The sequence below is a fragment of the Massilia sp. TSP1-1-2 genome, assembly GCF_049896185.1.
GTDB lineage: Bacteria > Pseudomonadota > Gammaproteobacteria > Burkholderiales > Burkholderiaceae_D > Telluria_A.
Genome location: NZ_JAFCTU010000001.1, coordinates 112,536 through 167,735, shown reverse-complemented (window position 1 = coordinate 167,735; position 55,200 = coordinate 112,536). Strand labels below are relative to the sequence as shown.

The following is a 55,200-nucleotide window of genomic DNA, read 5'->3' as shown; positions in this document are numbered from 1 at the left end:
TGGCCGCATCGATGTCGATATTGGCCACATTGAGCATGATGGTCGAGGTGCTCTTGAGCACGTCGATCTCGATGCTTTCGGAGCCCAGGAAGGTATTAGTCGCCATGTTCGGCACCAGGTGCGCGGCGTACTGTATCGGGATCACATCCTTGGGCAGTTTGCCCGGGGTGGCCGCGAACAAAAACGGCGCTTCCGCGTGGGCGGCAAGGGTGGCGATGGAAAGAGCGGCGGTGGCGGCAAAGCGGCAAGCTAACGGTAGGTTCATTCTTTTCTCGTTTGATGTAAGGGCCCAGGCTGCACTTTATCGAAAGCGCACCAAGCGTGCTCGTTAAATGCGACGAACTGCAAAATAAGGCGCCGCGCTGCAGAAAAGAGCGCATGGCCGAACTGGCGCGCGCAGGGTATTCGCTATATAGTCATCCGAAGCGCCTTGCCCAGCATGCATAAACCAGGAGAGCGTCATGACGTTGGAAGCCTTGCTGCAAAACCCGAACGCCCTCCCCACCGCCCCCAGGGTGGTCGAAGAATTGATCAGCAGCTTTGAAAAAGCCGAGGTGTCGGTCGACGACATCGCCCGCACGCTCTCGCTCGACCCGGTGCTGTCGGCCAAGCTGCTGCGGCTGGCCAATTCGGCGTATTACCATGTCTCGCGCCGCATCGGCAACGTTGAAGATGCGATCCGCATGCTCGGCTTTGTGACGGTCAGGACGCTCGTTATCAGCAGCGGCCTGGTGGGCGGCTTCAAGACCGTGCCCGGCCTGGACTTGAAGCGTTTTTGGCGCTACAGCATGAACACGGCGGTGGCCGCCAAGTGGATCGCCAGGAAAGTGGGCTTGAATACCGACCTGGCCTTTACGATCGGAATGATGCACGCGATCGGCCAGTTGGTCATGCACACCGGCTTGCCGGCCGAGGCGCAGGAGCTCGACAAGACCGTGGACTGCTTTCAACCCGCCCGCCTGGCGGCCGAGCATGCCGCCTTTGGCTACGACTACAGCGAGGTCGGCGCCGAACTGGCGCTGCGCTGGAAGTTCCCCGATGTGTTCCCGGATACGATGCGCGGCTTCCCGCAGCCGCTGGCGGGTGCGCCCTTGAGCCGGATGGCGGCGGTGGTGCATCTGGCGGTATGGCGCGCGGCCGCCGAGGAGCTCAAGCTGGACGCTGCGGCTCGCGCGGCGAGCGTGCCGGTCGCCGTGGCGGCCGCCCTGGGACTCGGTCCGCAAGAGCTGCTGGACGACATGCCGGGGCTGGCGGACCTGTCCGCAGGGCTGGAAGAGATGATTCATTAGACAAGGTTGTGGGTTTTTTGAATTTATTTTCAAAATACCCTCAAGTTTGCATTTGCCGTGCCGTTACAAAAAAGGACAAGCGGTAATCCTTTTACATATCCTGGCAAGGTGAGCATCATGACCCCGAACGACGTTCTCTCGATGTACGAAAATATTGCCGGCTTGACCAGCAAGATGGCCGGCGCGGCGCAGGCGGGCGATTTTGACGGCTTGTCGCGGATGGAAACGCAATGCGCCTTGCAGTCGGTGCAAACGATCGGCGGCGTACCGGCACTCGAAGGCGCGGCGCGGATGCGCAAGATTGATTTGCTCAAGATGATCATGGCGAACGACCGGGCGATCCGGGATGTGACGCAGCCGTGGCAACTGGCCGACGTGGTGCGCGCGACGCACTGAGTTTGACCAAATTTAAGAAAGCCGTTCCGCGCAAGCTGAGCGGCTTTTTTTATGGGTACATCGCGCTCGCGCAGGCGCTCACTTATAGATTGGCCCGGGAGTATAAAAAAATCGTCCTCGCGCACGCGGCTGTTGCAAAAGGGGCCGCGTGGACCGTCGGAAAAGGGGGCCGCCCAGGCCTTCGCTTTTCCGACCTACTCCTTCTGCGACACCCGCGTGCGCGAGGACGATGTGGGTACGGTTTTCGGCCTGCTGTGCAACGGCCGCCGACGCGAGCACAAAGCGTTGGCATACAAAAAAAGCGCCCGCAAGCGCTTTTGTTTTACTGTGCAACCGCCAGCTTCAACGCCAGCGCAATCCCCTCGGCCGCCTGCCCGATCTCCGGCAGCGAAGGAAAACTCGGGGCAATCCGGATATGGCTGTCTTCCGGATCCACCCCATACGGATAAGCCGCACCGGCTGGCGTGAGCGTAATTCCCGCCTCTTTGGCCAGCGCGATGGTGCGCTTGGCAGCGCCCTTTGGCGTCACCAGATCAATGAAATAGCCGCCCTTGGGCACCGTCCACGACACGCCGTCAACCGCGCCCAGATGCGCCTCGAACTGCGCGAGCACCGCATCGAACTTCGGCTTGAGCAGCGCGCGGTGCGCGGCCATCAGCGCATCGACGGTTGCCGCATCCTTCAGGAAAGCGACATGGCGCAGCTGGTTGATCTTGTCCGGGCCGATGCTGCGAATGCCCGCATGCTTGGTCCACCAGGCGATGTTCGCAGGGGAAGCCGCCAGCGCGGCAATGCCGGAACCGGCCCAGCTCACCTTCGAAGTGGACGCAAAGACGATGGCGCGCTCAGCATTGCCGGCCTTGGCGCACGCGTCAAGAATGTCGGCGATGACGATGCTCTCTTCGGTCAGGTGATGGAAACGGTACGCGTCATCCCACATGATCCGGAAGTCCGGCGCAGCCGTCTTCATCGCGGCCAGGCGTGCAACGACCGCGTCCGAATACACGGTGCCGGACGGATTGCTGTACTTCGGCACGCACCACATGCCCTTGATGCTGGCGTCGGCGGCAACCAGCCGTTCGACCAGATCCATGTCCGGGCCGTCGTCGCCCAGCGGGATATTGATCATCTTGATGCCGCGCGCTTCGCAGATCGAGAAGTGGCGGTCGTAACCTGGCACCGGGCACAGGAAACTGACTTGCTGGCCCACCCAAGGCTGGCCGCCCGGCGCACCGTTGAGCAATGCGTAGACGATTACGTCGTGCATCAGCGACAGGCTGGCGCTGCTGTCGACAATCACCTGCGCCGCCGGCACGCCGAGCAACTGGCCAAACAGCGCGCGCGCTTCCGGCAGGCCGACGCCCAGACCATAATTGCGGCAGTCGGTACCGTCCAGCGCCGTAAAGCTGTGCAGGGGCGCCATCAGTGCATTGGACAGGTCCAGTTGTTCGGGCGCGGGTTTGCCGCGCGACATATCGAGCTTCAGTCCGCGCTCTTTGAATGCATCGTATTGTGTTTGTACCGCGAGTGTCATTTTGCTTGCTTTCCGTAATGAAATCACGGACAAGTATAACCTTTTGGCACCAAACTCGCTGCGGGAGGGGGGAATTGGGGAGAGCGATCGCCAGCTATCTGCTGGCGTCGCCTCTTGCCGGTTGCATCCGGCGTCCGCTTGCGCACAGTAGGCTCGCGGACAGCTTCCAGAACAGGCGTTTCTTCAACGATTACCTGCTGATCGCGCCACACTATCGTTGGTGGCTGCGCCAGGTCCGTGTTCCGTTTTTTGCCGCCACTGGGTGACAACGGAAAAGAGTATAACGCACAATGTCAAGTTGTGTAGACGAGTTCGTGCGCGCGACCTCAAAAAAGCAATATTTATTTTTCAAACACCGTTTCAAGCTTCTGCCGTCGCTTCCGCCACCACGGCCGCCACGGTGGCCTTGCGCCGGAAGGGATTGGCCAGGCGCGCATACCAGGCCACTGAATCGGCCGCGGCCGTCTCCACCGTCTTGCCTTTGCGGCGGCTGAGCATGAACCAGACAGCGCCGCCGATCGCCAGCAAGGCCAGTACGATGCCGATCACCAGCAGCCACGGAAAACCGGCGGCAGGTTTGACCACTGGCTTGGCCAGCGCCGGCGCTGGCGGCGGCGCTGGTTCAGCCTTGTGGAGCGTGGCGTCCGGCGCGGCATGCTTGCCTTCCATGGCCACTTGCAGCTGCTTGACCTTGTCTTCGAGCTCCACAATCTGCGCGCTGAGCAGCGCGTTGTTGGCGTCGATCGAGGCGCAGCTCTTGATCTGCTCTTGCGAAAACTGCGGCTGGGGACAGGCGGCGCCGGACGACGGGACCTTGATCACGCGTGCCGGGCGCGATCGCTCAACCTGCGGCGCAGGCTGGGGCGGCGCAATGCGGGCTGGCGCGGCTGGCGCGGCGCGCGCAGGTTCGGCGACGGCAGCGACGGCCAGCGGGGTCGGGGTTGAAAGCGGCACCGCCGCCGGCCGTGGCGCGGGCGCGGGATCGGGCGTGATCCACAAGGTCACCGCGCGTACGTTGCGCCGGTTCCCATCAACCAAATCCAGGAACAGGTGCACGGCGTCGGAGTCGACCGGCTTGACCGACGTGACATGCAGGAACTGGCGGCCATCGCGCCGCATCACCGACAGGTTCAGGCTGCCCAGGACCGGATGCATGGCGATGTTGGCGCCCTTGTAGACGTCGGCGCTGGAAAGGCGCACGGAGACCGGCGTACCGGGTTCCGCCAGCGCGCTCAGTTCGACGTCGGCGATCAAGGGCTGGCCCAGGTGCGAGCGCACCACCGGTTCGCCCAGTTCGGCGGCCTGGGCGCAGGCCAGCATGCCGCTGAAAACAAGGGCGCCGCACAGGCGGAGGGCGTGGGCGAATCGGAGCGGGTGCATAGGAATCAAGTCAGTCGTTTCAGTTGCGGCCATCAAAATTTGTAGCCTTACCTACATTAACGCGCATTGGGATGAACACTTTAATCCGAAAGCCGAACTAAATAGGATGCCGCTATGGAAATGAATCCCGTCCTACAGCGCAGCAATGCCGGAAAACAACAGAACATGACCATGTTCAAATTATTTGTAGACAACAAAAATTGCAGAGATAAAATAAACTTTCCGGCTAATAACTAAACCCAGGAGGCACCATGTTCAAGCAATTTTGCTCCACAGTCGCTGTTGCATTCAGTGTTCTCGTTGCGCCCGTTGTTCATGCGGATGCCTCGACCGCACTGAAAAGCGCCATGGATGCGCAAGCGAAAACATTCGCAGTGACGCACAAGGCCGCTGAAGCAAACGATCCCGTGGCGCAGTTCAACCTGGGCGTGCTTTACGAAAAAGGAGCCGGTGTAACCGAGGACCTGGCGATGGCCCGCATCTGGTACCAGAAAGCGGCCGATCAGAATGAGGGCAAGGCGCAGTTCAATCTTGCAGTAATGCATTTACAAGGCGAAGGCGGGCCGAAGGAACCTGTAGCGGCGGCAAAGCTTTTCAAAGCGGCTGCCGAGAAGGGAGACGCTGCATCCATGGCCAACTTGGCCGTCCTGTACGACTCGGGCAATGGCGTTGCCAAAGACCCCAAAATGGCGTTCAAGTGGGCTTTGAAGGCGGCCGAGGCCGGCAACGTCCCGGCGCAAGTGAATGTGGCCTCCATGCTGCGCACCGGCCGCGGCTGCGAACGCGATTTTATCAAGGCGGCGGCCTGGTACCTGAAAGCTGCTGAAGCGGGCAACGGCGTGGCCCAGGAACGCATCGGCTACATGTATTCGGTGGGACAGGGCGTGCCGCGCGATGCGGCTGAAGCTGCCAGATGGACCGGTTTTGCTAAGGACGCCGGTGTGCGCATCACGAGCTTCACGGAATAAAAGGATGGGATCGATGCGCCGGCTCGTCGAACCGCTCCAGCAGAGGCGATAGACTGGTTCCGGCCCCACAGGTACGACTGTGGCCGGATGCCGGCATCTGACTGTCTGGTGACCTTTGGAGTAAACTCGTTAATCCAAACACCACACAAAACAGGATGCCGCTATGGAAACGAGAAGCGAAAAGGACAGTTTCGGCCCCATCGACGTGCCCGCCGCGCACTTGTGGGGCGCGCAGACCCAGCGCTCGCTGCTGCATTTCGCCATTTCGACCGAGCGCATGGCGCCCGAACTGGTGGCTGCCCTGGCCCAGGTCAAGCGCGCCGCGGCCGCCGTCAACCGCTCGCTCGGCCTGCTGCCGGCCGACAAGGCCGACGCCATCATGCGCGCGGCCGATGAAGTGCTGGGCGGCGCCCATCCCGACGAATTTCCGCTGGTGGTTTGGCAGACCGGTTCCGGCACCCAAAGCAACATGAACATGAATGAAGTGCTGGCCAACCGCGCCTCCGAATTGCTCGGCGGCCAGCGCGGCGAAGCGCGCCTGCTCCATCCGAACGACCATGTCAACATGGGCCAGTCCTCGAACGACATGTTCCCGACTGCGATGCACGTGGCCGCCGCCGCCGCCGTCACGCACGCGGTGCTGCCGGCGCTGGCCAAGCTGCGCGGCACTTTGATGATCAAGTCGCGCGAATTTATGGACATTGTCAAGATTGGGCGCACCCATTTGCAGGACGCCACCCCGCTCACGCTGGGGCAAGAGTTTTCGGGCTATGTGGCGCAGCTCGAGTATTCCGAGCACGCGCTCAAGCACGCCCTGCCCGGCCTGCTGCAATTGGCCGCCGGCGGCACGGCGGTCGGCACGGGCTTGAATGCCCATCCCGACTTTGCCAACCGCATCGCCGCCGAACTGGGCTCGCGCACGGGGCTGTCGTTCAAGTCGGCGCCCAACAAATTTGCGGCGCTGGCCGGCCACGACGCGCTGGTGGGCGCGCACGGCGCCTTTAAAACGCTGGCCACGGCCTTGATGAAAATCGCCAACGACGTGCGCTGGATGGCGTCCGGTCCCCGCTCCGGCCTGGGCGAAATCACCATCCCCGAAAACGAGCCGGGCAGCTCCATCATGCCGGGCAAGGTCAACCCGACCCAGTGCGAAGCGATGACGATGCTGTGCTGCCAGGTGTTCGGCAATGATGTCGCGCTGACCATCGGCGCCGCTTCGGGCAATTTTGAACTGAACGTCTTCAAGCCGATGATCGCGCATAATTTTCTGCAAAGCGCGCGCCTGCTGGCCGACGGCATGCGCTCGTTCGACGTGCACTGCGCGCACGGCATCGAACCGAACCGCGAACGCATCGGCGAACTGATGGAGCGCTCGCTGATGCTGGTGACCGCGCTCGCGCCGCATATCGGCTACGACAAGGCGGCGCAGATTGCCAAAAAGGCGCAGCACGAAGGCAGCACGCTCAAGCAGGCGGCGCTGGCGTTGGGGTTCGTGACCGAGCAACAGTTCCATGAATGGATCGTGCCGATCGCGATGACGCGCCCCGGCCTGTGACGCGCGCGGCAAGCAGGCCAGCGTCGCTGGCACGCTGGAGTTGGCTGCTGGTGCTGGCAGCGCTGCTGGCGGCGTACCTCTGGTTCGCGCGCAAGCATGACCTTGAAGCGGCCATCAGGCGCGACTTTGCCGCCTCCGGCAACAAGGTGATCGACTTGCCGAAATCGATTCCGTTTGCGTGGACGCGCGTGTGCATCCTGGGTCCCTATTCGGATGCCAAGGCGACGAGCGCCCTGCTCGGTTTCGCATGGAATTCAGACGCGCATTCCAACGTCAAGAAAGATGACGGCGTCACGCTGCTGGTGTTTACGAACAAGAATATGGTGGTTGGCGCGGTCGACTTTTCGCGCGAGCTGGCACCCATGGCCGGCAAGTGCTACCCGCGTGCCGACGCCAGGTTCCAGGTTCTCCTGTAAACTGCGCAATCGGGCGACTTAACAAGATATCCAGGAATTAAATGCAAAATCTCACTTTCGACCTTGCGGGCGAATTCGTTGAACTCAATCAGTTGCTCAAGCTCTCAGGGCTGTGCGACAGCGGCGGCGCCGGCAAGAACATGGTCGCCAGCGGCGTCGTCAAGGTCGACGGCAAGAAGGAATTGCGCAAGACTGCCAAGATTCGCGCCGGCCAAGTGGTGCTGGTGGGGGACGTGCGGATCAGCGTGAACGAGGTTCATTAACTGGGCGTTTGGGGAATATGAAATACGCCGGCAGCGTGACGGCGGCAGCGGCTTGTCACTGTTTGCGCCCTGACAAACACGGAAGTTCTTGCTTGCTTATATTATAAGACGTTACCAACCGGTTGAAGGTGGCCGCCATGGACAGCCCGGAACAAAACCCCCAAACGCAGGAACGCCTGATCGGCGACTTGCGCCTCGTAATCGAAAATGCGGAGGAATTGCTTAAAAATACAGACCAGTACACCAGCGTTCTGTACCAGAGCGCGCGCGCCAAACTCGCGCTTGCCTTAAATGCGGCCACCGAAGAGCTGGCCCGTTTCGAAGACGCCAAGCTGGGCCGCATGATCGAAGCGACCCATGCCGCCAGCCACCTGCACGCCGAACATAGCGGCGAAGCGCGCATCATGCGCGCCTTCCTCACGTAATTCCCGCAGGCGCACCGGCTGTCATGCCGGTGCCGCCAGCATTCCCTCTTCCAGCCACACGTTCAGGTTTGCCGCAAGGTCAAAAGCATCGTCGAGGTCGAAGGCGGCGTCGAGCGCTTCTCCCATTGTCCTGCCGCTGGCCAGCGCCAGCAGCGCTGCGTGGCTGGCGGCGGTGAGCGCGACTGCGGTGGTTTTCCATGCGGGGCGAACGATCGCTGCGGTGCACGGCGTTGCCATCGCTTGCGGAAAGACGGCGCCGCTATCGGCCTGGTGCGCTTGCCACAGTTGCGCGATGGCCCAGCTTGACGCGAACAGGGCACAGGCGGGATGCAGCGCGAAGCGGGCATCTTCAAACTCTTGCGGCGACAGGGCCGACAGCGCTGCAGCGCTCAGCGCGGCGCCGTCTGGCGCGTAGTGGGCGCGGTGTAGCAACCATTCAAAGCGCGCCATGTCGGGTAGATAGGGATAGTCGGCGACGTGTTCGAAGAGGGCCAAAAAATCGGCGAAGCTGGCGCCGAAGTGATGCAGGTCGGCGTTGTCGGACGGGTGAGCCAGACCGTAGGCGCGCGCGAGGGCAGTGAAGAAGTCGTCGCCGACCAGTGCGCGCACAATGGGAAATGCCGCGCAGAGCACCTTGTTCCAGGTGGCGGTCAGGTTGCCCCGGTACAGGCCCAGGCGCTCGGAAGGGTTACCGGATTTGAGGTGCACGAGGAGTTCGCCCTCGCTGTCCACGTCGGTAAGCGCTCGCGCAAACGCCTCTTGCACACTGTGGGGCGAAACAGCCGGAGACTCGCCGAGTCCGGCACACTTCCACCAGATGGTCGGGTGCGCAGTGTGTTGTGCCACGTCTTGTCCTATGGCTTGACCAGCCGCGATCACGCGCGCCTTTTCCGCTTCGGCCAGCAGCACTTCCAGCGCCGGGACATCGGTATCCCACTCGATGAGAGTGGGCGCCGCCCCGAACCGCGCCACGGCCGCCCGGTACAGCTCCCACACCTGCGGCGCCACCTGCGCGCCATGATGGTCGATCACCGCCGCCGGCGTCACCAGGTGCCCGGCCAGGTGCATTTCGCCCACCGTCCCCGGCGCAAGCACCCCCAGGGCGGCCATGGCATCCTCGCCATGATTGCACTGGTTGACGTACAGGTTGTTCACATCCAGCAGCAAGCCGCACCCCGTACGCTGCGCCAGCGCGGCCATGAATTCGGTCTCGCTCATCGCATCGGCATGAAACCGCACGTAGGTCGAGACGTTCTCCAGCAGGATGGGGCGGCCCAGGCAATCTTGCACCTGGCCCACGCGTTCGCACAGCAGCGCCAGCGTGGCCTGGTCCAGCGCCAGCGGCAGCAGGTCGTTCAACTGGCGTGCCTGCACCGCGCCCCAGCACAGGTGTTCGGAGACCAGCATCGGTTCGACCTGCTCGACCAGCGCGCGCACGCGCTCGAGGTGGGAGAGTGAAAAGCCGCGCGCCGAGCCCAGGCCTAGGCCCACCCCGTGCAGGCTGAATGGATAGTCGCGCCGCAGTTGGCGCAGCACGTGCCACTCCCAGCCCGCGCGATCGAGAAAATTTTCAGTGTGGACTTCGAGCCAGTCGACCTTGGGCCGTTGCTCCAGGAACTGGCGATAGTGCGGCGCGCGCAAACCCACGCCAACGCGCGGTGGCGCCGTGGCGGCGCGCATCGATGACGTCACGCTGTCGGCGCCGCGGTATTACTTGCTTGTTTCGACGGCCAGGGTCCCGCCAACCTTCACGCAGGTGCCCTTGGCCACATGCTTCCACTCGTTCTTGTCCTTATCGACCGTGGCCTGGCCGGCGCAGCTGTGCGAGCCGTCGGCGCTGGAGCAATCATTCTGGCCCGCTTTGGCAACGCCGTAGCATTTTTCCTGCGAGCCCTTTTTGGCCATGTTCGGCTTGGCATCGGCGACCGCGACGGTCAGCACGCAGACACCTGCGAGCGCGGTGGCAATGACAACTTGACGTTTATTCATTGGATTGTCCCCATTGTTGGTTTTGATTGAATTTCGCTGTTTCCATGATGTAGTCCATTGTGGCAGCACGATAGTTACCATACTACACTTTTACGTTTGCTTTCACTTCAACGAAAAAAGCCCGGCTCCTCCACTGCGGGAGGTAGCCGGGCTCAGCGTAACGCCTATATGGTGGGCGAGCGGCTATCGACAATAACGCGGCCCCTCCGCGTTGTGTTGACAAGCCGCGGCCAAAAAAAACAGTCAGGCGCTCGTGTTAATCGTGTTGCCGAGGTGGGCAGGCAGGTTTTGCAGCGTCGGCGGCGACGATACGGAGTTGATCAGCTGGGCCGCGGTGGAGGCTTGAATTTGCTGGGCACGCTTGAGCACGGCCAGCCCGACCTCCTGCTTGACACCGGTTTCCGCAACGCTGCTGGAAAGGTTTGCTAATGAAGCGACATCCATGACTTCCTCCGTAGTTCGGCCTATCTTTGATTGACGGCGCGATTTTCAAAAACTTGAGGATTATTTTCAGATAGATGCTGACGCACCCATGCCAGCACGGTGGCAGGCGCGTTCAGGTCGAGCCAGGCGACGTCAGCTTTGACGCCGTCGGGTCGGGCCACGTCGGCGGCGACGGCGACAATATGGGCGTCGTTCGCATACAACGCCGGCTGCCCCAGCGAAGGGCGATGCACCTCGATCTTGGGCACGCTCTCCCATTTATAGCCTTCGACCAGCGTCAGGTCGGCCGGCGTCAGGCGCGCCAGCTGCTCGCCAAGCGAAGGCTCGGGCGCGCCGCGCAGTTCGCGGATCACCGCCACGCGAAATGGCGAGGCAATCATGACTTCGGCCGCGCCGGCCATGCGCAGGCGTGCGCTGTCCTTGTGCGGGGGCTCAAGCATGATGTCGTGATGGCTGTGCTTGATGACGTTTACGCGCAGCCCGTCGGCCGCCAGATGCGCCACCAGGTATTCAAGCAGCACCGTCTTGCCGCTGCCCGACCAGCCGACGACGCCGAGGACCTTGTGCATGCCTGCTCCTTTCAAAGTGATGGTCAAGATATTTGTCTTTATAACGCTAATAGGCAACCCGATATCGCGTGCCGCGATAGTTCATCACCGCCGCTTTGGGCAAGAGCTGCTCGAGGATCAGGCCGGGGGCGACCTCCTCGCCTTCGTGGCGCAGCACCTTGTCGATCAGTAGCAGCCGGTCAGCGGGGTTTTTCGAGTACATATAGCCGCCAAAGGTGACCTTCGGCAGCTCGCCGCGCTGGGGCTCGGGCAACTGGCTCATGAAGGGCAGGTTTTCCTCGGGTGCGCTCGGCTCCGGCGCGGGTGGCGGCGTTTTGGCCTGAGCCGGCATGGGCGCCGCGCGCGCCAGCGCAGGCGCGACGGGCGGCGGGACGGGCGGCGCCGCTACCCGCGCAGGCAGAGGCGCGGGTAGTGGCACAGGCGCGGGCGCGGCCACCGGCACCGGCACCGGAGGCACGACGATCACCGGCGGCGGCTGCGGCGCGGCCACCAGCACGGGCGGCTCGGCCGGCGCCGGCTGCACCGCCAGCACGGCCGGCGCGGCGGGCGCCGCGTTCCGCCACCACGCGACAGCGCCGCCCGCGGCCAGCACGGCGGCGCAGCCGAGCGCAATCCACAGCGCCGTGCGCGAGGTGGCGGCGTGAGCCGGAGCCGCTGCTTGGATCGGCATGGCGTGTAAAGTCGGTGCGCTGCCAAGCTGGCGTTCGGCCTGGGCTTTTTTGAGGGCTTCGAGAATATAGGACATCTTATTTTTTTCCCGTTCTGGCAGCGAGCAGGCGCGGCTCGGCGACGCCCGACAGCTGGTTCAGGCGCATGTAGGTGCGCGGTCCGGCCACGCCGTCCGCCTTCAGGTTTTGCTGCGCCTGGAAGCGGCGCAGCTGTTCCAGCGAAGTCGCGTCGAGCGGCACGCCGGCGGGGGGCGTTGGCGTGCCATTGAGTTGGGCCAGGCGGGCCGCGATCCAGTCCACATCTGGCCCCTGCTCGCCGCGCGCGACCTGGTCGCGGAAAGCGCGCGGCATGCTCCAGAACGTGGTGAAGGCGCCGTCAAAGCGCGCCGCCAGCGCGGCCACGCCAATGGTCTGGCTCTTGCCATTTTGGCGCAGGGTGATGCTGGCGTCGTCCATGGCGGTCAGCACCGCGTAACTGACCGCGCCGCCATCGCGCAGCGTGAGGATGGCCGGTCGGTCGAGCAGGCGTAGTTCATACAGGCCGCCCTTGCCCTGGTGGCAGCGCACATTGAGTCTTGCGCTGACCTGGCAGACGTCGCCGGCGGGCAGCGCCTTCCCCCACAATGACGCCAGCTCGCGCAGCGCCAGCTGTTCGTCGCTGTGGGCAAACGGCGCGGCCGTTGGCAGCACGCGCGCCGCTGGCGCCGGCGCCGGCGCCGGGAAAGGCAGCACGGGTACGGCGGCCGTGGGCGCCGGCGCGGCGACCTGCGGACGCAAGTGCCAGGCAGCTGCTGCGCTGACCGCGGCTGCGGCCAGTACGGCCAGCGCCACCAGCGGCCAGCGCGGTTTGACCGCTGCTATGCCTGGCTGCCCGGCAAAGACTTCATCGGCGGCCCTGCGCAAGATGGTGCGCGTGACTTGCGGGCTGTTCTCGACATAGGCGCCGAGCAGCGCGCGGTCGCACAGCAGGTTGATCCTGCGCGGCACGCCATGGCTGAGCTGGTGGATGCGCGGGATCAGCGCGCGCGGAAACGGGGTGGAGGCGACCGCGCCGGCCACGGCCAGCCGGTGCGCGATGTAGCTGCCCGTCTCAAGCTCGGACAAGGAGCCCAGGTGATAGCGCGCGATCACGCGCTGCGCCAGCTGTTCGAGTTCGGGCCGCGCCAGCATGGTGCGCAGTTCGGGCTGGCCGATCAGGATAATTTGCAGCAGCTTGCGCTCGTTGGTCTCGAGATTGGTGAGCAGGCGCAGTTGTTCGAGCACGTCGGCCGAGAGGTTCTGCGCTTCGTCGATGATCAGCACATTGTTCTTGCCGCCGGCGTGGCTGGCCAGCAGATGCACGTTGATCGCGTCCACGTACGTCTTGACGCTGACCGGCCCGGCGCCCGGCAGCGTGAGCGCGATGCGAAACTCGTCGCAGATCGACAGCAGCAGTTCTTCAACCGTCAGCTTGGGGTTGAAGATATAGGCGAGCTTGCAGTTGGCGGGAATCTGCTCGATGAAGCAGCGGCACACGGTGGTCTTGCCGGCGCCGATTTCACCGGTCAGCAAGACAAAGCCGCCGCCGCTGCCCACGCCATAGAGCAGGTGCGCGAGCGCTTCGCGATGGCGTTCGCTCATGAACAGGTAGCGCGGATCGGGGGCGATCGAGAACGGCGATTGCTTCAGGCTGAAGTAGTGCGTGTACATGGATTCCCAACGGTTTTGCCAACAATCTTGCCGACGGTTGCGCCGAAGGCTACACCCAGATTCGCCCCGCGCGCGTCAGCGCAGTAGCGGCAGCGGCTTGTACTTGGCGCAAAAGACCTTGGACTTGGTCTTGAAATAAACGATCTTGCTGCCCGGGCGCGATTCGCGCACCGGAAAGGCCGACTTGTCGGTGGCGTCATGGCGCACGCCGACCGCCGCGCGGATCGCTTCGTCGAGCTTGTCGGGCGCCGAGTCGGTGACGGCGCCGAGGAAAATGATGTCGCTCGTGTCGTCGCTGACCATGACGTCGGTGACGGCTGTGCCCCACAGGTTGCCGTCGGCCTTGAACCAGTACGCGCCGCCTTCGTGCTTGTATGACGGGCCGAAAGCGGTGGACAGGTAGTCGTAGAAATAGGCATTGTCGAGCTGGCTGCGGCACAGCACCGCGCTGCCGATGACGGGACCGAAGGTCGACGGCGCAGCCATGCTGGCGGCGCAGGCGAACGACAACAGCGCCCCGGCCGCAGCAACCCAGGCGTTGGTGAACAACCGGGCGCGCATGTCGATCGCCGAGCGCATTGCCGCAGCTTTATTTGCGCGCGCGCTCGTCTTTCTTGACCTTCTTGGCGTCCTTCTTTTCCTTGGTCGACTTGGCCGGTTCCTTCTTCGTTTCTTTCTTGCTGTCTTGTGCTTTACTCATTTTAAAACTCCTCGGTGAACTATAACTTTGACATCCAGCTTCGGTTTGCCGCGATCTGCGCCTTGGCGGCGGCCGGCAAAGCTTCGAAACAGCCTGGATGCTGCTTGAGCGCGCTTTCGCGCACTTCTTTTTGCAAACCGTTGATTACGAACACATACACGGTAGCGCCTTCCATGTTCTTCCGTGTACCCATGTAGCGAATCATGTCACTCTCCTCACGTTCGTAGCGCAATTGCGTACATTATGACACCGGCACCGCAGTTTTAGCCATGAATTCACTGCAATTGCACTGGGGCGGGCCCGGGCGCCGTCCACCACGAAAAAAAGCCCGCACGGGGCGGGCTTTCGAGGTGAGCAGTACACTGCTCGCGCAACTTGTTGTTGTTGTATCCGGCTAGTCCAGAAGGCGTACCATTCTGGAATCACAAAGTTCCGAGTAGAAATATATCACGGCGCCGGACCGCACGGCCGACTATTCCGCCAATTGTGGCGGCAAAGAAACGACTCAAACCAGATCGAGCCAGGGGTCGCTTTCGGGACGGGGAAACTGGGCGCTCATGAAGTCGACAAAGCTGCGCACCTTGTAAGACATCAATTGCCGGCTCGGGTAGACCAGGTTGATCGGCATGACGCCCAGGTGATGCCCTTTGAGCAATTGCACCAGGCGCCCGCTGCTAAAGTCATCGTCCAGCGTAAACGAGGAGCGCACCATGATGCCCATGCCGGCCAGCGCCGCGTGGCGCAACACCATGCCGTTGTTGGAAATCATGCGGCTGGTGATGGGGATGTCGCCCTTGGCGCCGGTGTCGCCGTCAAAACTGACGGGCCAGCTGTGACGCAACTGTTCGAAGGCAAAATTGAGGCACTTGTGGTCCGACACCTCGTAGGGCGTGGCCGGCGAGCCGTTGCGCGCGATGTAGTCGGGCGAGGCGCACAGCACCAGTTTTGACAGCGCCAGCCGGCGCGCAATCATGGTCGCCTCGAACTTTTGCAGCCCCAGCAGGATGCCCACGTCGAAGCCCTCCTCGACTAGGTCGACCGTGTGGTCGGCCAGCGTGACGTCAAGCACCACGTCGGGCATGCTGGCGGCGTACTGCGGCAACAGGTGCGCCAACTGCGACTGGCCAAAACTGGTCTGGCAGTACACCCGCAGCGTTCCGCTGGCCTTGCGCGCCGAGGATGACGCGAGCGCGTCGGCCTCGTCGACGTCGCTCAGGATCTGCTTGACCCGTTCCAGGTACTGCTGGCCGGTCTCGGTGAGCGACAGCTTGCGCGTGGTGCGGTTCAGCAAACGCGTGCCCAGGTGCGCCTCCAGGTCGGCGACGTTGCGCGTAACGACGGTATTGGACATATCCAGCGCCTGCGCCGCGCGGGCAAAACTGCCGTGTTCTACCACCTTGGCGAACACTCTCATTGATTGAAGTCGATCCATGGCTGGCGATTATCCCGATTTGCGCAACATTGTATTGCCAGTATTCCCCTTTTTTGCGCGGAGCGCAACGTATAGACTTCGTTTCATGGATGAGCGAACAACGCTTGTCACCGCCGCAAGCCGTAAGCCCCAAGCCCGCAAGCGACGCTAACCAACTACCAGGAGAAACACCATGAATGCATCGACACTGTTTACCGCCGTAGCCGCCATCGCTTTTGCCGGTTCCGCTTTCGCCGCCGACGCGCCCGTCGCCAACGCAGCAGTGAGCGCCGCAGCGGCCGCTCAACTGACCGTCACCGCGCAAGCGCTGAACATTCCGGTTGTGCTGGTCAACAAGGCTGCCGGCCGCAGCCGCGCTGAAGTACGCGCCGAAGCTGTTGAAGCCGTCAAGCATCAGCGCGCTACCGAAGCTGGCCAGTTTGACTGGATCAGCAAGTAATTAGCCGCAAGCAGATACGTCCTACCCTATTGAATCGTACTGGCGCCGAGCGCCGCTTATCAGGAGAAATACCATGAATGCATCGAAACTGTTCACCGCTGTTGCCGCTTTCGCCTTTGCCGCTTCCGCTTTCGCCGCCGACGCGCCGGCCGCGCCAGCTGCGAGCACGGCTGCCGCAGCCGCCGCCGCTGCCCAGGCAGCAGCAGCCGCACAAAGCGTTGCAGCAGCCGCCGCCGCCAAGACCACGCTGACCCGCGCCAAGGTGCGCGCCGAAGCCATCGAAGCGAACAACGAGCGCCGCGCTTCGGAAGCTGGCAACACCGACTGGTTCATGAAATAACAGTCATCTGAAAAGAAGGCGCCTTGCGCCGGATGCGTAGCTTGCGGCCAGACCGCGAGGACGCTTCCGACGCAAGGCGCTTTTTTTTGTTTTTTTTCGTTCCTGCCACTTGCGCACCGCGCAAAACAGCGTTCCATCGCTTTGCCCGAAAGGTTCTCGGAATCAGACGGTAGGTCGGATAAGCGCAAGCGCAATCCGACATGCGTCAACGCGACGCTTGTCGGATTGCGCTTGCGCTTATCCGACCTACGCTTCTCACTGCAGCACCTCACACCAGCAGCAATCTTCCATTATCCCGGTTTCCGCAACAAGGCATTGCCTCAAGTCACCTTTTTTATCTCTGGCGCAACATATAAACTTCGTTTCATGGATGAGCGAACAGCGCTTGTCACCGCCACGAACCAAATTGTACTAACCAAATACCAGGAGAAATACCATGAATGCATCGAAACTGTTCACCGCCGTTGCCGCCTTCGTTTTTGCCGCTTCCGCCTTCGCCGCCGACGCCCCGGTGGCCACCACCGCTACCGCCGCCGCTACTACCGCAGCCGCAGCCCAGGCGGTGGCCGCCGCTGCCGCCAAGGCCCCGATCACCCGCGCCAAGGTCCGCGCCGAAGCAGTCGACGCGAACAACGAGCGCCGCGCCTCGGAAGCGGGCAACACTGATTGGTTCATGAAGTAATCGCAGGCCAATCGGCGCCGCGCGCCACAATGAGGAGAAATACCATGAATGCATCGAAACTGTTCACCGCTGTCGCCGCCCTCGCCTTTACAAGCGCCGTCTTCGCCGCCGACGCGCCAGTTGCCAACGCCGCCGCCGCCGCCACTGCCACAGCTTCCACAGCCCAGGCCGCAGCTGCCGCGCAAGCCGTCGCCGACCAGGCTGAAAAAGCTGCCCGTGCCCGCGCCGACAAGCGCGCCCAGGCCGCCGACGCGAACGGCAACCGCCGCGCGACCGAAGCGAGTCAGTTCGACTGGATCATGAAGTAATCTACTCATCAAGACGACAACGCCCTGGGCCGGATGCACATGCATTCGGCCCAGGGCGTTTTTGCGTCAACAACTGCCGACGCGGACCACTTCGCCCCCTTTGGTATTAGCAAGGCTTCGAGAACGTGCCAAATTGCCACCAAAGACGGACCAAAGACATACCAACGGCATATTTCTATAAATTGTTAATAAACAAGCACTTACGATAAATAATTGGGCCGCCTCCGCAATGCCAATTCCGCAAATCTTAATACCACTTAAATACCTGTTGACATTGCGGTTTGCCAAACATATAGTGCCCTGACTCTTGCAGCGGAACTTGAAAAGCAAACATGATTGAATATCTGATCGGCGTCGACGGCGGTGGAACGGGAACCCGGGTGCGGCTGGCGCGCGCCGACGGCGCCGAACTGGCTCAGGGCGCCAGCGGCCCTTCCGGCCTGTCCCTCGGCATCGATCTGGCATGGCAGGCGATCCAGGATGCGGTGGCCAAAGCCTTTGCTGTCATCGGCATCACCAGCCCCGCCCTCGGCAGCGCGGCCATCGGCCTGGGCTTGGCTGGCGTGCACAACCCGCAATGGGCCGCGCAGTTTGCCGCGGCCAATCCCGGCTACGCAGCGCTGCGCCTGGCGTCCGACGGCTTTACCACCTTGATCGGCGCGCACCAGGGCCAAGCAGGCACCATTGTCGCCATCGGCACCGGCAGTGTAGGACAGGCGCTGCTGCCCGACGGCAGCGAGCGCGAAGTGGGCGGCTGGGGCTTTCCTTCCGGCGACGAAGCGAGCGGCGGCTGGATCGGACTGCGCGCCATCAACCACATCCAACAAGTCATCGACGGTCGCAAGACAAACAGCGCCTTTGCGCAGGAGATCATCGACGCCTGCGGCGGCGAACGCAATGCGATCCAGGTCTGGATCGGCACGGCGACCCAGACCAGCTACGCGTCGCTTGCGCCCATCGTCGTCAAACACGCGCCGACCAACGCCACCGCAAACGCCTTGCTGACCGAGGCCGCGCTTGAAGTGGCCAGCATCGCCCATGCGCTCGACCCGTCGGCCACGCTGCCGCTGGCGCTGTGCGGCGGCCTTGGCGCGCCGCTGCGCGCCTACCTGCCTGCGGCCCTGCTGGCGCGCAGCGTTGCGCCCTGCGGCGACGCGGCCAGCGGCGCGCTGCGCATGATTGCATTGCACCTGAAGGGGAAATGACATGCTGGCCCAGCTGAGCGACTTCAAACGCGATGACGACAGCGTCACGCCCCTTTACGTGCAGCTTGCGAACAAGCTCTCGGCGGGCATCACCAGCGGCGACTGGCGCGCCAACGAAGCGCTGCCCTCCGAGCGCATGCTCTCAGACATGCTGGCCATCTCGCGCGTCACGGCGCGCAAGGCGATCGACATGCTGTGCGAGCGCGGCATGCTCACGCGCCGGCGCGGCTCGGGCACCTACATCACGCCCAAGCTCGAGCAGCCGCTGGCGCGCCTGACCAGCTTTTCCGAAGAATTGAGCCAGCGCGGTTTTACCGCCGGTTCGCGCTGGCTGGAACGCAAGCTGGGCATTGCCGCGCCGCTCGAACTGCTGTCGCTGGGCCTGTCGCCCAACGTGCCGGTGGTGCGCCTGAAGCGCCTGCGCACGGCAGACGACGTGGTGATGGCGATAGAAACGAGTACCATCCCGGCACTGCACATGCCCGACCCGTACGGCGTGACCGATTCGCTGTACGGCTACCTGGAAGCGCGCGGCGCCATTCCGATGCGCGCCCAGCAGCACATCCGGGCCGTGAATGCGACCGCCGAACAGGCGCGCCTGGCGGGCCTGCCTCCCGGGGCGGCCATGCTGCACATTACCCGGGTCAGTTATCTTGAAAGCGGCGTAGCGGTGGAACTGACGCACTCCTACTGCCGCAGTGATTATTATGAATTCGTAGCGGAGTCGCGCAGATGAGCGAAGCACTTAGTGGCAATATCGGTGGCAACATCCTTACCCCGGACGGTTGGATCAGCGGCACCATCAGCTACGGCGAGCGCGTCACGGCCGTCGAAGGCGGCGCCGTCGATCCGGCCTTGAACGGCGACGATTACATCATCCCCGGCTTCATCGACCTGCACGTGCATGGCGGCGGCGGGCGCGACATCATGCAGGCGGGCGACGCGCCGCACGTGATCGCCGCGATGCACGCCAGGCATGGCACCACCTCGCTGCTGGCAACGACCATGACGGCGCCGCCGCACGAAATTACCGAAGCGCTCAAAGCGATCGGCGCGGCCTGCGCCGCGCGCCGCCCGGGTGCGGCCCGTATCCTGGGTGTGCACCTGGAAGGCCCCTATATCAATTCGGGCAAGCTCGGTGCGCAGCCCAATTATGCGCGCGCCGCCACGCTGGCCGAAGTGCAGCAGCTTGGCTCGCATGCGCCGATGCGCCTGATCACCGTGGCGCCCGAAGTCGCCGGCCACCTGCGCCTGGTGCGCGAACTGTCCAACGCCGGCATCCGGGTCCAGATCGGCCACACGCTCGGCTCCTACGAAGACGGCGTGGCCGCGCTCGAACACGGCGCGGCCGGTTTTACCCATTTGTTCAACGCGATGAGCCCCTTGCACCACCGCGAGCCCGGCATGGTCGGCGCGGCGCTGGCGCATGCCCAGTACGCCGAGATCATTCCCGACATGCTGCACGTGCATCCGGGCGCGATCAAGGTCGCCCTGCGCGCCATTCCGCACCTGTATTGCGTGACCGATTCGACCGCCGCCACCGGCATGCCCGACGGCGACTACATGCTGGGCCGCCACCGCGTGCAAAAGTGCATGGGCGGCGTGCGCCTGCCCGACGGCACCCTGGCCGGCAGCACTCTGACTATGGACCAGGCGCTGCGCAACCTGGTCGGCCTGGGGCTCGATCTGGCCGACGCTTCGCGGCGCGTGTCGACCAATGCTGCCAACTACCTGGGCGAAACCGCGCGCGGACGCCTGGCGCCCGGCGCCTTTGCCGACATGGTGGTCCTGGGCCGCGACCTGATGATCAAAGCTGTTTATATAGAAGGAGAAATGTGTGACCTCACTGATGCTTGAAGAAGCCCTGTCCGCCGCCGAATGCGTCGCCTTGCAATTGTCCAGCGATGTCGAGCGCTACGCCGAACTTGGCCGCAAATTAAGGTCCACCAATTTCGACACCGCCTTGACCATCGCGCGCGGCAGCTCCGACCATGCGGCCAATTATTGCGCCTACCTGATCATGGCGCGCATGGGGCGCGTGGTGGCGTCGCTGCCGATGTCGCTCATCACGCTCAACAAGGCGCCGATCGAAACGCGCAACACGCTGGCAATCGCCGTCTCGCAGTCGGGCCAGAGCCCGGACGTGGTGGACCCGATGCGCTACTTTCGCGGCGGCGAAGCGACCACGATCGCGCTGGTCAATGATATCGAATCGCCACTGGCGCAGGCAGCCGAATGGGCAATGCCGCTCCACGCGGGCAAGGAACAGAGCGTCGCTGCGACCAAAAGCTTCATCACCAGCCTGGTGGCCGGCGCGCGCCTGGTCGCCCAGTGGCAAAACGACCCTGAACTGCTGGCCGGTCTGGAAGCGCTCCCTGACGCACTGCGCGCCGCGGCGCAAACCGACTGGACGCCGGCCCTCGAGGTACTGGCCCCGGCCCGCAACATCATGGTGGTCGGGCGCGGCATCAGTTTTCCGATCGCGCTTGAAGCGGCCCTGAAGCTGAAAGAAACCTCGGCCCTGCAGGCAGAAGCTTTCAGCGGCGCCGAGATCAAGCACGGCCCAATGGCGCTGATCGAAGACGGCTATCCGCTGCTCATATTCGCCACCCGCGGCCCGACCCAGGCCGGCGTGTTGCAGCTGGCGGCTGAAATGCGCACCCGCGGCGCCAAGGTGATTCTGGCCGCGCCGGCGGACGTGCCCGAGCGCGACCTGACGCTGCCGGTTGCCGCCACGCCCGACCTCGATCCGATCGTCGCCGTGCAAGCCTTCTACAGCATGGCGGCCCACCTGTCGAAGGCGCGCGGCATGGATCCGGACCGGCCGCGCCACCTGAGCAAAGTCACCAAGACCAACTGACAGGCTGCGCCATCAATGAACATCAAGATACTGCTGACAGCATTGATGGCGCTAGCGCTCGCAACGTCGCCAGCGCGGGCCGACACAAAAATTGAATTCTGGACCTTCAGCATGAAGCCCAAGTTCACGCCGTATTTCGAGTCGGTGGTGCGTACCTACGAAGCGGCAAACCCGGGCGTCAAAGTCGAGTGGATCGATTTTCCGTGGGACGTGATCCAGACCAAGCTGGTCACCCGGATCGTGGCCGGCACCCCGCCCGCACTGGTCAACCTGAACGTGCCGTGGGCGGACGAATATGCGCGCGACGGTTTGCTCACGCCCGTCGACGCCTTTCTCGGCAAGCATACTTACATCCCCAGCACGCTGGAAGACCTGCGCTTCAAGGGCAAGACCTACGGTTTTCCCATGTACAGCAATGTCGCCGTACTTGCCTTCAATACCCTGATTTTCAAGCAAGCGGGCCTCACGCGGGGACCTGCGACGTTCGACGAGCAGCTCGCCTTTGCGCGCCAGATAGCCGCCAAAACGGGCAAGGCCGGCATCGCGCCCGCGCTGTCCAAAATCGATGGCCTGTTCATGTGGCAGGGCCTGGGCGTCATCGAGCATGGCAAGGCGGTGTTCAATTCGCCCGCCCACGTCGCGCTGGTGGAAAAGCTCGCCGTCACCTACAAGGCTGGCGGCCTGCTCAAGGAAAGCCTGTTCGCCGAAGATAATTTTCCCGCCGTGGTTGACGCCTACAAGGGGGGCCGCCTGGGCATGCTGCTCGCGCCGCCCACCGCGCTCAAACGCATCGAAGCTGATGCACAGGACGTCTACGCCATCACCGACGTCGCCCCCGCGCCTCTTGGGCCGACCGGGATTGCCGACGGCGGCTGGCTGATCCACTTCGCCATTCCGGCGCGGGTCGATCCCGCACTGCTGCCGGCGATCGGCAAGTTTGCGCGCTACCTCACGGGCGACGCCAACCAACTGGCGTTCGCCCGGCAGGCCAGCGTGTTCCCGACCAGCGTCAAGGCGGCCGCCGATCCGTTCTTCCTGGCGCTGCCTGCCAACTCTGGCGCCGCGCAAAAGGCCGTGGCCGCGGGCGCCGCATCGATGGCGCATTCGCGTACGCTGTACGTGGCCGGCATCGACGACTACGACGAACTACGCCGCTCCCTGGTGAAAGCGGTTGAAGCGGGCGTCACCGGCAAGCAGGACGTCAAAGCTGCGCTCGACCAGGCTGTCGCCATCTGGAACAAGAAACTCGCAACCCAGAGGCGGCGGCCATGAGCGCGCGCCGCCAAGCGCTGCAAGGCTGGCTGTTCCTCGCGCCGGCCCTGGTGTTGCTGGCCGTATTTTCATTCTGGCCGGTGGTGTTCGGCTCTTACCTCGCCTTTACCGACTACAGCCTGGTGCGCCCGACGCAGTGGGTCGGGCTGGATAACTTCCGCTATATTTTCGACAACGAGATGTTCGTCACGGGCCTGAAAAATTCGCTGATGTTCCTGTTGATGGTACCGCTTGTCCAGGTAGGGGCGATCGCGCTGGCGGTGTTGGTCAACAACCGCCTGCCGGGCATCCGCTACTTTCGCGCCGCGTTCTACGTGCCAGTGGTGACCACGGTGTCGGTGGTGGGCATCGTGTGGGGCTTCATGTTCCACGAACAGGGCACGCTCAACTATGTGTTCCTGCAACTGCGGCTGGTCAATGCGCCCATCGGCTGGCTGACGGACGACACGCTGGCACTGTTCGCGGTGATGTTCGTCACGCTGTGGCGCGGCCTTGGCTGGTACATGGTGATGTATCTGGCCGCGCTGCAGGCCATCCCCACCGACATGCAGGAAGCAGCCATGCTCGATGGTGCCAATGCCTGGCAGCGCTTCTGGCGCATTACCATTCCCATGCTGCGCCCCACCATCATGGTGTGCTCCATCCTGTCGGTGCTGGCCGCGCTCAAGGCTTACCAGGAGGTCGACGTGCTGACCCAGGGCGGCCCGATGAATTCCACCTTCACGGCCCTCTACTACGCTTACGACCAGGGGCTCAAGCACCTCAAGCTGCCGCGCGCGCTGGCCGCCAGCATGGTGGTCTCGAGCGTGTGCGTGGCCATCGCGCTGGTGTGCCTGCGCTACTTGAAGCCGAGGCACCGCTGATGCGCGCGCGCCCTGTCAAGATCGCCGGCCACTACCTGATTCTGTGCCTGCTGGCCGTGGTGTGCGTGTTTCCATTCTGGTGGACGCTGGTCACGGCCTTGTCCACCGAGGGCAATGTGTTCGCCTTTCCGCCGACCTTCTGGCCGCGCGCGCCGTCGCTGGAAAACTTCGCCGCAGTGTTCCACGCGATTCCGATGCTCTCGTTTTTCAAGAATTCGCTGCTGATTGCCGCCTGCACGGTGTTCTGGAAGCTGGCGCTTTGTTCGCTGGCCGCCTACCCGCTGGCGCGCATGCATTTCCGGGGCCGCAAGCTGGTGTTCGGGATTATCCTCGCCACGCTGGTGCTGCCGTCGGAAGTGAACTTCCTGGTCAACTTCATCACGGTCACCAAACTGAGTTTGGTAGACACCTATACCGGCGTGATTTTGCCCAACGTGGTGACGGCGGTGGCCATTTTGCTGCTCAAGCAAGCCTTCGAGGAAGTGCCGCAAGATTTGGTCGACGCGGCGCGCGTGGACGGCGCCTCGGAGTGGACCATTTTTACCAAAATTATGCTGCCGCTGGTGGCGCCCTGGCTGGCCACGGTCGGCATCCTCACCGCGGTCGAGGCGTGGAACGAATATATCTGGCCCTCGATCGTCATGAGCAAACCGGATGAATTTCCTTTGTCGGTCGGCGTGCTGTACCTGCGCGGCACCTTTGGCAGCAGCACCCGCGTGATTGCTGCGGGCACCGTGCTGACCATCTTGCCGACGCTGGCCGCTTTCCTTTTCACTCAACGATTTTTCATGCGCGGCATGGACGGAGCAGTCAAATGAACCAATACCATCAACTTGCCGGTCAACTGATCATGATCCGGTTTCCCGGCACCGAACTCGATGCCGCCACCGCCGCCTTGATTGGCGAGAACCGCGTGCGCGGCGTGTGCCTGTTTCGCGGGAATATGAGCAACCAGGAGCAGCTCGCGCGCTTGACGTTTGATCTGCGCGCGGCGATGGGGCCGCAAGCGCTCATTGCGCTCGACCAGGAAGGCGGCGCCGTGGTGCGCTCGACCTGGGTGCCGGCGCCGCCGGCGGCGATGGGCCTGGGCGCAGCCGACGACGTGGCGCTGGCGCGCGATATTGGCGCGGCAGTGGCGCGCGCGGTCAAGGCCATGGGGTTCAACTGGAACTTCGCGCCCGTGCTGGACCTGAACAACAACCCGCACAATCCCGTGATTGCGGAGCGCTCTTTTGGGGCCGAGCCACAGCGCGCCACCGAACTGGCGCTGGCCTGGATGGAAGGCAGCACGTCCGAAGGCGTGGCCTGCTGCGTGAAGCACTTTCCCGGCCACGGCGACACCCATGTCGACTCGCACCGCGACCTGCCCACCGTGAACAAGCCGCTGCAGGAACTGGAAGAGTTCGAATTCAAGCCCTTCCGCATGGTCGGCAACCGCGCCCCGGCCATCATGACGGCGCACATCATCTATCCCGCGCTGGACGCGGAGTTCCCGGCCACAATGTCGCGCCGCATCCTGCACGACCTGCTGCGCACCGAATGGGACTACCGCGGCGTGATCATCACCGACGGCATGGACATGCACGCGATTGCCGGGCGCTACGGCGCCGGCCCGGCGGCCGTGCGCGCACTGCTGGCCGGCGCCGACATGGTCATGGCGCTGGGCACACTCGACACCCAGCTTGAGACCATCGCCGCAATTGCCGAGGCGATCGAATCGGGCCAACTGCCCATGGCCGAAGTGAACGAGCGCCTGGCGCGCCTGGCCACGCTGGCCGACGCTTACCCGTGCCAGGGGCGCGCCTACATGGAAGACGCGGCCGACCGGCTGGTGATGGCGCACGGCTGGCGCCGCAGCCTGACGGCGCGCGGCAAGCCCCAGCGCCCTGCGGCCGGGGGCAAGGTGCGCCTGGTGGTGCGCCGCGATGTGGTGAGCGACGGCGTGTCCGAAGCGGGTGTACCGGCGGCGGTGGTGGCGAGCATGCTGGGGCGCCTGTACGACGTCGACATGGTCACCTTTACCGATGCCGAAACGTTCGACTGGTCGACGCTGCCGGACGATGGCCGCTTCGTGTTCCTGGCGTCGACCTCGCGCCTGCGCTATGGCCCCAACGCGCGCGACAGCTGGAAGCCGGACCTGCACCTGGCGCTGTGGAATCCGTACCAGGCGCTCGACATCGAGGCGCCCGCCCTGATCACCTACGGTTTTGCCGCTCCGGCGCTGGACGCGGTCGAGGCCTGGCTGGCCGGCACGCTGGAAGCGAACGGCACGGTGCCGGTGCCCGGTTTCGCCTAACACCCGTCAGAACAACAAGGTCCTCGATGAACAACACCTCCACCGCACGCGCCCCTTACCTGTGGGTCCCCAGCCTGTACCTGGCGCAGGGGCTGCCCTTCTTTGCCGTCATGCAGCTGGCCGCCGTGATGCTGCAAAGCCGCGGCATGGCAAACGACCAGATCACCCACTGGACGGCGCTGATCGGGCTGGCCTGGGTGTTCAAGCCGCTGTGGAGTCCCTTCATTGAACTTGCCAGCAGCAAAAAGAAGGTGGTCGTCATGTTCGAGCTGGCTGGCGGCGTCGCCCTTGGGCTCGTGGCGCTGTCGATGCACATGCCGTTCTGGTTTGCCGCCAGCATCGCCATGCTGGCCATGGTCGCCATCTGCGCCTCGACCCACGACATCGCCTGCGACGGCCTGTACATCGCCAGCCTGGATGAAAAAGGCCAGGCCGAATACGCCGGCTGGACCGGGACATTTTTCAACGCCGGCCGCGTGATTTCGGCCGGGGGCCTGGTGGCGCTGGCCGGCGTGCTGGAAAAGAGCAGCGGCGTCGTCACCGCCTGGTCCACGATCTATGCCCTGCTGGCGGCGATGATGATCGCACTGGGGCTCTACAATCTGGCGGTCCTGCCGAAAGGGACCAATGCCGTGAGCGCCGGCCACAGCGCGCGCGCCATCGCCGATACGCTGTCGGAAGTGATCGTTGAATACTTCAAAAAGCCCGGCATCTTTGTCTGCATCCTGTTCATCATCCTGTTTCGGGCGGGCGAAGCGCAAGTCCAGTCGATCGGGCCGCTGTTCTTGCGCGCCGCCCGCGAGCTGGGCGGCCTTGGCCTATCGACCACGGAACTGGGGGCGGTGTACGGCTCGGCGGGCACCGTCGCTTTCATTGTCGGCAGCATCGCCGGCGGCTACTTCACGGCGCGCCTTGGCCTCAAGCGCGCGATACTGCCGCTGATCCTGGCGGTCAACCTGCCCAACATCGTGTTCTATCTGCTTTCGCTGTACCAGCCGGCCAATATCGTCATCATCGGCGCGGCCTTGAGCGCCGAGATGTTCGGTTACGGCTTTGGCTTTGTCGGCCTGATCTTGTACATGATGCAGGTGGTCGCGCCAGGCAAATACCAGACTGCCCACTATGCCCTGTCGACCGGCATCATGCAGCTCGGCTTTGCGCTCTTCAAGTACTTCAGCGGCGACGTGCAGATCGCCCTGGGCTACCAGCATTTTTTCCTGTGGGTGCTGGCCTGCGCGGTTCCGGTGGCGATCATGTCGCAAATGATTTCAATGAGCGCGCGCCAGCAGAACCCGCTCGCCAAACTGGTTGCGGCCTGACATGGCCAGCGTTGAACTGAAGGGCGTGGCCAAACATTACGACAAGCAGCGCCCGGTGATTCACGGCGCCGACCTGGCGATCCGGGATGGCGAATTCATCGTCTTTGTCGGGCCGTCCGGCTGCGGCAAGTCGACCTTGCTGCGCATGATCGCGGGCCTGGAAGACATCAGCGCCGGTGAACTGTATATCGGCGCTCGCCTGGCCAACGATATTGCGCCCGCCCGGCGCGGCCTGGCCATGGTGTTTCAGTCGTACGCGCTGTATCCGCACATGACGGTGTTCGAGAACATGGCCTTTGCGCTCAGGCTCGCCGGCATCAAGGGCGAGCAGCTTGAGCAGGCCGTGGGCCGCGCCGCGGCCATCTTGCAGATCACGGATTTGCTCGAACGCAGGCCCAAGGAATTGTCGGGCGGCCAGCGCCAGCGCGTGGCAATCGGGCGCGCGATCGTGCGCCAGCCTGGCGTATTCCTGTTCGACGAGCCGCTCTCGAATTTGGATGCAAGCCTGCGCGTGCAGATGCGGGTGGAGCTCTCGCGCCTGCACCGCGAACTGAAGTCGACCATGATCTACGTCACGCACGACCAGGTTGAAGCGATGACGCTGGGCGAGCGCATCGTGGTGCTGAACGCCGGGGGCATCGAGCAGGTGGGTACGCCGCACGCGCTGTACAACGCGCCGGCGAACCTGTTCGTGGCCGGTTTTCTGGGCGCGCCCAAAATGAATTTCATCGCCGGCCAATTGGCTGGCGCGCTCGATGGCACGGCCACGGTGCGGCTGGCCGGCGGCGCGCTGATCGAAGTCGCGTGCGAGGCCGCGCAGGCGGCCCTTGGCGCGCCCGTCACGCTGGGCATCCGCGCCGAGCACATGGTGCTGCAGGCGGGCGGCGCCAACAGCATCGCGCTTGAAGTGCGCCACGCCGAATACCTGGGCGACCAGACCATCGCCTACGCCAGCCTGGCCGGAGCGCCGGAGCTGCTGGCAATCAGGCAGGCGAGCGACAGCGCGCCGCTCGCGCCTGGCAGCCGCATTTACGCGCACCTGCCGCCGCAGCGCTGCCACCTGTTCGACGCGGCCGGCAAAGCGTTCTTACATCCGCTTACCATTGAAGTTGGAAATCAAGCCACCGTTGTTTAGTTTATGTGACAATACGCCCTTCGCCCCGAACGGCAACGTTTGAGGCACTGACAAATTCCAAATTTCATGTCCACTATTTGGCGGGTCGCCGCGTTATGGCGAAGGCACTACCCGCCCAGATACTATTTGAAGGATCATCCATGTCCCAGTTCCGTTTCGCACGTATCAGCCTGATCCTGGCCGCCCTTGGCCTGAATGCCGCGCCTGCCCTGCTCGCCAGCGCCCACGCGCAAGCCAAACCGGCCGCGGCCGAAGCGGCAAAGGCGGACACCATTCGTCCCGACATGTTCAAGCTGCTCGACCCGGCCAAGGTCAAGGAAATGATGACGGCGAAAAAATTCCCTGAAGTTCAGGCGAACATCGCCGCCGCTGAAGCATTCCCCAACATCACGCCGTACGAAGGCTACGTCATCAACCGCATGAAGCTGGCCCTGGCCGCCAGCAGCGGCAACGATGCGATGGCGATGGCGGCGCTCGAGCCGGTCATCAACTCCGGCCGCCTGGACGCCCAGGAAAAAGCCAACTTCATCGAGGCGCTGGCCAACTACAACTACAACGCCAAGAACTACCCGAAAGCCATCGAATGGCTGAAGGTGTACCAGAAGGAAAGTACGACGCCGGACAAGGTTCGCCCCGCCCTGGCGCGCGCCTATCTGGTCACGAACGACTACGCGAACGCCAAGGCCGAGCTGGAAAAAGTCATCGCCGCGGCCGACAAGGCCGGCACCAAACCCGCCCAGGACGACCTGCGCCTGCTGGCCGGCGCGGCCGGCAAGCTGAAGGACACGGCGCTGTACACGACCACCCTGGAACGCCTGGTGACGCTGTACCCGACGCCGGAATTCTGGACCGACGTGCTGCGCCGCATGACCAACAAGACCACCTTCAATGACCGCCTGCGCCTGGACGGCTACCGCCTGCAGATGACCACGGCCAAGGAGATGGAAAGCGACGAATACCTGGACATGGCCGAGCGCGCCATGATGACGGGCTTTTTCGGTGAAGCCAAGCAAGCGCTGGATGCCGGCTTTGCAGCGGGCAAGCTCGGTACCGGCAAGGATGGACCGAAGCACAAGCAGCAGCTTGACAAGGCCGCCAAGGCCGCTGCCGACGATGCGAAGACGATCGATGCGGGCGAAGCGGGCGCGCTCAAGGCCAAGACCGGCACGCCGCTGGTCAACCTGGGCTATGCGTACGTGACGCTGGGCCAGTTCGACAAGGGTATCGACCTGATCAAGCAGGGTATCGCCAAGGGCAGCCTGAAAAATCCGGAAGACGCCAAACTGCGCCTGGGCGTGGCGTACGCCAAGGCCGGCAAGAAGGATGAAGCGCTGAAAGCCTTCGAGGCCGTCAAGGGCAGCGACGGCACGGCTGAGCTGGCGCGCTACTGGACGATGCATCTGAATGCACCGATGGCGGTGGCGGCGAAGTAATCGACGAGTTGCCCTTGAATGGGCGCTTGGGTCAACAGCGGTCCGCGGCGCAAGCCGGCGGGCCGTTTTTTTATTGTTTTGCCAGCGCCGGCCCGACAGAAATAGCGAAGTTGGCGAACTCGAAAACGAAAACCATATCGTCCTCGCGCACGCGGAGACCCATGGAACGGTTCAACTGAGCAACCGTTCCAAGGGTCCCCGCGCGAGGACGATGTAGGGCGGCTGCATTGTCGACCCTTCCGTTCTATGGTCCCCGTATCCGAGGTCAATGTATCGGGCTCTTACGTTTGTTACAGCCCCTCTGTTAGCCAGCGAACATTGCAATTCGTAAATTTCTCGCATACTTTTCCTACTGCTCGGAAACCGTTTTTTCGACATCATCATTGGGAACCAACATGGAACGCACGCGTGTCTTACTGATCAACGGTTCGCAGCAGGATGAACGCACCGGCCGCATGATCGCTCTGGCGCAGGAACTGCTCGAAGCCGACGGCCTGGAGATCGATATCCTCGACCCCGCCGTCCACCGCAGCGCCGACGTGGTTGAAAAATGGCTGTTCGCGCACGCCGTGATGATCATCGCGCCGGCCGGCGCATCGGTCGTCGCCTTGCACGTCAAGCCGCCCATCGACCGCCTGACAGCGGCCGGCTACACCGCGCACTTCGCCGAGCGCGCCTATGGCGTCGTGGTGCACGGCAAGGACGGCGCCATCGACGGCACGCGCCACCTGCTCACGCTGTGGCTCGATGGCATGGGCATGGTCGACTCGGACAGTTTTGCCGCGCTCGACCGCCACCTTGGCTACCATGAAGCCGACACCTGCGAGCAAGCATTCGACGGCGAAGCGGACTGCCAGGAAGAAGTGCGCAACGTCGCGCGCGCCGTGCGCAACGCCGTCACTGAACTGCGCGCCGGCCGCCTGTCACCGCCGGAACGGCGCGCCCGCGCTGCTTAGCGGCCCACCATCTCTTGCAGGACCAGCTTGTGATCGCGGAAATTGAGCGCGCAGCGGCGCAAAAATTCGCGCATCTGGGCACGCTGTTCGGCGTGCCCGGACGCCTCCTGCGCCGACGCCATGCGCGCCGCCGGAAACACGCCCATGCCGGCCATCAGCGCGTACCACGATCCCACCGGATAGTAGCGTTCCAAGTCCTGGCGCACCAGTTCTGCCGATAAATCCTTGGCCTGCAGCCAGGTGCCAAAAATGCCTTTTAAGGAATCGGACATGCCGTCAAGCTCGCTTGCATTGTCGCGCCAATAGGCCGTGTCAGCGCGCGAACTGGTCTTGAAGTGGGCGACGATATAATCGCGATGGCCGTCGAAAAAGCCATTGACCTCCTGGTTGTACGCGTGGCGCGCCGGTTCGCTGAAGTCGCCCTTGTCGAGAAACAGCGCAAAGATCGCCACCGTCATCTGGGTCAGGTACAGCGCGGTCGCTTCGAGCGGCTCGAGAAAGCCTTGCGACAGTCCCACGGCCACGCAGTTCTTGTTCCAGTGCTGCGCCACGCGGCCGATCTTCATCTTGAGGTGGCGCGCGGGCGTGCTGCCGTCCAGCTGGCCCAGCTTGTGGCGCAGTTCCGTTTCGGCCTGGTCCGCATCGCAGTAGCGCGTGCTGTACACATAGCCGTTGCCGTAGCGATTGGTCAGCGGAATTTGCCAGGCCCAGCCGTACTTCATGGCGGTCGATACCGTCTGCGGTGCGATCGGCCCCTCCAACGGCGTGGGCAGCGCCACGGCGGCGTCATTGAACAGCACGTCGCTGTAGCTGACAAAAGGCGTCTTGAGCGTCTTGTCGATCAGCAGCGCTGAAAACCCGGAGCAATCGATGAACAGGTCGGCCGCTACCGCTTCGCCATCACTGGTGTGCACGGCGGCGATATTGCCATCCGCATCTTGCGTGGCGCGCGTGACGTGGCAAACCCGGTAGCGCACGCCCCGTTCGAGCGCCTTCTTGTGCAGGAACTTGCCCAGCAGCGCAGCATCGAAATGGTAGCCATAGGTGGCGGTAAACGGGAAACTTTCGCCGGCGAGCGGCGCCAGCTTGTTCTCGACCAGCAGGCGCGACAGGAAGTAGTCGTCGGGCCGCGCATCGACATCAACCCCTTGCAGGCGCGCATGCACGTTGCTGATGAAGACAGGCTGGGTCAGCTTGTCGACCATCGTGGAAAACTGGTGGAAGTATTTGCCAAAGCCCGGCTTGGTGGACCAGCCGTCGAAAGTAATGCCGCTCTTGAAGGTGGCATTGCATTGCGGCATCCACTCGCTTTCCGCAATATTCAAGCTGTCGAAAAAGCGCTTGAGCGCGGGCGTGGAGCCCTCCCCCACCCCGATCACGCCGACGGTTGGCGACTCGAGCACGGTGATGGTCACGCCTTTGGCCGCCAGCGTGTCGGCCAGGATCATGGCGCTCATCCAGCCGGCCGAGCCGCCGCCGACGATGACGATATCTTTTAGTTCCGATGCATTTTTCATCTTTTCTCCCCGTAGTCCAGACGCAAGAAAACGGAGCCGAACCGCCGCTCCGTTTTCTTGTGCCTTGAACGACTTAGATCTTGGCGTTCAGCGTCAGGAAGAGCTGGCGGCCATTCTTGTAGAACGAGCCCGGCAGGTTGGCCGCACCGACGTTGTGAATCTCGGAGCGGTGCATCGGATTGTTCAAGTCCTTGCCGTCCAGCGAGATCGACAAGTTGTCGTTGATCTTGTAGGCCAGCGTGGCCGACAAGGTCCCGATTTCAGCCTGGTACTGCGCCGTATTGCGGCTAAAGCCGTTCAGGAAACCCGAGCGGTAGCTGTAGCCCACGCGCGCTGAAAAGCGGCTGCCTTCGAAAAACGCGCCCACGTTGTAGGCGCGCTTGGACGCGCCGATCATCGTGCAGTCCGGCTCGACCGAACGGCCGCACACGGAACCGGCCAGCTTGCCCGTTTCTTCGGCATCGGTCAGCGTATAGTTGACGTTGAAACCGAAGCCGTTGGACAAGTCTTGCACGTAGTTCAGTTCCAGACCGCGAATCTCGGCCTTGGAATTGACCGGCGAACTGGTGTTGTACAAGACGTTCGCTTTTTCCTGCTGGTTGTAATAGATGCCCGAGCTGTTGCCGTACGATACGTAGCCATCGAGGTTGGAGGCAAACGCCGTGGCGCTGAGCACCGAACGCGGTGCGAAGTACCATTCGACGCCCACGTCAACGTTGTTCGACGTGATCGGCGCCAGATTCGGGTTGCCCGTGGTGCCGGTGTGCTGCTGGTCGCGCAGGTCGATGCCGGCCATGGCGCCCAGCTCCGGACGCGCCATCGTGCGGCTGATGCCGCCGCGCAGGACTGTGTCCTTGTTCAGGTCGTAACGCAGGTTGGCGCTTGGCAGCGTGTCGTTGTAGGTATTGTTGTAGATGCGCGGCTCAAAGGACTTCGACGGCCCCATCTCGTATTTGAGCACGTTTTCCTTGGTTTGCGCAAAGCGCACGCCGACGTTACCCGACAAACCGTTGTCGTTGCCGAAGTCCGCCATCACGTAAGCCGATTTGGTCGGTTCCTTGATCTGGAATTCGGCCTGGCTGCGGTGGATGGTGAAATCGGTGTATTTGTCGACCCAGCCGAAGACCGCGTCTTTTGAAAAAGTCCAGTAATTCGATCCCACGCCCGACACGTCGCTCAAGTGGTCAGGGAAATGCGTCAAGCCCGACAGCGGCAGGTTGGCCGGATTCTTCAGGCCCGGCAGGTCCGTCAGATCGATCACGGACAAACTGCGTTCGTGGCGCGCCGTGCGCACGCCGGTCTTGAGCGTCTTGAAGAAACCGGCCGCCAGCGTGTACTCAAGATCGAGCTGCGCATACGATTCCTTGTCGTTCGACGTCACGTGCGAACCGAAGGTGCCGGGTATGCCGTCGTAGCCGCCGCCGATCGAATGCGTGGCGCTGCCGGCGGTAACGTAGTCGACCGGCTGGTCGGCGCCGTTGGTTTTGTAGCTGATGGCGCCGAAAGGAATCGGGTTGCTCAGCGCGCCGCTTTCGGTGTTGCCCAGGCCCTTGGTCAGGCCCAGCTTGCCGCTCACGGTAAAGGCGTCGCTCAGGCGATACTTGCCGTCAAGGTTAAGAAACCGGGACGAGCTCTCGGCGATCGGACGGCCAAAGATTTCCTGGATCGAACCGGACATGCCCGCGCATGGCACGCAGTTGGCCGGCACGGTTGCCGCAAGTTGCGTAATGATGCCGTTGCTCACGGCGCCGCTGACGTTGGCGGCCGGGAAGGTTGGCGCAGTCCAGGAGTTGCCCAGGAAGCGGCCTGACGCTTGCATGAAGTTGTGGTTGATGTTCGGTGCGTCGAGCTTGGAGCTGAAGGCGGTGACGTCGAAGGTCAAGTCTTTCGATGGCTTGAACTGGAAGTCGACCATGGCGCCCTTGCGGGTGCGCTCCTGCTCGAACCAGGCGGTGCCGCCCAGGTAGTTCATGTAGGCGCCGGCGGCACCGGGAATCGCATTGGCGACCGGCGAGCCTGGCTCGACCTTGTCGTACCAGATCGAATTTTCCTGGGCCACGCGGCTCAGGTGGCGCTTCTGGTGAAACGCTTGCAGCAGCACGCCAAAGGTACTGGCCTCATTGCGCCACGCCACCATGCCGCTCAGTTGCGGGTCGGTGGTGCCGGCGTAGTCGGAGTGCATCGCGCCCACGCTCGCTTGCGCGGCGAAGGCTTTCTTGCGCAACAGGTCGAGCGGCTTGCGGGTCTGGATGTCGACCAGGCCCATGGCGCCGCCATCGACCAGGTTGGCCTGCGAACCCTTGTAGACGGTCACTTTGCCGATCAGTTCGGAAGGGAACAACGTGAAGCTGACACTGCGTCCGCCACCGATGATGTTGTCGGCAAACCAGTCGCCGCTGGAGACGGAGTGGCCGTTGAGGGTGGTCAGCGTCAGCGCCGACGGCGTGCCGCGCAGGGCCACGCGGTCGTTTTCGCCAAAGCTGCCTTCCGAGCCGCCGGCGGCGGCAACGCTCACGCCTGGCAAGCGCTGCAAGGAGTCAGCCACGTTCTTGTCGGCCATCTTGCCCACGTCTTCGGCGGTGATGACGTCGACCTTGGTCTCGGCGTTGCGGGCCTGGTTGATCGACTGCTCCATTGATGCGCGGATACCGGTCACTACGACGACGTTGGTGTCCGCCTGCGCGACCTGCTGGGCTTGAGCCTGCAAGGACACGCCCAATACCAGCATGGCCACGGCGGACGCTGCCGGCGTCAGACGGTTGACACCTGGTGTGCGGACCTGCTTGCTGGCTGCTGCCTGATTCTGCTTCATATGTTTCCCCTGGATTGTGGCCTCGCTCCGAAGCCTGTTCATTATTCGGCACGTCTTTTTTGTGCTACCGGTACAACCACCTCTAAAACCAATCTAACGCCAATATACTCCTGTGCAATACCAGAGTACTACCAATTTCGATACAAATTTTGTATGCCAAATGGTCAAGGGCATCGAAGTTTCATAGGAGAACCAAAGTGGTCTGCTTGGTATGGGACCATTTGGAACCGATCCCACGGGCGTCGTGCAGCTTCCGGTCTTTTTTTGGTATTATCTGAACCGGCTATCCTGGCCGAAAGAAAAGTGTGGCAAGAACGCACCACTTTTCACCAGCGAAAGGCGTATTGGTATGACCTCACTTGTCCACATCATGCAAAGCCTGGCGCAGTCGAGCTCTTTGCCGCTCTACCAGCAATTGCAGCGCGCCCTGCGCGAAGCGATCGACAAGCGCGTTTTTGGCCCGGATGAAGCGCTGCCGGCCGAACGCCAGCTGGCAGCTGACCTGTCGGTATCGCGCATTACCGTGCGCAAGGCGATCGACGGCCTGGTCGGCGAAGGCTTGCTGGTCAAACGGCCCGGTTCGGGCAACTTCATCAATACCAAGGTTGAAAAGAATTTCGCCAAACTGACTTCGTTCTCCGAAGACATGCTGGCGCGCGGGCGCACCCCGCGCAGCGTGTGGCTGGCGCGCTCGGAAGGCACGGTCACGCCCGAGGAAGCGATGCGGCTGGGCCTCTCGCCTGGGGCGCCGGTGTACCGCTTTCACCGGATCCGCTATGCGGACGAAATTCCCATGTGCCTGGAGTACGCCACCATCGTCAAGAGCAGTTTGCCGGCGCTGGAAACGGTGGGCGTGTCGATGTATCAGGCGCTGGAGGAAGCGGGCAACCGGCCGGTGCGCGCCTTGCAGCGCTTGTCCGCCATTTTACTCAACGCCGAGCAGGCCAAGCTACTGCAGGCAAAGGAAGGCGACGCGGGACTTTCCGTCGAGCGGCTCGGTTTTTTGCGCGACGGCACGGCGGTGGAGTTTTGCCGGTCGTATTTCAGGGGCGACATGTATGACTTCGTGGCCGAGCTGAGCATCTGACAGATCGTCAGCGGCCGGCATCGCCGGCGCGCCTGAGCATGGGTTGCGTCGGCTACATCCACCATTCGTCGACCTGCTCCACGCGGCGCGCGCTTCGGCCGGCCTGCGGGTCGATAGCGTCGAGCACGGCAACGACGCGCGCCAAGCCCCCATTGACGAGTGCGGCGCGTCCCCCTTTTGCCAGCTTGCGCAGCGCCTTGATGGCACGCGAGCCCGCTTCCACGTTAGCCGTGGCGAGCTTGGGAAATTCGCTGCACAGCGCCTCCACTGACTGCTGCGCCAGCGCCTCTTCGCCGAGCTCCATTCCGGCGAGCATCAGCAAGGTGAATTGCGCGTGGTCGTTGCGGCTGCGCATGCTGCGCGCTCGCTCCCAGTACACGTCGCGCGCCAGCCGCGCTATATGCTGATTCGGAGCGGCAAGGTTGGTGCTGGTGACGAGGAAAGTTTCATCGCGCGCGCCGGTGGCGTCGAGCCCCGTCGGCTCTTGCAGCGTGCCCAGGAACTGCGTCAATTGCCCGAGCGCCAGCGCACGCGCCGCCGAAGCCGGCGCAGCGTGCAACAGTACGAAGCACATGCTCTCGGCCGTCAGCAGCGCATCGTCCAGCCGGCCCGCATTGGCGGCTAGCGCGTCCAGCACCGGCTCCCACCAGGCGCAACCGGGCTGCCCGTAAGCGAGCAGGACGCGGTAGTGGTCGTCGGCGCGCCGGGGCGGCCCGCTGCGCTGCCTGTCCTCAAGCGCCACCAGCGCTACGGCAAGGTCGGCCAGCGCGCCATCGGCCACGCCATCCGAGACCGCCGCGTGAGGATAAAGGCAATACCATCGCAAGGCGGCAGCGTAGATGGATTTGGAAAACTCCGGCAGCGTCCAGTCATGCTGACGCGCCAGCGCCAGCAATTCACCCCTGCGCCCGCTGCACCCAAAGTCGCGCGCGCTGTAATCGATGGCGATGGCGCCTGGATTGGCGAGCAAGCGATCAGTCCTTGCCAATGCGTCGTCGATCGCCGCTGAATCAGCGTTGCGGCGTTGCCCCTGTTTGCGCCCGGGCATGAAGGAAAGCCGAAGCAGATAGAGGCCTAGCGCGCCCAGGACGGCGCCGGCCGTCGAGACGGCGATGGTCGACATCCAGAAATAGCGTGGCGTGCCAGCGCGGGTGGCCGGGATGCCGCTGTGCCCGAACCGCCAGGCGTGGCCGGCCAGGAAATGGCCGAGGGAGAAGCTGAGCAATGCCAAGCCGGCTGTGGTGCAGGTAACGGCAGCGAGGACGACAATCAGGCGCGGTTGCGTGTCAAGACGCCGATGCATGCGCCACCCCTGGCTGGCCAGCAGCAGTGCAAAGGCGACCATGGCGATGCACGTCAAGCCTTCCGCGACCATGGGCAAAAGCTTAGATTGCGGTCAACCCGCCATCGACGGCCAACTGGTGCCCGGTGACGAACGAGCTTTTGTCGGAGCACAGCCACAGCGCCGCATTGGCAATCTCGGCGGCTTCGCCGAACCTGCCGATCGGGTGCACGTTGCGCAGCTTTTTCTCGCGCTGGGGCTCGCGTTCAAGGGCGCGCGCCATCATCGCGGTATTGATCACGCCCGGGCACACGCTGTTGATGCGAATGCCGCTGCGCGCGTATTCGGCCGCCGCAGTTTTGGTCATGCCGACGACGGCGTGCTTGCTCGCTGCGTAGATCGGTTGCGTCGGCGCGCCCACCAAGCCGGCAACCGAGGCCGTATTGACGATCGCGCCGCCGCCCTCCTGCTTGAGCATCTGGCGAATCTCGTACTTCATGCATAGCCAGGCGCCCTTGACGTTGACGTTGATGATGCGGTCAAACAAGGCTTCATCGGCGTCGGCCAGCGGCAAGTGCTCTTCTTCAATGCCAGCGTTATTAAATGCACAATCTAACCGTCCGTAATACGCAACAGTTTTATCGATCAAGGCTTCGACTTCCGTCGCGCGCGTCACATTGCAATGCACAAACAGGGCCTTGCCGCCGCCTTCGACGATCATTGCCGCCGTCGCATGGCCGCCGTCAACCGAGGTATCGGCCACCACTACGCAGGCGCCCGCGCGGCCGAAGGCAACTGCCGCAGCCCGGCCAATGCCCCCTGCAGCTCCGGTGACCAGCACCACTTTGCCCTCGAAGGAGGTATCTTTTTGCTTATCTTTGGACACGATCTTGCGCCTTTGCGGTTGCAGGACGGAAGTTTTTGCTGCCCTGTAGCAACATCTTAGCGTAAGTATGCGTATCTCACCAGCAAGATATTCTTATTGCCGGGCGCGTTTTTCGTGTGCCTGCTGGTGCGAACTAATGCGCGAAAGCTCGCCCATCTCCTCGGCCAGGAATTCGAGCAGGTCGTCGACGCTGACGATGCCCGTCAGGCCGCCCGCGCTATTGACGACCGGCACCCGGCGAATGCCCCGAAAGCGCATGCGCTCGATGGTTTCGTAGACGTCATCGTCTTCGGCGGTGGTTAACAGGTCGTCGCTCATGATGTCGCCCACCAGCAAACTACCCGGGTCGAGCCCCAGCGCGATGACGGAGACCACGATGTCGCGGTCGGTGATGATGCCCACTGGTATGCGCTGGCCGTCGGGGTCCTCGATGACGACCAGATCGCCCACGTGATATTTACGCATCAGCAAGGCTGCGCCCTGCACCGTTTCGTCGCGCTTGCAGTAAATGGTCTGGACTGTGCAAATTTCGCCAACTCGCATGCTCGTTCTCCCCGGCGGTGGCCCGCCCATGGTTGCGCGCGCGCAGATCGGCGCCCGTGGGTTCTACGCTAGCGGGATGAGTTGCTGCGGCTTTGACTTCGGTCAAAGCGATTCTTGCGCTCTTTAGAGTTTCGGATCGCCCGGAAGCGGCAGGAAACACGCTTCGACGATCTGCAGATCGTTATCGGTGGCGAAGTTGCGCACGAAGTGGTACGCCAGCGGCTCGATGTTCTTGATTTTGTTGTTGACCACGACCGCCTTCACGCCGTTGAGCATGGTTGGACGCACGTAGGGAGAGTACGACAAGTGCGCGTTGGGGCCGCCCGTACCTTCCGGACGAAAGCACGACATGACGCCGCACAAGCGTTCGGCCCAGTCGCTGGGACGAAACTGCTTGCCATCACTGGTGAGGCCAAGAATAAAAAACTCGTCTTCGATTTTTATCTTGTTTTCAGGTAACTCGGCCATAGGGCGGCGTATCAGGGCAAGAAGCTGGCGAAACACCAGGCGTCGCGCGCCTGGCAATGTGGTACATAAGTATTATATCTTATAGAAGAGTGCTCATGCACCCCGGGTCCGATCTAGTGGCCCAGCAAGACGGCGCCGGACAACAACAAAAGCAGCAACATCCACAGCAGCAAGGCGCGCCAGACCAGCCCCACCGTGCTTTGCAAGGCGCGCGGGCTGGGCTCTTCGCCCGGCATGATGTCCACTTCGCTGTCGCTCAGGTCGACGATGGCCGCGTCCGGCGGCAGCACCTTGGAGGCATTTTCGTTCGGCGTGCCCAGCCGCACGCCCATCGCGCCGCCGCCGGCGGCCAGGATGATGCCGCGCGCTTCATCATGCCAGCGGTGCGCAAAATTGCGCCACGCGTAAATGGCGTCCTCGAAGTTGCCCACCACGGCAAAGGCGATCGCGGTCAGGCGTACCGGCAGCCAGTCGATGCAGTAAAAAGCCCTGGCGGCGAACTGGCCAAAAGCTTCGTTGCGCATGTGGTCAGGCTCGTTCCAGGCCCGCGCCAGGTATTCCGAGACGCGGTACATCACGGCGCCGGCCGGCCCGAGCGGCATCAGGAACCAGAAAAAGACGCCGAACACGTTGCGGTGGGTTGTGATCAGGGATTTTTCCACGGCGATGCGGGCAATTTCCGACGTCTCCATGCCGACCGTGTCAAGCCGGGTCCATTCCGCGAGCAAGGTGCGCGCGGCGGCGTCGTTGCCGGCCGTGAGGGCCAGCTGGATGGAGGTGAAATAGTGGCTGTAATGGCGAAAACCGAGCGTCAGGTAGACGATCAGCACATTCCAGGCAAAGGCGACGAAGATCCAGCCCAGGCTCAGGAAAGTCCAGTAAATGGCGGCGGTCGGGATCATCAGGCCGGCCATCAGCAGCAGCCAGCCCATGCGGCCATTGCTCGCGTCGCCCGCATTGAACCAGCTTTCCATGCGCATGGCAAAAGCTTTGATCTCGGCATAAATCAGATTATCTGCGCGCAGGGGCTTGAGCTGCTCGATCAGCAGCGCGCAAAGAATGGAGAGAAATGTCATTGGACGTCCTTTTGAAATAATGCAATACCGCTTCGCCCGCTACGATAGCCTAGTGCAGGGGCAGAATCAAACTTATTGCTAATTAAGTGACGAAGGCGGCGACCTGCGAACTTACTCAGCGCGCTGCCCAGGGGCTGCTGTTGGTTTCCAGTTAGCGAAGAAAGACGTCATTGCAAAATCAACCATTTTTAAGATGTAAAATTTTGCAACATCGGTTATGCTTTCCTAAAATTACCATTCGGCAATTTACTTTTAGGGATTACTTCCATGGCGTTCTGTCCTTCCTGCGGTTCCGAAGTTAACGATAACGCGGTTGTCTGCGTCAAGTGCGGCGTCGCCGTCAACAATAACCGCAATCCGGCCGGCCAGATTGGCCCCGTGTCGGACAAGGAATGGCTGCCGGCGCTGCTGCTGGCATTTTTCGTCGGCATGTTCGGCGTGCACCGCTTTTATACGGGCCACATCGGCATCGGCATCGTGCAGCTGCTGACCTTTGGCGGTTGCGGCATCTGGGCGCTGATCGACTTCATCATGATTATTACCGGATCGTTCACGGATGTTAACGGCCTCCCGCTCAAGAAAACCTGATCGCGCCGACATCGCCATTGCCCTGGCGCTTGCTGGCCTGGGCGCGGTCGCCCTTGTGGCGCCGCAGATCGTGCTGCAGCTGGCGCCGCCCTGCCTGGTGACCTTGCTGCTGCACCAGAGCTGCTGGGGCTGCGGCATCACCCGCGCCGCGCTGGCCTTGCTCCAAGGCGATGTTGCGGGGGCCTGGGCATTGAACCGGGCCTCGCTGCTGGTGCTGCCGATGCTGCTGTGGCTCTATGGGCGCCATGTGCGCATGATCTGGCGCGGCTTCAAGCGCGCAGGAAATGAAACAGGTTGCGCAACATCCCCGCCGTCGCTCCCCAGATGAAAAAACGCTCGTACGGCATGGCATAAAACGTCCTGCGCCCCGCCCCTTCGGGCAGTTCGAACGAGAGGCGCTGGTGATTGGCGCCATTCATCAGGAACGCCAGCGGCACCTCGAAAATTTCGGCCACCTCGTTCTCGTCCGGCGTCATCTCGAACGGCGGCGCGACTAGGCCCACCACCGGCGTCACCTTGTAGCCGGTGCCGGTCACATACTCGGGCAAGGTGCCGATCACTTCAATGTGACGCCGGTGCAGGCCGATTTCTTCCTCGGTTTCGCGCAGCGCCGTGTCAATCGCATCCACATCGACCAGCTCGGCGCGCCCGCCCGGAAAGCTGATCTGGCCCGCGTGGTCGGTCAGGTGCGCCGTACGCTGGGTCAAGAGCAAGCTGAGCCCTTCGGGGCGCAACACCAGTGGGATCAGCACCGAGGCCGGCGTCATGCGCGGATGGCGCGCTTGCGCATCGTCGACGATTTCGCTCTGCCAGGCAGCAACCGGGCTGGCGAAGCGGGCGCGCAGCCAGCCAGCTTCCAGGCGCGCGGCGTCCAGCGCGCCTTCGCCGCCCAGGCCGTCGACCGGCAGCAGGGCTGGATCAAAAGGTAGTGTAGCCAAGAAAAATGTCCTATAAACAAAAAAAGGCATCCGGGAAGGGATGCCTTTCAGTATCGCAGACCTAAAATTACTTAGGAGCAGCGGTAGAAGCGCGACGGTTAGGCAGTTTCTCTTTGATACGTGCCGATTTACCCGAACGCTCACGCAGGTAGTAGAGCTTGGCGCGGCGAACATCACCACGACGCTTGACTTCGATCGAAGCGATCAGCGGGGAGTACAGCTGAAAGGTACGCTCAACGCCTTCGCCGGACGAGATCTTGCGAACGATGAAGTTCGAGTTCAGGCCACGGTTACGACGGGAGATCACGACGCCTTCGTATGCCTGGGCGCGCTTGCGGGTGCCTTCGACGACGTTGACGTTGACGATAACGGTATCGCCTGGTGCGAAATCAGGAATAGTCTTGCCCAAACGAGCAATTTCTTCTGCTTCAAGTGTTTGAATCAGGTTCATTTTTTATAACTCCGATAACCATCATGCTGGTGCCTCGCCGGAACTGGCATTCAATGTCTTTCGACATCTCAGTTCCCGATAACTTGTGCCCAGTAGAGGATGGGGTTTAAGCCGCGGACAACATGTTCGCGGATTGGTGTTGCAACAGGTTTACAAACCTGCCAAAAACTTTTCATCGGCCTTGCTCAGCTGTCCGGCGCTGCGCGCGCGAACCAGCAAATCAGGCCGCTTTTTAGCGGTGGCTTCGAGCATGCGCTCGCGCCGCCACTTCACAATCTCTGCGTGGTTGCCACCCATCAGCACCGGCGGCACGCCCACACCTTCATACGTATCGGGCCGCGTGTAATGCGGCGAATCGAGCAAACCATTGACGAAACTGTCTTCGACCGCCGAAGCGTCGTCGTTCAGTACGCCCGGCAATTGCCGCACCACCGCATCCATCAAGGCCATCGCCGCCAACTCGCCGCCGGACAGAACAAAGTCGCCCAGGCTGATTTCTTCATCCACGCAACGGTCCAGCAAACGCTGGTCGACCGCTTCGTAGCGGCCGCACAAGATGACCAGGCCCGGCTCATCTTTCAACTGCATGACCCGTTCGTGCGTGAGTGGCCTGCCCTGCGGGGACATGAACACCACCCGCGGAATGGGCAACTCCAGCATGACCTGGCGCTGCTTGGCGGCGCCGATCGCGGCCTCCAAAGGCTTGGCCAGCATCACCATTCCGGGTCCGCCGCCATACGGGCGGTCGTCGACGGTGCGATGATTGTCGGTCGTGAAATCACGTGGATTCCAGCACGACAGGCCCCAGCGCTTTTGCTCAAAGGCGCGCCGGGTCACACCCGACTGCGTCAATGCGGAAAACATTTCGGGAAACAAGCTCACGACATCAAACTGCACGCTGACCTCGCCTCTTGGAACCGGCCCTAATAATCCAGGCCCCAGTCCACGGTAATTTTTTTACTTGCCTGGTCAACAGTGATGACGAACCGGTCGACAAACGGAATCAGGCGCTCAGGCGCCTTCTCGCTCGCCGCATCAGGCACTGGCGTGATCCGCAGAATAGACTGCGCGCCGTTGTGCATCATGTCGGAGACCTGCCCCAGGGCTTCACCCTGCAGATTCAATACGTCGAGCCCGATCAGATCGGACCAGTAAAATTCATCGGCCGGCAATTGCGGGAACTGGCTGCGCGGGATGAACACGGCGGCGCCCTTGAGCGCCTCGGAAGCATCCCGCCCTAGCGTACCCACCAACTGGGCCACGACGTCGCCGCCGTGTATTTTTGCAGTGCGCACGGTGACGCTCTGCAGGCTGGGCTTATCCAGCCACCAGGTTTTTACGGACAGCAGCGCATCCGCGTCGGACGAAAACGGGGTAACCCGAATCGAACCGGTGACGCCAAAGGCGCCGGATACATACCCGACTTGCGTCAGGTCGTCGGGGGCTTGCACCCCGGATGCTGCGGAAACGCTCAAACCGGAACCGAACTTAAGCTGCTGCTTTTGGCTGGCTGTTGACCAGACGGGCAACGGTTGGCGACATTTGTGCGCCAACGCCTTGCCAGTAGGCCAGACGGTCTGCGGTGATACGCAGACTGACTTCAGCGCCGGCCGCCATCGGGTTGTAAAAACCGATGCGCTCGATGAAACGACCGTCGCGGCGATTGCGCGAGTCCGTTGCAACGATGTTGAAGAACGGGCGCTTCTTGGCGCCTCCACGAGCTAAACGAATAACGACCATAGTAATTCCAAAAAAGTTGTGCTGGGCGGAAAAAGCCGACAATTATAGCGCGCTATGCCGCGCAGCAGCAAGCGTTAATGACAACAGGGCGCGCAATCGGGAAGAATCGAGCATTATCGCCGATTTCGGCCATTACCGCCAACTGCATCGTCGGGAAAAGGAGTGCTTTGGCCATGAATTTAGTCGATACTGCCATCTTTCCCGCTTTTGATACCCATAATACATGTCCACGACTCACAAAAACAAAACCTTCGCCTGCCTGCTGGCCGTCCTGTTGGGCGGCATCGGAGCGCACCGCTTTTACCTGCGCGGCAGCGTGGACAAGCTCGGCCTGATCCACCTGACCGCGTTGCCAATCGCCGGCCTGGTGTATGGCCTGGCGCCGCAGGCGGACTGGTTTTTCAAGCTGCTGCCGCTGCTGGTGTCGTATGTGGTGGGGTTTATTGAAGCGTTGGTTATCGGCGTAACGGCCGACGAGAAATGGGATGCTGCGTTTAACGTTGGCTCTGGCAAGCAGTCGGATTCCAAATGGTACCTGGCACTGCTGCTGGTCGCCACCCTGCTGCTGGGCACCACCGTATTAATTGCGACGATGTCGCGCCTGGTTGACCTGCTTTACACGGGCGGCGCGTACGGCTAAACATTGCGCGGTGTACCGCCCCGCGAAAGTGCCGCATTACCGTAGGGCGCAAAAGCGCGAAGCGCGCATTGCGCCCTTCGCGCTTTTGCGCCCTACCGATACTGCTGCAATATCACAAGGGTAATGCTGGGCCGGATCTGGCGACCCGGCCCAGCATCACTGCTTAATGCGCGTGGCGACGCTCTGCCACGTCAAACCGGGCCTGGCTGCGCTTCTCGGACATGCTGAAGAAGCTGGCCGGCTGCGGCGCACCGTTCACCGGGCCGCTCAAGGCCAGGTTCGCCTCCCAGCTCCGGTTGGCCGGCATCTGGATGGTCGCTGGCAGCGTATCGACAACGGCAGGGTCGATCCACGGCGCTACCTTGATGATGACCAGCTTGATGCGCGGCTTGATGGACGGCAGCGCGATACGGCCACGCTGACCCCAGGCGACGATCAACTGGTCGCTCGTCATGCCATCCTTGAACAGGTTGCTGTAAGCGATGTCGTACTGGATGCCATGACGGTACGACATCATGAACTCCTCGAACAGCATCGCCAGGTCCTCGCGCGAGTTGGCATTGTCATTAATCGAGTACGCGTACTCGTCGGAGGCGACATCGCTGCTGAAGAAGTTGCCCACTTCGGCTGCCGTGTACGCCTTTTGCACAGCGGTCGGCGTCACGCCCAGGAACATGACCTGCCCCAGCCCCTTCATTTGCGACGACAGCAGCGGGTATGCCGTTGCCAGGTCATCCGACGGCAGCGACTTGGCGGCAGCGCGCGGCTCGACGTTGCCGTAGATCGACAGCGTCGTGTTCAGGTTGCGCGACGAGGGCGCGAAGTAGTCGCCGGCGTGGGCCAGCTCGTGGTACAGCAGGCGGCCCAGGCCAAGGATCAGGTCGCTCTCGGGACGCGTGACGCGTTCGCCGGCCGGATAGCTGCGGCGCGCGTAGTCATTGTTCTTGACCAAACGCCCCAGGCTGGTGAAGTTGAGCTGGTCATCATAGGCCAGACGGTAATCCGGCACTTCCGTGACCACGTCGCGCTGCTCGGGCGTGAGCCACAGGTAGTTGGCGTCCAGGTAGATGGCGCCGGTCGCAGGCTGGTAAAAACTCGGGCGTACGTGCGAACCGATGACAATCGTGCTGGTCGCGGCCAGCATGCGGCGGAAGTCCCCCTTCGCGTCTTGCGAATTGAGGAATTTCTCGAAGTTAGCGCCCAGGAAGTCGTGCGAGACGATTACGCGCGCCATCACCTGGGCCACGCTCGGCACCCCTCCCGATCCGGCGTCGGACTGCAGCAGCGGCAAGGTGCCGGCCTTGCACAGGGTCGTGCCCGTGTCGAGGGAATACAGGCCCACGTCGTAGCTGCAGCGCGCCAGCACATTGGCGTACGCGCCCCCCACCACATACGGATGCACGCGCGCGGTGTTCTTGAAGATGTAGCCGTTCGGCGTCGCCGCCTGGCGATCAATACTGACGATGACGTCGTCGCTGTCGACCTTGCCGCTGGTGGTCGTCATCGTCGCGCGAAATACGAGCGTGCTGTCGACTGACGCAGTGGCCGGTGTGGTGAAGATCATCACGTCCTGGTCGTCGGTATTCATCTTCACCGGGGTGCCGGACACCTGGCTCCAGACGATCTTCGACACCGCCTCGCCACTGGCGAGCGTGGGCCAGGCGCGCACCGAGGTGTCGGTACCCACGCGCAGCGAATGGTCGGCGCGCACAGTCACAAAGCTGCCGCTTACCGGGGCGGCGACGGTGATGTCGGTGGTTGCCGACGACGTGCGCCCATCGCTCAGGGTGGCGTCAGCGCGCAGGCGGATCACGCCCGCAGTGCTGGTTTCAATCGCTACCGTCGGGCTGCGCGCCGCTTGCAGCGTTACGCTCGGACCGCTGACCTGGGCCCAGGCGATCGAGGTGATGTACGGCGTACATGCCGACAGGGCTGCGGCGCCGGCAGTTTTTCCGGAGGCGACGGTGGCGTCTGCGGAGATCGTGATCTCGCATACTGGCGCCGGTGTTGGTGCAGGCACTGGGGCCGGGGCCGGGATCGGCGCGGGACCTGGCGCCGGCGAACCATTGACGGGGGCCCCGCCGCCGCCGCCACCGCCACATGCGGCCAGGAGGACGGCCAGGGTCAGCGCTGCAGGCTGACGCACGACTTGAATAAATTGTTTCATAAAGTTTCCCGATAGATGAGTGTGGCTACAGGCGAACTCTGCCATAACGAATCTTAGGCAGGCGCACAGCTAGCACGATAGAAAAGCCAAGAAGTGTTTCACTGCTTACATGTGGATTACAATATCTCAACTTTAACCCCTACACGATTGACCAGGAGAAAAATAATGACAAAACGTCCATATTTGGCAGCGCTGTTGCTTACCAGCGTCATGGGCGCGGCACACGCCGGCCCACAGCAACAACAGTACGCCGCCGACTCGCGCGAAGCGGCCAGCCGCTATGCCGAAGACCGCGCCATCTGCGCCGACGAGCGCAACCAGGGCCAGCGCATGAAGTGCCTGCGCACGGCCAAACACGAAAACACTGTCGCGCTGGCACAAGCCAAGAGCCGCATGTCGGGCAACCAGCAACGCAGCAACACGGCGTCGTCATGCATCGACTGCGGCCGCGTGACTGCCGTCAATGTCAGCGAAAAACGCGGCGAAAGCAATGCGTTGGGGGTAGTGGCGGGCGGCGCGGCGGGCGCCTTGCTGGGACACCAGGTTGGCGGCGGCCGCGGCAAGGACCTGGCCACGATCGCCGGGGCCGTCGGCGGCGCCTATGCAGGCAAGAAGCTGCAGGAAAGCCACAACGCCACCAAGGTCTGGACCGTGGAAGTGCAATACGATAACGGCCAGCGCGGCAGCTTCAGCTACGACGCCGATCCTGGCGTGCAAAGCGGCGACCGCGTGCAAAAGGCCGGGCAGGCCATCAAGCGGATCTGATCCGCACTGCAAGCGCGTCTGAGCGCGCGCTGCAAGCGTGTCTGCTCGCGCACTGCAAGCGTGTCTGCTCGCGCACTGCAAGCGTGTCTGCTCGCGCACTGCAAGCGCGTCTGATCGCGCACTGGGAGCGCGACTGATCGCGCACTGTTCAACGTAGGGCGCAAAAGCGCGAAGCGCGCATTGCGCCATGCATGCGTCAACCAGGCGCAGGCATGGCGGAATGCGCGCTTCGCGCTTTCCCGCCCTACAGTTCGGGTACTACCGCTCAGCGCCAGCTAGCCTTCAATCGGCGCATTCGCCATCCAGTTCGGGTACTACCGCTCAGCGCCAGCTAGCCTTCAATCGGCGCATTCGCCATCCAGTTCGGGTACTACTTCTCAGCGTCAGCAAGCCTTCAGGCGCATGCGCGCAACGCGCATGCGCCATTCAGTTCGGTTGACCTTAGAACTGGTCTTCGCTCAGCGCCAGCACACCTGCGCTGCCTTCGACGATCGCAATGCGCAGTCCCGGCGCCTGCGTCAAGAGATGGTCGGCGAAAAAGCGCGCGGTGGCGATTTTTGCCTTGTAGAACGACGCATCACCCTCGCCGGCATCAAGCTTTTGCTGCGCGATCAGCGCCGAACGCGCCATCACCCATCCGCCCAGCACGATACCGGCCAGCTTCAGGTACAGCACGCTGCCGGCAAACACGCCCTTGATGTCGGATTTCATGTTGGCGGCAACATAGTCGACCACTTCTTCGAGCGCGGTGCTGCCCTGCGCCAGGGCGCGGTGCATAGCCTTGAAATCGGCGCCTTCATGCGCTGCCAGTTCCGCTTCGGTGGCGCGCACGCGCCCGATGATGTCCTTGGCGACAGCGCCGCCGTCGCGCACCGTCTTGCGGCCCACCAGGTCGTTGGCCTGGATGGCGGTGGTGCCTTCGTAGATCGTCAGGATCTTCGCATCGCGGTAGTGCTGCGCAGCCCCCGTCTCTTCGATGAAGCCCATCCCGCCGTGCACCTGCACGCCGTCGCGCGTGACGTCTTGCGACATCTCGGTCGCCCAGCCCTTGATGATGGGGACCAGGTACTCGTACACGGCCAGGTTGGCCTTGCGCGTGTCGGCGTCAGGGTGATGATGGGCCACGTCGCTGATGCCCGCGCCCACATACGCCAGCGCGCGCGCCGCCTCCACTTGCGAGCGCATCGACATCAGCATGCGCCGCACGTCCGGATGGTGGATGATAGCCACCGGACCGGCGGAACCGGCCAGGTCGCGCGACTGCACGCGGTCCTTGGCAAATGCGGCAGCCTGCTGGTAGGCGCGGTCGGCCAGGCCGATGCCCTGCATGCCCACGCCAAAGCGGGCCGCGTTCATCATGATGAACATGTATTCGAGGCCGTGGTTTTCTTCGCCGACCAGCGTGCCGACCGCGCCGCCATGGTCGCCGAACTGCAGCACCGCAGTCGGGCTGGCCTTGATGCCCAGCTTGTGTTCGATCGAGACGCAGTGGGCGTCGTTGCGTGCGCCCAGCGTGCCGTCGGCATTGACCAGGAACTTGGGCACGATGAACAGCGAAATCCCCTTCACGCCCGCAGGCGCGTCCGGCGTGCGCGCCAGGACCAGGTGCACGATGTTCTCGGCCATGTCATGCTCGCCGTAGGTAATGAAAATCTTGGTGCCGAAGACCTTGAAGGTGCCGTCGCCCTGCGGCACGGCGCGGGTGCGCACGGCGGCCAGGTCGGAGCCCGCCTGCGGCTCGGTCAGGTTCATGGTGCCGGTCCATTTGCCCGAGATCAGCGGCTCGAGGTAGGTCGCTTTCTGGGCGTCGGAACCGGCCGTGAGCAGCGCTTCGATCGCGCCGTCCGACAGCAGCGCGACCAGCGCGAACGAGATCGAGGACGCGTTGAGCATCTCGATGCAAGGTGTGGCAACCAGCTTGGGCAAGCCCTGGCCGCCAAATTCGGTCGGGTGCTGCACGCCCTGCCAGCCGGCTTCGGCAAAGCCCTTGAAGGCTTGCTTGAAGCCCTTGGCGGTCGTGACCTGGCCGTCGTGCCAGAAGCTCGGGTCCTTGTCGCTTGGCCAGTTCAGGGGCGCGACTTCATTGGCGCAAAATTTCGCGTTCTCTTCGAGGACTGCTTCCACCGTGTCGGCGGTGGCGTCTTCACAGCCTGGCAGCGCGTTGATGGTGGACAGTCCGGCCAGTTCGTTCATCACGAACAGCATGTCTTTCAGCGGGGCTTTGTAGCTCACGTAAATCTCCTAGTTTTTGCGAAAAAAAACGCATTGCACCACAGGTCTCGTCGACTCATGGTGGAATGCGCCTTCGATTTTTTTCCACCCTACGGATAGAGTGTGCGAGCGTTTAACCTAATTGCTTGACCAGGTCCGGTACGACCTCAAACAGGTCGCCCACGATGCCGTAGTCGGCTACCGAGAAAATCGGTGCTTCCGGATCCTTGTTGATCGCAACGATCGTCTTCGAGTCCTTCATGCCGGCCAAGTGCTGGATCGCGCCGGAGATGCCGACCGCGATGTACAGCGCAGGCGCGACGATCTTGCCAGTCTGCCCAACTTGCCAGTCGTTCGGCACAAAGCCTGCGTCAACGGCTGCGCGCGAGGCGCCCATGGCAGCGCCGAGCTTGTCGGCCAGCGGCTCGAGGATCTTGAAGTTGTCGCCCGAACCCATGCCGCGGCCACCGGAAACGATGACTTTGGCAGCCGTCAGTTCCGGACGGTCCGACTTGGCCAGTTCGCGGCCGACAAAGGTCGACTTGCCCGAGTCGGCAACCGCGCCCAGGGCTTCGGTCGCAGCCGAGCCGCCGGTGGCGGCAGCCGAATCGAAACCGGTGGTGCGCACGGTGATGACCTTGATCTTGTCGGACGATTGCACGGTGGCGATCGCGTTGCCGGCGTAAATAGGACGCTCGAAGGTGTCGGGCGCATCGACCTTGGTGATTTCCGAAATCTGGGCCACGTCCAGCTTGGCGGCTACGCGCGGCAGGATGTTTTTGCCGTAGGCGGTAGCGGGAGCGAGGATGTGCGAGTACGCAGCGGCAATTGCCAATACCTGCTCGGCGACGTTTTCGGCCAGGCCGTCGGCGTGGTGCGGCGCGTCAGCGACCAGCACCTTGGTGACGCCGGCGATCTGCGCTGCTTCAGCTGCGACCGCGCCGCAATTGCTGCCCGCGATCAGGATATGGACTTCGCCGCCGCACTGAACTGCTGCGGTAACGGTGTGGTGGGTGCTTCCCTTCAGGGATGCGTTGTCGTGTTCTGCGATGACTAGTGCGACCATGATGTGTCCGTATCTTAGTAAATGAGTTAGATAACTTTGGCTTCGGTGCGCAGCTTGGCAACCAGGGTCGCGGCGTCCGCAACCTTGATGCCGGCCGAACGCTTCGCAGGCTCGACGACCTTCAGGGTCTTCAGGCGCGCGGTCACGTCAACGCCGAGTTCTTCAGGCTTGACAACGTCGAGCGGCTTTTTCTTGGCCTTCATGATGTTCGGCAGCGTCACGTAGCGCGGCTCGTTCAGGCGCAGGTCGGTGGTGACGATCGCGGGCAGCGTGAGCGCGAGCGTCTCGAGGCCGCCGTCGACTTCGCGGGTGACCGTGACCTTGCCGTCTTCGAGCACGACTTTCGAGGCGAACGTCGCCTGTGGCCAGCCGAGCAAGGCCGCCAGCATCTGGCCGGTCTGGTTGGAGTCGTCGTCAATGGCTTGCTTGCCCAGGATGATCAGCTGCGGCTGCTCCTTGTCGGCCAGCGCTTTCAGCAGCTTGGCAACCGCGAGCGGCTCGAGGTCGGCGCTCGTTTCAACCAGGATGCCGCGGTCGGCGCCGATGGCCATGCCGGTGCGCAGGGTTTCCTGGCACTGGGCCACGCCGCACGAAACGGCGATCACTTCGGTCACCTTGCCGGCTTCTTTCAGGCGCATCGCCTCTTCGAGCGCGATTTCGTCGAAAGGATTCATCGACATTTTAACGTTGGCGATATCGACGCCGCTGCCATCGGACTTGACGCGTACTTTGACGTTGTAATCGACGACGCGTTTGACGGGAACCAGGACTTTCATAGGTATGCCTTTGGGAAGTGGAATGAGGTGACGTTACTTAGTGTGGCCTAGATTATAATAGGAAAATCGTTTCAGCACTAAATTAAAGCACGATCGTGCGATTTTTAGGTAGAGGAAATGCCCTAATTTCAAGGTCGCTGCGGGAAGGTGGAACGGTCGGCGAAGCTGCTGTTGCGTGGCTTCGCCGCTCTACATTATTTACGGCGCATCAAAAACGTGAATTCGCGGCCGTTTTGGGTGTGCGACAACAGGGCATTGCCGGTTTGCTTGGCGAATGCTTGGAAGTCACGCACGGAGCCGGAATCGGTGGCAACGATCTTGAGAACTTCGCCCGTTTCCATTTCGGCCAGTGCCTTTTTCGCCTTCAAGATCGGCAACGGGCAGTTCAAACCGCGCGCATCGAGTTCTTTCTGGTATTCCATGATTTCGCTGTCGAAAGTGGTGTCGCTCATCGATTGCTCTGTAGGGTTGGTTGTTGGACTCACAGACCTCAATATACTCCAAATTAAAAATTTTGACGCACCGCACCAAAATTTAAGTTTTTTGTTGCATGGTCACAACGACAATGGACATGTCGCAATGATCATGCTGTATAGGAGCGCAGGAATGTGGCAGCGCCGGGGATGCTGCGTGTGCACATCAGTGCGTAGGTCGGAAAAGCGCGAGCGCATTCCGACCGCCATGGCAATGCGAAGTGCCCCCCCCTTCTTGCGAAACCACCGCTGCGGGAGGACGACGCTGTGTATTACGCCTTCTGGCCAACCCACGCAACCACACCGGCCAGGGCCGCTGCCAGGTTGGTCGGATCGGTGCCACCGGCCTGCGCCATGTCCGGACGTCCGCCGCCCTTGCCGCCTACCTGCTGCGCCACAAAATTGACCAGCTCGCCCGCCTTGACCTTGCCCGTCGCATCAGCCGTTACACCGGCAATCAGGCTGACCTTGCCGTCAATGACGCTGGCCAGCACGATGGCGGCTGTCTTCAGCTTGTCCTTGAGCTTGTCCATGGTTTCGCGCAAGCGCGCCACGTCGGCGCCGTCGAGCGTGGCGGCCAGCACCATGATGCCGTTCACGTCCACCGCCTGCGTCACCAGTTCGTCGCCCTGCCCCGCAGCCAGCTTGGACTTGAGCGCCGCCAGTTCCTTTTCGAGCGACTTGACCTGGTCTTGCACCTGGGCGATGCGGTTGCCCAGTTCCTCGGGATTGGTCTTGAGCGCGCCCGCGGCTTCATTCAGGCGCCGGTTCAGCGACTGCACCAGCGCCAGCGCGCCCTCGCCCGTCACCGCTTCCACGCGGCGAATGCCGGCGGCAACGCCGCCTTCGCCGATGATCTTGAACAGGCCGATGTCGCCGGTGCGGGTCACGTGCACGCCGCCGCACAGCTCTTTGGACGAGCCAATGTCGAGCACGCGCACTTGGTCGCCGTATTTTTCGCCGAACAGCGCCATGGCGCCATGCTTGACGGCGTCGTCAAAGGACATATTGTGCGACTTCGTTGCGTGGTTCTGCAAGATCTCGCGGTTGACGATGGCTTCGACCTGAATGATCTGGTCGGCCGTGAGCGGCGCATTGTGCGAGAAGTCGAAACGGGTCTTGTCCGGGTCGACCAGCGAGCCTTTCTGGGCCACGTGCGCGCCGAGCACTTCGCGCAGGGCCTTGTGCATCAGGTGCGTGGCCGAGTGGTTGCGGATGGTGCGCGCGCGCTTGGCTTCATCGACGTTGGCGTCAACCGTGTCGCCCACTTTCAGGGAACCGGAACGCAGTACGCCATGGTGGCCATACACGTCCGCCTGCACCTTGAGCGTGTCTTCGACCTCGAACTGGCCGCCAGCAGCGGTGAGCACTCCCTGGTCGCCCACCTGCCCGCCCGACTCGGCATAAAACGGCGTGGTGTCGAGAACCACCATGCCGGCCTGGCCCACCTTGAGTTCCTGCACCGAGACGCCGTCGGCGTACAGCGCAACGACCGTGCTGCCGTGGACCAGCTTGTCGTAGCCGACGAACTTGTTTTTTTCGCCGCTGTACTCAACCTTGGCGATCGACTTGAACTTGCCGGCCGCGCGTGCCGTCTTCTGGTCTTCTTCCATGGCTTGCTTGAAGCCTGCTTCGTCCAGCGTGATGCCGCGTTCGCGGCAAATGTCGGCGGTCAGGTCAAGCGGAAAACCGTAGGTGCTGTACAGCGTGAAGGCGGTCACGCCATCGAGGTTCTTGCTGTCCTTGGCCAGCTGCGCTTCGAGGATCTTCATGCCGTTTTCCAGCGTTTCGCCGAAACGCTCTTCTTCGGTCTTGAGCACCTGGGCGACACGCTCTTTGGCTTCGGCCAGTTCGGGATAGGCGGCGCCCATTTCGACCGTCAGGTCCTCGACCAGCTTGTAGAAGAACGGCTTGGTCTGGCCCAGCTTGTGGCCGTGGCGCAGCGCGCGGCGGATGATGCGGCGCAGGACATAGCCATGGCTTTCCGGCGCGGGAATGATGCCGTCGACGATCATGAAGGAAGCGGCGCGGATGTGGTCGGCGATCACCCGCAACGACTTGTTTTCAAGATCCAGCGCGCCGGTCTCGCGCGCGGCGGCGCGGATCAGGGCCTGGAACAGGTCGATCTCGTAGTTGGAATGCACGTGCTGCAGCACGGCGGCCAGGCGCTCGAGACCCATGCCGGTATCGACGCACGGCTTGGGCAGCTTGTGCATCACGCCCGCGTCGTCGCGGTTGAACTGCATGAACACCAGGTTCCAGATCTCGATGAAGCGGTCGCCGTCTTCGTCGGGCGAGCCTGGCGGGCCGCCGGGAATGTCGGCGCCGTGGTCGTAGAACACTTCGGTGCACGGGCCGCACGGGCCGGTGTCGGCCATGGCCCAGAAGTTGTCGGACGCGTAGCGCGCGCCCTTGTTGTCGCCGATGCGGATGATGCGCTCGGCCGGCACGCCAATCTCGTTGGCCCAGATGTTGTAGGCTTCGTCGTCTTCCATGTAGACGGTAACGGTCAGCTTGTTGGCAGGCAGACCGTAGACCTTGGTCAGCAGCTCCCACGCATAGTTGATGGCGTCGCGCTTGAAGTAGTCGCCGAAGCTGAAGTTACCCAGCATTTCGAAAAAGGTATGGTGGCGCGCCGTGTAGCCGACGTTTTCCAGGTCATTGTGCTTGCCGCCGGCGCGCACGCAGCGCTGCACCGAGGTGGCGCGCGTGTACGGGCGGCTGTCGGTGCCGGTAAATACATCCTTGAACTGGACCATGCCGCTGTTCGTCAACAACAGGGTCGGATCGTTACCCGGCACCAGCGAGCTGGAGCGAACAATCGCATGGCCCTTCGATTCGAAGAATTTCAGGAATTTGTCGCGGATTTCAGATGATTTCATGTTGTAT

General features: G+C 62.7%; 58 protein-coding genes (1 of these 58 cut by a window edge). 28 read left to right on the top strand and 30 right to left on the bottom strand.

The annotated features are described in order from the left end of the window. Positions 1-265, bottom strand: partial view of a M1 family metallopeptidase gene (locus tag ACP7BV_RS00810; protein ID WP_426100513.1) — the start only. It extends 2,363 nt beyond the left edge of the window; the window shows 265 of its 2,628 coding nt (coding positions 1-265); its start codon is at positions 263-265; its stop codon lies off the left edge, out of view. 196 nt (positions 266-461) lie between these two features. Between ACP7BV_RS00810 and ACP7BV_RS00805 the strand changes: the two genes are divergently transcribed. Together ACP7BV_RS00805 and ACP7BV_RS00800 are read left to right on the top strand one after the other, a co-directional pair. Further along, positions 462-1,289, top strand: a complete 828-nt coding sequence (locus ACP7BV_RS00805) for an HDOD domain-containing protein (RefSeq protein WP_426100511.1) — start codon at positions 462-464, stop codon at positions 1,287-1,289. A gap of 117 nt (positions 1,290-1,406) precedes the next feature. Then, positions 1,407-1,685, top strand: a complete 279-nt coding sequence (locus ACP7BV_RS00800; RefSeq protein WP_426100509.1) for a flagellar protein FliT — start codon at positions 1,407-1,409, stop codon at positions 1,683-1,685. Positions 1,686-2,007: 322 nt separating this feature from the next. Here the strand turns inward: ACP7BV_RS00800 and ACP7BV_RS00795 are convergent, their stop codons facing one another. Then, complete coding sequence (locus ACP7BV_RS00795; RefSeq protein WP_426100507.1) at positions 2,008-3,219, bottom strand: aminotransferase class I/II-fold pyridoxal phosphate-dependent enzyme; 1,212 nt, start codon at positions 3,217-3,219, stop codon at positions 2,008-2,010. Between the two features lie 360 nt (positions 3,220-3,579). Next, positions 3,580-4,599, bottom strand: a complete 1,020-nt coding sequence (locus ACP7BV_RS00790) for a type IV pilus assembly protein FimV (RefSeq protein ID WP_426100505.1) — start codon at positions 4,597-4,599, stop codon at positions 3,580-3,582. Between the two features lie 251 nt (positions 4,600-4,850). Between ACP7BV_RS00790 and ACP7BV_RS00785 the strand changes: the two genes are divergently transcribed. From ACP7BV_RS00785 to ACP7BV_RS00765, 5 genes are all read left to right on the top strand, one after another. Then, positions 4,851-5,567, top strand: coding sequence for a tetratricopeptide repeat protein (locus ACP7BV_RS00785; RefSeq protein ID WP_426100503.1), 717 nt, complete (start codon positions 4,851-4,853; stop codon positions 5,565-5,567). A gap of 163 nt (positions 5,568-5,730) precedes the next feature. Next, the gene (fumC, locus tag ACP7BV_RS00780) at positions 5,731-7,122 is read left to right on the top strand and encodes a class II fumarate hydratase (RefSeq protein WP_426100501.1); all 1,392 of its coding nucleotides are present in this window, start codon (positions 5,731-5,733) and stop codon (positions 7,120-7,122) included. Further along, positions 7,083-7,538, top strand: coding sequence for a hypothetical protein (locus tag ACP7BV_RS00775; protein ID WP_426100499.1), 456 nt, complete (start codon positions 7,083-7,085; stop codon positions 7,536-7,538). Before fumC ends, ACP7BV_RS00775 begins: the two co-directional genes overlap by 40 nt. A 41-nt stretch (positions 7,539-7,579) precedes the next feature. Beyond that, positions 7,580-7,801, top strand: coding sequence for an RNA-binding S4 domain-containing protein (locus tag ACP7BV_RS00770; protein WP_426100498.1), 222 nt, complete (start codon positions 7,580-7,582; stop codon positions 7,799-7,801). A 137-nt stretch (positions 7,802-7,938) separates the two neighbouring features. Then, a complete protein-coding gene (locus tag ACP7BV_RS00765; protein ID WP_426100496.1) occupies positions 7,939-8,226 on the top strand; it encodes a DUF883 family protein in 288 nt (95 codons plus the stop codon). 21 nt (positions 8,227-8,247) lie between these two features. Here the strand turns inward: ACP7BV_RS00765 and ACP7BV_RS00760 are convergent, their stop codons facing one another. The 9 genes from ACP7BV_RS00760 to ACP7BV_RS00720 all read right to left on the bottom strand — a co-directional run bounded on the left by ACP7BV_RS00760 (position 8,248) and on the right by ACP7BV_RS00720 (position 15,717). Further along, complete coding sequence (locus tag ACP7BV_RS00760; RefSeq protein ID WP_426100494.1) at positions 8,248-9,918, bottom strand: DUF692 family multinuclear iron-containing protein; 1,671 nt, start codon at positions 9,916-9,918, stop codon at positions 8,248-8,250. A gap of 18 nt (positions 9,919-9,936) precedes the next feature. Continuing rightward, positions 9,937-10,215 carry a DUF2282 domain-containing protein gene (locus ACP7BV_RS00755; RefSeq protein ID WP_426100492.1) on the bottom strand — a complete coding sequence of 93 codons (279 nt, stop codon included), beginning with the start codon at positions 10,213-10,215 and terminating at the stop codon, positions 9,937-9,939. Between the two features lie 243 nt (positions 10,216-10,458). Next, entirely contained in the window at positions 10,459-10,659 is a 201-nt protein-coding gene (locus tag ACP7BV_RS00750; protein ID WP_426100490.1) for a YjfB family protein, read from the bottom strand. Between the two features lie 20 nt (positions 10,660-10,679). Then, positions 10,680-11,255 (bottom strand): molybdopterin-guanine dinucleotide biosynthesis protein B, encoded by a 576-nt coding sequence (mobB, locus tag ACP7BV_RS00745; RefSeq protein ID WP_426100488.1) that lies wholly within the window; start codon positions 11,253-11,255, stop codon positions 10,680-10,682. Between the two features lie 19 nt (positions 11,256-11,274). After that, entirely contained in the window at positions 11,275-11,973 is a 699-nt protein-coding gene (locus ACP7BV_RS00740) for a general secretion pathway protein GspB (protein ID WP_426100486.1), read from the bottom strand. A gap of 1 nt (position 11,974) precedes the next feature. Next, positions 11,975-13,585, bottom strand: coding sequence for an AAA family ATPase (locus ACP7BV_RS00735; RefSeq protein ID WP_426100484.1), 1,611 nt, complete (start codon positions 13,583-13,585; stop codon positions 11,975-11,977). A gap of 75 nt (positions 13,586-13,660) precedes the next feature. Further along, entirely contained in the window at positions 13,661-14,146 is a 486-nt protein-coding gene (locus tag ACP7BV_RS00730) for a hypothetical protein (RefSeq protein WP_426100482.1), read from the bottom strand. 158 nt (positions 14,147-14,304) lie between these two features. Next, complete coding sequence (locus tag ACP7BV_RS00725) at positions 14,305-14,490, bottom strand: hypothetical protein (protein WP_426100480.1); 186 nt, start codon at positions 14,488-14,490, stop codon at positions 14,305-14,307. Positions 14,491-14,790: 300 nt separating this feature from the next. Beyond that, positions 14,791-15,717, bottom strand: coding sequence for a LysR family transcriptional regulator (locus ACP7BV_RS00720; RefSeq protein WP_426100478.1), 927 nt, complete (start codon positions 15,715-15,717; stop codon positions 14,791-14,793). 172 nt (positions 15,718-15,889) lie between these two features. On the opposite strand from ACP7BV_RS00720, the gene ACP7BV_RS00715 reads away from it, so the two are divergent. From ACP7BV_RS00715 to ACP7BV_RS00640, 16 genes are all read left to right on the top strand, one after another. Then, complete coding sequence (locus tag ACP7BV_RS00715; protein WP_426100476.1) at positions 15,890-16,156, top strand: hypothetical protein; 267 nt, start codon at positions 15,890-15,892, stop codon at positions 16,154-16,156. A 73-nt stretch (positions 16,157-16,229) separates the two neighbouring features. Continuing rightward, positions 16,230-16,496, top strand: a complete 267-nt coding sequence (locus ACP7BV_RS00710) for a hypothetical protein (RefSeq protein ID WP_426100474.1) — start codon at positions 16,230-16,232, stop codon at positions 16,494-16,496. A gap of 436 nt (positions 16,497-16,932) precedes the next feature. Further along, the gene (locus ACP7BV_RS00705; RefSeq protein ID WP_426100472.1) at positions 16,933-17,178 is read left to right on the top strand and encodes a hypothetical protein; all 246 of its coding nucleotides are present in this window, start codon (positions 16,933-16,935) and stop codon (positions 17,176-17,178) included. Between the two features lie 44 nt (positions 17,179-17,222). After that, positions 17,223-17,486, top strand: a complete 264-nt coding sequence (locus ACP7BV_RS00700; protein ID WP_426100470.1) for a hypothetical protein — start codon at positions 17,223-17,225, stop codon at positions 17,484-17,486. A gap of 332 nt (positions 17,487-17,818) precedes the next feature. Beyond that, positions 17,819-18,691, top strand: a complete 873-nt coding sequence (locus ACP7BV_RS00695) for a BadF/BadG/BcrA/BcrD ATPase family protein (protein WP_426100468.1) — start codon at positions 17,819-17,821, stop codon at positions 18,689-18,691. A 1-nt stretch (position 18,692) separates the two neighbouring features. After that, the gene (locus ACP7BV_RS00690) at positions 18,693-19,427 is read left to right on the top strand and encodes a GntR family transcriptional regulator (protein ID WP_426100466.1); all 735 of its coding nucleotides are present in this window, start codon (positions 18,693-18,695) and stop codon (positions 19,425-19,427) included. Next, complete coding sequence (nagA, locus tag ACP7BV_RS00685; RefSeq protein WP_426100464.1) at positions 19,424-20,548, top strand: N-acetylglucosamine-6-phosphate deacetylase; 1,125 nt, start codon at positions 19,424-19,426, stop codon at positions 20,546-20,548. Before ACP7BV_RS00690 ends, nagA begins: the two co-directional genes overlap by 4 nt. Continuing rightward, complete coding sequence (locus ACP7BV_RS00680) at positions 20,541-21,551, top strand: SIS domain-containing protein (protein WP_426100961.1); 1,011 nt, start codon at positions 20,541-20,543, stop codon at positions 21,549-21,551. The genes nagA and ACP7BV_RS00680 overlap by 8 nt, the downstream gene beginning before the upstream one ends. A gap of 15 nt (positions 21,552-21,566) precedes the next feature. Next, a complete protein-coding gene (locus tag ACP7BV_RS00675) occupies positions 21,567-22,823 on the top strand; it encodes an ABC transporter substrate-binding protein (protein WP_426100462.1) in 1,257 nt (418 codons plus the stop codon). After that, positions 22,820-23,686: a carbohydrate ABC transporter permease gene (locus ACP7BV_RS00670; protein ID WP_426100460.1), complete on the top strand. Its 867-nt coding sequence runs from the start codon at positions 22,820-22,822 to the stop codon at positions 23,684-23,686. Before ACP7BV_RS00675 ends, ACP7BV_RS00670 begins: the two co-directional genes overlap by 4 nt. Continuing rightward, on the top strand, positions 23,686-24,504 hold the full coding sequence (locus tag ACP7BV_RS00665) for a carbohydrate ABC transporter permease (RefSeq protein WP_426100458.1): 819 nt from the start codon (positions 23,686-23,688) through the stop codon (positions 24,502-24,504). Before ACP7BV_RS00670 ends, ACP7BV_RS00665 begins: the two co-directional genes overlap by 1 nt. After that, on the top strand, positions 24,501-25,982 hold the full coding sequence (gene nagZ / locus ACP7BV_RS00660) for a beta-N-acetylhexosaminidase (RefSeq protein WP_426100456.1): 1,482 nt from the start codon (positions 24,501-24,503) through the stop codon (positions 25,980-25,982). The genes ACP7BV_RS00665 and nagZ overlap by 4 nt, the downstream gene beginning before the upstream one ends. 26 nt (positions 25,983-26,008) lie before the next feature. Next, positions 26,009-27,301, top strand: a complete 1,293-nt coding sequence (locus ACP7BV_RS00655; protein ID WP_426100454.1) for an MFS transporter — start codon at positions 26,009-26,011, stop codon at positions 27,299-27,301. Between the two features lies 1 nt (position 27,302). Beyond that, the gene (locus ACP7BV_RS00650; protein ID WP_426100452.1) at positions 27,303-28,436 is read left to right on the top strand and encodes an ABC transporter ATP-binding protein; all 1,134 of its coding nucleotides are present in this window, start codon (positions 27,303-27,305) and stop codon (positions 28,434-28,436) included. A 140-nt stretch (positions 28,437-28,576) separates the two neighbouring features. After that, a complete protein-coding gene (locus ACP7BV_RS00645; RefSeq protein WP_426100450.1) occupies positions 28,577-29,869 on the top strand; it encodes a tetratricopeptide repeat protein in 1,293 nt (430 codons plus the stop codon). 395 nt (positions 29,870-30,264) lie between these two features. Beyond that, positions 30,265-30,825: a hypothetical protein gene (locus ACP7BV_RS00640; protein ID WP_426100448.1), complete on the top strand. Its 561-nt coding sequence runs from the start codon at positions 30,265-30,267 to the stop codon at positions 30,823-30,825. Here the strand turns inward: ACP7BV_RS00640 and ACP7BV_RS00635 are convergent. Next, a complete protein-coding gene (locus tag ACP7BV_RS00635; RefSeq protein ID WP_426100446.1) occupies positions 30,822-32,342 on the bottom strand; it encodes a tryptophan halogenase family protein in 1,521 nt (506 codons plus the stop codon). The genes ACP7BV_RS00640 and ACP7BV_RS00635 overlap by 4 nt on opposite strands. Before the next feature lie 73 nt (positions 32,343-32,415). Next, positions 32,416-35,154 (bottom strand): TonB-dependent receptor, encoded by a 2,739-nt coding sequence (locus tag ACP7BV_RS00630; RefSeq protein ID WP_426100444.1) that lies wholly within the window; start codon positions 35,152-35,154, stop codon positions 32,416-32,418. Between the two features lie 349 nt (positions 35,155-35,503). Between ACP7BV_RS00630 and ACP7BV_RS00625 the strand changes: the two genes are divergently transcribed. After that, positions 35,504-36,241: a GntR family transcriptional regulator gene (locus tag ACP7BV_RS00625; RefSeq protein ID WP_426100442.1), complete on the top strand. Its 738-nt coding sequence runs from the start codon at positions 35,504-35,506 to the stop codon at positions 36,239-36,241. Positions 36,242-36,293: 52 nt separating this feature from the next. On the opposite strand, the gene ACP7BV_RS00620 is transcribed toward ACP7BV_RS00625, so the two are convergent. From ACP7BV_RS00620 to ACP7BV_RS00600, 5 genes are all read right to left on the bottom strand, one after another. Continuing rightward, positions 36,294-37,616, bottom strand: a complete 1,323-nt coding sequence (locus ACP7BV_RS00620; RefSeq protein ID WP_426100440.1) for a hypothetical protein — start codon at positions 37,614-37,616, stop codon at positions 36,294-36,296. Between the two features lie 10 nt (positions 37,617-37,626). Beyond that, positions 37,627-38,409, bottom strand: coding sequence for an SDR family oxidoreductase (locus ACP7BV_RS00615; RefSeq protein WP_426100438.1), 783 nt, complete (start codon positions 38,407-38,409; stop codon positions 37,627-37,629). 93 nt (positions 38,410-38,502) lie between these two features. Further along, the gene (locus ACP7BV_RS00610) at positions 38,503-38,952 is read right to left on the bottom strand and encodes a CBS domain-containing protein (RefSeq protein WP_426100436.1); all 450 of its coding nucleotides are present in this window, start codon (positions 38,950-38,952) and stop codon (positions 38,503-38,505) included. A 123-nt stretch (positions 38,953-39,075) separates the two neighbouring features. Continuing rightward, positions 39,076-39,420: a DUF3579 domain-containing protein gene (locus tag ACP7BV_RS00605; RefSeq protein WP_426100959.1), complete on the bottom strand. Its 345-nt coding sequence runs from the start codon at positions 39,418-39,420 to the stop codon at positions 39,076-39,078. Positions 39,421-39,533: 113 nt separating this feature from the next. Next, positions 39,534-40,496 carry a CobD/CbiB family protein gene (locus ACP7BV_RS00600; protein ID WP_426100434.1) on the bottom strand — a complete coding sequence of 321 codons (963 nt, stop codon included), beginning with the start codon at positions 40,494-40,496 and terminating at the stop codon, positions 39,534-39,536. A gap of 267 nt (positions 40,497-40,763) precedes the next feature. On the opposite strand from ACP7BV_RS00600, the gene ACP7BV_RS00595 reads away from it, so the two are divergent. Next, a complete protein-coding gene (locus ACP7BV_RS00595) occupies positions 40,764-41,084 on the top strand; it encodes an NINE protein (protein WP_426100432.1) in 321 nt (106 codons plus the stop codon). Further along, positions 41,053-41,412, top strand: coding sequence for a DUF2752 domain-containing protein (locus ACP7BV_RS00590; RefSeq protein WP_426100430.1), 360 nt, complete (start codon positions 41,053-41,055; stop codon positions 41,410-41,412). Before ACP7BV_RS00595 ends, ACP7BV_RS00590 begins: the two co-directional genes overlap by 32 nt. On the opposite strand, the gene ACP7BV_RS00585 is transcribed toward ACP7BV_RS00590, so the two are convergent. The 5 genes from ACP7BV_RS00585 to rpsP form a co-directional block, all read right to left on the bottom strand. After that, a complete protein-coding gene (locus ACP7BV_RS00585) occupies positions 41,354-42,052 on the bottom strand; it encodes a CoA pyrophosphatase (RefSeq protein WP_426100428.1) in 699 nt (232 codons plus the stop codon). The two genes, ACP7BV_RS00590 and ACP7BV_RS00585, sit on opposite strands and share 59 nt — an antisense overlap. A 37-nt stretch (positions 42,053-42,089) precedes the next feature. Beyond that, positions 42,090-42,473, bottom strand: a complete 384-nt coding sequence (gene rplS, locus ACP7BV_RS00580; protein ID WP_426100426.1) for a 50S ribosomal protein L19 — start codon at positions 42,471-42,473, stop codon at positions 42,090-42,092. Between the two features lie 150 nt (positions 42,474-42,623). Beyond that, positions 42,624-43,370 carry a tRNA (guanosine(37)-N1)-methyltransferase TrmD gene (trmD, locus tag ACP7BV_RS00575; RefSeq protein WP_426100424.1) on the bottom strand — a complete coding sequence of 249 codons (747 nt, stop codon included), beginning with the start codon at positions 43,368-43,370 and terminating at the stop codon, positions 42,624-42,626. A 26-nt stretch (positions 43,371-43,396) separates the two neighbouring features. After that, on the bottom strand, positions 43,397-43,924 hold the full coding sequence (rimM, locus tag ACP7BV_RS00570; protein WP_426100422.1) for a ribosome maturation factor RimM: 528 nt from the start codon (positions 43,922-43,924) through the stop codon (positions 43,397-43,399). 37 nt (positions 43,925-43,961) lie between these two features. Continuing rightward, entirely contained in the window at positions 43,962-44,213 is a 252-nt protein-coding gene (gene rpsP, locus ACP7BV_RS00565; protein ID WP_426100420.1) for a 30S ribosomal protein S16, read from the bottom strand. A 223-nt stretch (positions 44,214-44,436) separates the two neighbouring features. Here rpsP and ACP7BV_RS00560 point away from each other — a divergent pair, with 223 nt between their 5' ends. Next, complete coding sequence (locus tag ACP7BV_RS00560; protein ID WP_426100418.1) at positions 44,437-44,853, top strand: NINE protein; 417 nt, start codon at positions 44,437-44,439, stop codon at positions 44,851-44,853. A gap of 163 nt (positions 44,854-45,016) precedes the next feature. On the opposite strand, the gene ACP7BV_RS00555 is transcribed toward ACP7BV_RS00560, so the two are convergent. After that, positions 45,017-47,020 (bottom strand): hypothetical protein, encoded by a 2,004-nt coding sequence (locus ACP7BV_RS00555; protein WP_426100416.1) that lies wholly within the window; start codon positions 47,018-47,020, stop codon positions 45,017-45,019. 165 nt (positions 47,021-47,185) lie between these two features. Here ACP7BV_RS00555 and ACP7BV_RS00550 point away from each other — a divergent pair, with 165 nt between their 5' ends. Further along, positions 47,186-47,785 carry a glycine zipper 2TM domain-containing protein gene (locus tag ACP7BV_RS00550; protein WP_426100414.1) on the top strand — a complete coding sequence of 200 codons (600 nt, stop codon included), beginning with the start codon at positions 47,186-47,188 and terminating at the stop codon, positions 47,783-47,785. Between the two features lie 441 nt (positions 47,786-48,226). Here ACP7BV_RS00550 and ACP7BV_RS00545 read toward each other — a convergent pair whose 3' ends face one another. From ACP7BV_RS00545 to alaS, 5 genes are all read right to left on the bottom strand, one after another. Further along, complete coding sequence (locus ACP7BV_RS00545; RefSeq protein ID WP_426100412.1) at positions 48,227-50,017, bottom strand: acyl-CoA dehydrogenase; 1,791 nt, start codon at positions 50,015-50,017, stop codon at positions 48,227-48,229. A gap of 112 nt (positions 50,018-50,129) precedes the next feature. Beyond that, positions 50,130-51,062, bottom strand: coding sequence for an electron transfer flavoprotein subunit alpha/FixB family protein (locus ACP7BV_RS00540; protein WP_426100410.1), 933 nt, complete (start codon positions 51,060-51,062; stop codon positions 50,130-50,132). Positions 51,063-51,088: 26 nt separating this feature from the next. Then, on the bottom strand, positions 51,089-51,838 hold the full coding sequence (locus ACP7BV_RS00535) for an electron transfer flavoprotein subunit beta/FixA family protein (protein WP_426100408.1): 750 nt from the start codon (positions 51,836-51,838) through the stop codon (positions 51,089-51,091). A gap of 194 nt (positions 51,839-52,032) precedes the next feature. Further along, positions 52,033-52,260: a sulfurtransferase TusA family protein gene (locus tag ACP7BV_RS00530; protein WP_426100957.1), complete on the bottom strand. Its 228-nt coding sequence runs from the start codon at positions 52,258-52,260 to the stop codon at positions 52,033-52,035. Positions 52,261-52,583: 323 nt separating this feature from the next. Next, a complete protein-coding gene (gene alaS / locus ACP7BV_RS00525; RefSeq protein WP_426100406.1) occupies positions 52,584-55,193 on the bottom strand; it encodes an alanine--tRNA ligase in 2,610 nt (869 codons plus the stop codon). Positions 55,194-55,200 lie beyond the last annotated feature (7 nt).

Excerpts from the sequence above, each read along its gene's own strand:
- ACP7BV_RS00805 (WP_426100511.1), top strand. The coding sequence starts at position 462 with ATGACGTTGGAAGCCTTGCTGCAAAACCCGAACGCCCTCCCCACCGCC.
- ACP7BV_RS00800 (WP_426100509.1), top strand. The coding sequence starts at position 1,407 with ATGACCCCGAACGACGTTCTCTCGATGTACGAAAATATTGCCGGCTTG.
- ACP7BV_RS00795 (WP_426100507.1), bottom strand. The coding sequence starts at position 3,219 with ATGACACTCGCGGTACAAACACAATACGATGCATTCAAAGAGCGCGGA.
- ACP7BV_RS00790 (WP_426100505.1), bottom strand. The coding sequence starts at position 4,599 with ATGCACCCGCTCCGATTCGCCCACGCCCTCCGCCTGTGCGGCGCCCTT.
- ACP7BV_RS00785 (WP_426100503.1), top strand. The coding sequence starts at position 4,851 with ATGTTCAAGCAATTTTGCTCCACAGTCGCTGTTGCATTCAGTGTTCTC.
- fumC (WP_426100501.1), top strand. The coding sequence starts at position 5,731 with ATGGAAACGAGAAGCGAAAAGGACAGTTTCGGCCCCATCGACGTGCCC.
- ACP7BV_RS00775 (WP_426100499.1), top strand. The coding sequence starts at position 7,083 with ATGGATCGTGCCGATCGCGATGACGCGCCCCGGCCTGTGACGCGCGCG.
- ACP7BV_RS00770 (WP_426100498.1), top strand. The coding sequence starts at position 7,580 with ATGCAAAATCTCACTTTCGACCTTGCGGGCGAATTCGTTGAACTCAAT.
- ACP7BV_RS00765 (WP_426100496.1), top strand. The coding sequence starts at position 7,939 with ATGGACAGCCCGGAACAAAACCCCCAAACGCAGGAACGCCTGATCGGC.
- ACP7BV_RS00755 (WP_426100492.1), bottom strand. The coding sequence starts at position 10,215 with ATGAATAAACGTCAAGTTGTCATTGCCACCGCGCTCGCAGGTGTCTGC.
- ACP7BV_RS00750 (WP_426100490.1), bottom strand. The coding sequence starts at position 10,659 with ATGGATGTCGCTTCATTAGCAAACCTTTCCAGCAGCGTTGCGGAAACC.
- ACP7BV_RS00740 (WP_426100486.1), bottom strand. The coding sequence starts at position 11,973 with ATGTCCTATATTCTCGAAGCCCTCAAAAAAGCCCAGGCCGAACGCCAG.
- ACP7BV_RS00735 (WP_426100484.1), bottom strand. The coding sequence starts at position 13,585 with ATGTACACGCACTACTTCAGCCTGAAGCAATCGCCGTTCTCGATCGCC.
- ACP7BV_RS00730 (WP_426100482.1), bottom strand. The coding sequence starts at position 14,146 with ATGCGCGCCCGGTTGTTCACCAACGCCTGGGTTGCTGCGGCCGGGGCG.
- ACP7BV_RS00725 (WP_426100480.1), bottom strand. The coding sequence starts at position 14,490 with ATGATTCGCTACATGGGTACACGGAAGAACATGGAAGGCGCTACCGTG.
- ACP7BV_RS00720 (WP_426100478.1), bottom strand. The coding sequence starts at position 15,717 with ATGGATCGACTTCAATCAATGAGAGTGTTCGCCAAGGTGGTAGAACAC.
- ACP7BV_RS00715 (WP_426100476.1), top strand. The coding sequence starts at position 15,890 with ATGAATGCATCGACACTGTTTACCGCCGTAGCCGCCATCGCTTTTGCC.
- ACP7BV_RS00710 (WP_426100474.1), top strand. The coding sequence starts at position 16,230 with ATGAATGCATCGAAACTGTTCACCGCTGTTGCCGCTTTCGCCTTTGCC.
- ACP7BV_RS00705 (WP_426100472.1), top strand. The coding sequence starts at position 16,933 with ATGAATGCATCGAAACTGTTCACCGCCGTTGCCGCCTTCGTTTTTGCC.
- ACP7BV_RS00700 (WP_426100470.1), top strand. The coding sequence starts at position 17,223 with ATGAATGCATCGAAACTGTTCACCGCTGTCGCCGCCCTCGCCTTTACA.
- ACP7BV_RS00695 (WP_426100468.1), top strand. The coding sequence starts at position 17,819 with ATGATTGAATATCTGATCGGCGTCGACGGCGGTGGAACGGGAACCCGG.
- ACP7BV_RS00690 (WP_426100466.1), top strand. The coding sequence starts at position 18,693 with ATGCTGGCCCAGCTGAGCGACTTCAAACGCGATGACGACAGCGTCACG.
- nagA (WP_426100464.1), top strand. The coding sequence starts at position 19,424 with ATGAGCGAAGCACTTAGTGGCAATATCGGTGGCAACATCCTTACCCCG.
- ACP7BV_RS00680 (WP_426100961.1), top strand. The coding sequence starts at position 20,541 with ATGCTTGAAGAAGCCCTGTCCGCCGCCGAATGCGTCGCCTTGCAATTG.
- ACP7BV_RS00675 (WP_426100462.1), top strand. The coding sequence starts at position 21,567 with ATGAACATCAAGATACTGCTGACAGCATTGATGGCGCTAGCGCTCGCA.
- ACP7BV_RS00670 (WP_426100460.1), top strand. The coding sequence starts at position 22,820 with ATGAGCGCGCGCCGCCAAGCGCTGCAAGGCTGGCTGTTCCTCGCGCCG.
- ACP7BV_RS00665 (WP_426100458.1), top strand. The coding sequence starts at position 23,686 with ATGCGCGCGCGCCCTGTCAAGATCGCCGGCCACTACCTGATTCTGTGC.
- nagZ (WP_426100456.1), top strand. The coding sequence starts at position 24,501 with ATGAACCAATACCATCAACTTGCCGGTCAACTGATCATGATCCGGTTT.
- ACP7BV_RS00655 (WP_426100454.1), top strand. The coding sequence starts at position 26,009 with ATGAACAACACCTCCACCGCACGCGCCCCTTACCTGTGGGTCCCCAGC.
- ACP7BV_RS00650 (WP_426100452.1), top strand. The coding sequence starts at position 27,303 with ATGGCCAGCGTTGAACTGAAGGGCGTGGCCAAACATTACGACAAGCAG.
- ACP7BV_RS00645 (WP_426100450.1), top strand. The coding sequence starts at position 28,577 with ATGTCCCAGTTCCGTTTCGCACGTATCAGCCTGATCCTGGCCGCCCTT.
- ACP7BV_RS00640 (WP_426100448.1), top strand. The coding sequence starts at position 30,265 with ATGGAACGCACGCGTGTCTTACTGATCAACGGTTCGCAGCAGGATGAA.
- ACP7BV_RS00635 (WP_426100446.1), bottom strand. The coding sequence starts at position 32,342 with ATGAAAAATGCATCGGAACTAAAAGATATCGTCATCGTCGGCGGCGGC.
- ACP7BV_RS00630 (WP_426100444.1), bottom strand. The coding sequence starts at position 35,154 with ATGAAGCAGAATCAGGCAGCAGCCAGCAAGCAGGTCCGCACACCAGGT.
- ACP7BV_RS00625 (WP_426100442.1), top strand. The coding sequence starts at position 35,504 with ATGACCTCACTTGTCCACATCATGCAAAGCCTGGCGCAGTCGAGCTCT.
- ACP7BV_RS00620 (WP_426100440.1), bottom strand. The coding sequence starts at position 37,616 with ATGGTCGCGGAAGGCTTGACGTGCATCGCCATGGTCGCCTTTGCACTG.
- ACP7BV_RS00610 (WP_426100436.1), bottom strand. The coding sequence starts at position 38,952 with ATGCGAGTTGGCGAAATTTGCACAGTCCAGACCATTTACTGCAAGCGC.
- ACP7BV_RS00605 (WP_426100959.1), bottom strand. The coding sequence starts at position 39,420 with ATGGCCGAGTTACCTGAAAACAAGATAAAAATCGAAGACGAGTTTTTT.
- ACP7BV_RS00600 (WP_426100434.1), bottom strand. The coding sequence starts at position 40,496 with ATGACATTTCTCTCCATTCTTTGCGCGCTGCTGATCGAGCAGCTCAAG.
- ACP7BV_RS00595 (WP_426100432.1), top strand. The coding sequence starts at position 40,764 with ATGGCGTTCTGTCCTTCCTGCGGTTCCGAAGTTAACGATAACGCGGTT.
- ACP7BV_RS00590 (WP_426100430.1), top strand. The coding sequence starts at position 41,053 with ATGTTAACGGCCTCCCGCTCAAGAAAACCTGATCGCGCCGACATCGCC.
- ACP7BV_RS00585 (WP_426100428.1), bottom strand. The coding sequence starts at position 42,052 with ATGCCTTTTTTTGTTTATAGGACATTTTTCTTGGCTACACTACCTTTT.
- rplS (WP_426100426.1), bottom strand. The coding sequence starts at position 42,473 with ATGAACCTGATTCAAACACTTGAAGCAGAAGAAATTGCTCGTTTGGGC.
- rpsP (WP_426100420.1), bottom strand. The coding sequence starts at position 44,213 with ATGGTCGTTATTCGTTTAGCTCGTGGAGGCGCCAAGAAGCGCCCGTTC.
- ACP7BV_RS00560 (WP_426100418.1), top strand. The coding sequence starts at position 44,437 with ATGTCCACGACTCACAAAAACAAAACCTTCGCCTGCCTGCTGGCCGTC.
- ACP7BV_RS00555 (WP_426100416.1), bottom strand. The coding sequence starts at position 47,020 with ATGAAACAATTTATTCAAGTCGTGCGTCAGCCTGCAGCGCTGACCCTG.
- ACP7BV_RS00550 (WP_426100414.1), top strand. The coding sequence starts at position 47,186 with ATGACAAAACGTCCATATTTGGCAGCGCTGTTGCTTACCAGCGTCATG.
- ACP7BV_RS00540 (WP_426100410.1), bottom strand. The coding sequence starts at position 51,062 with ATGGTCGCACTAGTCATCGCAGAACACGACAACGCATCCCTGAAGGGA.
- ACP7BV_RS00535 (WP_426100408.1), bottom strand. The coding sequence starts at position 51,838 with ATGAAAGTCCTGGTTCCCGTCAAACGCGTCGTCGATTACAACGTCAAA.
- ACP7BV_RS00530 (WP_426100957.1), bottom strand. The coding sequence starts at position 52,260 with ATGGAATACCAGAAAGAACTCGATGCGCGCGGTTTGAACTGCCCGTTG.
- alaS (WP_426100406.1), bottom strand. The coding sequence starts at position 55,193 with ATGAAATCATCTGAAATCCGCGACAAATTCCTGAAATTCTTCGAATCG.